Here is a 57,671-nt window from a genome sequence, read left to right as displayed (position 1 = left end):
ATAGAGGATGTTTTCGGTGAAGGCGAATCCGCCGGCGATGGTGAAGGCGAACACCACGCCGTCTACCGGTCCGTCGAATTGCCGGCGTGCCGCCAGGAGGAGGATGAGCAGGCCAAGCGACTTGGCGAATTCCTCGACGATGGGTGCCTGCACGGTGGCCATGTAGGTCTGCAGGTCGGGCTCGTCGGTGAACTGGAAGGCGATCACAAAGAACGGCTGGATGAGCAGGGTCACGGCAACCGACACCGCAGCACCCCATGTGAAGGCAAAGAACAGCAGCCGCTTAGGTTCAGGTTCCCACCTGTCGATGATGTGCACCGCGGCCAGGACCACCGACAGCGGGATCAGCGACGCCACGAAACCAATCAGGAAACCGCCGGCGCCGGTGTTGGAGAGCAGGAACGGCACCACCAGGAAAAGGCTCAAGAAAGCCAGGACGGCGCCGGCAACCGTCAACCCCACCAGCCCGCTGCGGGTCCGCGACGCCTGAAGGGCCGCGCCCTGCGCGCCCGGCGGCACCAACACCGCCATCGGTCCGCCCTGGTGTCCCGGCGCCGCGCGGTAGTGTTCGGGCTGCACATGCCCCATCCAGCTGGGGTTGGCCTGCTGCGGCAGGGGACCGGTAGCACCACGGTAGGGATCGTCGGGGAGTCCGGAGGAAGGCTGCTGCGGATACATCGGCATACCCGAAAGCCTAAGCGGGGGCCACCGCAGCACAAAGGACCCGGGCCTTCCGGCCTTTGGGGTGTGACCATCACCGCTTCCCCAAGGGCCGGCCAGGCAGGGACCGTGTGGTAATTTTGAACAGCAAACATTCCTTTTTTAATTCCGTCCTGTGAGGCGGGGAAAGGGGAGACGAGCGTTGACTTCTGTCACCAGCGCACCGGTTCCAGCCAGGGTTGTCCTCAGCCAGGCGGACATTGACCGGGCCCTCACTCGTATCGCCCACGAGATCCTCGAAGCCAACAAGGGATCCCGCGACCTTGTCCTGTTGGGAATTCCCCGCCGCGGCTACCCGCTGGCTGTCCGTTTGGCCGAAAAAATTGCCGCCGCAGACTCCACCGTTGATGCCGCTGCCATAGTGGGCCAGCTTGATGTCACCATGTTCCGCGACGACCTCTCCCACCAGGGGACACGGCCGCCGTACCCCACCAGGCTGCCCCGCACGGGCATCGACAACAAAGTGGTGGTCCTGATCGACGACGTCCTGTACTCCGGCCGCACCATCCGTGCCGCCCTGGACGCGCTGGTGGATCTTGGCCGCCCCCGCATCGTCCGGCTGGCAGTCCTGATCGACAGGGGCCACCGTGAACTTCCCATCCGTGCTGACCACGTGGGCAAGAACCTGCCCACATCCTCCGCCGAAAAGGTCCGGGTCCGGCTCGAAGAAACAGACACCTCCGATGCCGGAACCCCGGTCAACGAAGTCGTGATCGAGGGCGGCGCATGAAGCATCTCCTGTCCACCGAGGACCTCAGCCTTTCGAACGCCATCCGCATCCTGGACACCGCCGAGGAAATGTCGGCCGTGGGGGAGCGGGAAGTGAAGAAGCTTCCGGCCCTGCGCGGACGCACAGTGGTCAACCTCTTCTTCGAGGACTCCACCCGCACCCGGATCTCCTTCGAGGCCGCCGCCAAACGCTTGTCTGCGGACGTCATCAACTTCGCCGCCAAGGGCTCATCGGTATCCAAGGGCGAGTCCCTCAAGGACACCGCCCAGACCCTGTCGGCCATGGGCGCCGATGCCGTGGTCATCCGGCACTGGGCCTCCGGAGCTCCACACCGGCTGGCCGCAACCGACTGGATCGACGCCGCCGTGATCAATGCCGGCGACGGCACCCATGAACACCCCACCCAGGCCCTGCTCGACGCCTTCACCATGCGCCGGCACTGGGCCCGCCTCGCCGGCACCGGTTCCGAAGGGACAGACCTCAAGGGCATGCGGGTAGCCATCGCCGGCGACGTCCTGCACTCCCGCGTGGCGCGGTCCAACGTGTGGCTGCTCCGGACCCTGGGAGCCGAAGTCACTTTGGTGGCGCCGCCCACTCTGCTGCCGGTCGGCGTCGACAAATGGCCCTGCAGCGTCAGCTACGACCTGGACCAAACCCTGGCAAACGGCGTGGACGCCATGATGATGCTCCGCGTCCAGGGCGAACGCATGAACGCGTCGTTCTTCCCCAGCACCCGTGAGTACTCGCGCCGGTGGGGCTTCGATGACAACCGCCTCCGCGCCCTGGACGACCTGGGCATGACGGACACCATCATCATGCACCCCGGACCCATGAACAGGGGCCTGGAAATCAGCGCCGCCGCCGCGGATTCGCCCCGCTCCACCGTCCTGGCCCAGGTCCGTAACGGCGTGTCCGTGCGGATGGCCGCACTGTACCTGCTGCTCTCCGGGGATACCCGGGAACCAGCCCCCCACCGCGTCCCGGCTTATGCCGCCGCCCCGTCCACCAAGGAGAGCAACTGATGGCAGGCAACACCGGAACCTACCTGATCCAAGGCGCGGCCATCCTGGGCGGTGACCCTGCGGACCTCCTGGTCCGCGACGGCATCATCGCCGAGATCGGCACCGGCCTGAGCGCCGACGGGGCCACAGTCATCGACGCTGCCGGCCTGGTGGCCCTGCCCGGCATGGTGGACGTGCACACGCACCTCCGCGAACCGGGCCGCGAAGACGCCGAGACCGTGGAGACCGGAACGCGGGCAGCGGCCCTGGGCGGCTACACGGCCGTGCACGCCATGGCCAACAGCACCCCCGTCGCGGACACTGCGGGCGTCGTGGAGCAGGTTTACACGCTGGGCCGGGCCGCCGGCTGGGTGGACGTCCGCCCCGTCGGCGCCGTCACCGTCGGCCTGGCAGGAGAGCAGCTGGCCGAGCTGGGCGCCATGGCGGATTCCCGCGCCAGGGTGCGGATGTTCTCCGACGACGGCATCTGCGTCCACGATCCCGTGCTGATGCGCCGCGCGCTGGAATACGTCAAGGCGTTCGACGGCGTGGTGGCCCAGCACGCGCAGGAGCCGCGCCTCACCGCCGGCGCCCAGATGAACGAGGGCGACGTTTCCGCGGTCCTGGGCCTCACCGGCTGGCCCGCGGTGGCCGAAGAGAGCATCATCGCCCGCGACGTCCTGCTGGCCCAGCACGTGGGGTCCCGCCTCCACGTGTGCCATGTGTCCACCGCCGGCTCGGTGGAAATCATCCGCTGGGCCAAGGAACGCGGCATTGACGTCACGGCCGAGGTCACCCCGCACCACCTGCTGTTGACCGATGACCTGGTGCGCAGCTACGACCCCGTGTTCAAGGTCAACCCGCCGCTGCGTACCGATGCGGACGTCCAGGCATTGCGCGCCGGCCTGGCAGACGGGACGATCGACGTTGTGGGCACGGACCACGCACCGCACCCCAGCGAACACAAGGAATGCGAATGGGCGCAGGCAGCCATGGGCATGACCGGTCTTGAAACCGCCCTGTCCGTGGTCCAGCACGCCATGATCGAAACCGGCCTGATGACCTGGGCGGACTTCGCCAGGGTCACCTCCACCGCAGCCGCGAAGATCGGCCGGCTGGGCGACCAGGGCCGGCCCATCGAAGCCGGGGAACCCGCCAACATCATCCTCGTGGACCCGGCGGCACGCTGGACGGTGGACCCCTTCCAGATGGCCACGATGGGCCGCAACTCGCCGTTCAAGGGCAGGGAACTGCCTGGCAAGGTGGTGGCCACCTTCTTCAGGGGGCACCCCACCGTCCTGGACGGCGCACTCAACACGCCCCACCCGGATGCCGCCGCAACCCCAGCAGGCGCTGCCTGATGGACAAGATCCTTCCCGGACTTGCCATGCTGGCGGTGGTCGCCGTCGTGTTCGTCCTCCTCGGCGTAGGCTGGCGCAACCGCCTGAAGCGCCAGTCCGACGTCGAACAGTTGCCCCAGGTGCCCGCCGCACCCGGTGAGCCGATCGCCACCGCCGAAGGACAGTACGTCGCCACCACCACGGCCGGCGACTGGCTGGACCGGATCGCCGTGCACGGGCTGGGCATCCGCACCAACGCCACCCTCGCGGTGTACCCGCACGGCGTCCTCTACGAACGGTCGGGCGCGCCTGCCCTCTACATCCCCGCAGCCTCCCTCACGGGCGTCCGGCAGGACAGCGGCATGGCCGGGAAGTTCGTGGAAAAGGACGGCCTGCTGGTTCTCGGATGGACGCTCGGCGCGCACGGCCTGGACACCGGTTTCCGGACCCGCCGCGCCGCCGACAAAGACGTGCTTTACCAGGCCCTTCAGGATTTGATTTCGTCAGCCCCAGCGGCTGGTGCCACCAGTGGAAAGTAAGACAGTGAAAGCGAATACATTGACAGCAACCACCTCCGCTCCGGCCACACTGGTTCTCGAAGACGGGCGCATTTTCCGCGGCACCAGCTACGGCGCCACCGGTACCGCCCTGGGCGAGGCCGTCTTCGCCACCGGAATGACCGGCTACCAGGAAACCATCACCGATCCGTCCTACGCCCGCCAGCTGGTGGTCCAGACGGCCCCGCACATCGGCAACACCGGCGTGAACGATGACGACGCCGAGTCCCGGCGCATCTGGGTGGCGGGCTACATTGTCCGCGACGCAGCCCGCCGGCCCTCCAACTGGCGCTCCGAACGGTCGCTGGACGAAGAGCTCGTGGCCCAGGGCATCGTGGGCATCCAGGGCGTGGACACCCGCGCCATCACCCGGCACCTGCGCGAGCACAAGACCATGCGCGCCGGCATCTTCTCCGGCGAGGCAGCCCAGGCCACGGACAAGGAACTGGTCGACGCCGTGCTGGCCAGCGCGCCCATGGAAGGTTCGCGCCTGGCCGAGGAAGTCAGCGTGGACGAAGCCTACGTGGTGGAGCCGAAGGACCACGGCTGGGAGGGCGAACCCCGCTTCACCATCGCGGCGATCGACCTCGGCATCAAGGCCATGACCCCGGTCCGGTTCGCCGAGCGCGGTGTCCGCGTCCACGTGCTTCCCGCCACCGCCACCCTCGAGGACGTCAAAGCCGTCAACCCGGACGGCTTCTTCATGTCCAACGGCCCGGGCGACCCCGCCACGGCCGATGCCCAGGTCAAGCTGCTGCGCTCGGTCCTTGACGAGAAGCTGCCCTACTTCGGCATCTGCTTCGGCAACCAGATCCTGGGCCGCGCCCTGGGCTTTGGCACCTACAAGCTCCGCTACGGCCACCGCGGCATCAACCAGCCTGTGATGGACCGCCGCACCGGCAAAGTGGAGATCACCTCCCAGAACCACGGCTTTGCCGTGGACGCACCGCTCGACGGCGCCACGCAGGCCCCGGAGGCACGCTACGGCCGGGTGGAAGTGAGCCACATCAGCCTGAACGACGACGTCGTGGAAGGCCTGGCCTGCCTGGACATCCCGGCGTTCTCCGTGCAGTACCACCCTGAAGCCGCGGCCGGCCCGCACGACGCGGCCTACCTGTTCGACCGCTTCATCGAGCTCATGGAAGGCACGCGGGACGGCAGGAACGCCAACCTTTCAAAGGAGCCCGTGGACGCCGCCCACCCGGCAGGCGCTGAATCGGCAATGCCGAAGAATTCCGACAACAAGACTGAGGACAAGAAGTAATGCCGAAACGTACAGATCTCAAGAGCGTCCTCGTCATTGGTTCCGGCCCGATCGTCATCGGCCAGGCCGCCGAGTTCGACTACTCCGGCACCCAGGCGCTGCGCGTCCTCAAGGAGGAAGGCCTGCGCGTCATCCTCGTGAACTCCAACCCGGCCACCATCATGACCGACCCCGAGTTCGCCGACGCCACCTATGTCGAACCCATCACCCCCGAGGTGGTGGAGAAGATCATCGCCAAGGAGCGTCCCGACGCCGTCCTGCCCACCCTCGGTGGCCAGACCGCGCTGAACACCGCCATTGCCCTGGACAAGAACGGCGTGCTCGAGAAGTACAACGTGGAGCTCATTGGCGCCAACATCGCGGCCATTGAACTTGGCGAGGACCGCGAGAAGTTCAAGGGCGTGGTGGAACGCTGCGGTGCTGAGTCAGCCCGCAGCCACATCATCCACACCATGGACGAGGCCCTCACGGCGGCCACCGACCTGGGCTACCCCATGGTGGTCCGCCCGTCCTTCACCATGGGCGGCCTGGGCTCCGGCCTGGCCTACAACGAGGAAGACCTGCGCCGCATCGTCGGACAGGGCCTGCAGTACAGCCCCACCAGCGAGGTGCTGCTCGAAGAGAGCATCCTGGGCTGGAAGGAATACGAGCTCGAAATGATGCGGGACAAGAACGACAACGTGGTTGTCGTCTGCTCCATCGAGAACTTCGATCCCGTAGGCGTGCATACCGGCGACTCCATCACCGTGGCGCCGGCGCTGACCCTCACCGACCGCGAATACCAGAAGCTTCGCGACGTGGCCATCGCCGTCATCCGCGAGGTAGGCGTGGACACCGGCGGCTGCAACATCCAGTTCGCCATCGATCCCAAGACCGGCCGCGTGGTGGTCATCGAGATGAACCCGCGCGTCTCCCGCTCCTCGGCACTGGCATCAAAGGCCACCGGCTTCGCCATCGCCAAGATCGCCACCAAGCTCTCGCTCGGCTACACCCTGGACGAGATCCCCAACGACATCACCCAGAAGACCCCCGCGTCCTTCGAACCCACCCTGGACTACGTGGTGGTCAAGGTTCCGCGGTTCGCTTTCGAGAAGTTCCCGGCAGCGGACGATACCCTCACCACCACCATGAAGTCGGTGGGCGAGGCCATGGCCATGGGCCGCAACTTCACCGAGGCCCTGCAGAAGGCCCTGCGCTCCCTCGAGCAGAAGGGCTCGCAGCTGGACTTCAGCAGCGTTCCCGAATGGGAAGTTGCCGAGCTGATCGAGAAGGCAAAGCGCCCCACCACCGAGCGCCTGCACCAGGTCCAGCGCGCCCTCCTGGGCGGCGCCACCGTGGAACAACTCTTCGAGGCCACCAAGATCGACCCGTGGTTCCTGGACCAGCTCCAGCTGCTCAACGAGATCTCCCACGAAATCCGCCAGGCCGACGCCCTGACCGCTGACATGCTCAAGCGCGCCAAGCGACACGGCTTCTCCGACGAACAGATCGGCGCCCTGACGCACAACTCCGAGGCAGTGGTCCGCGGTGTCCGCCAGGCACTGGGCATCCGCCCGGTCTACAAGACCGTGGACACCTGCGCCGCCGAATTCGCCGCCTACACCCCGTACCACTATTCGGCCTACGACGAGGAGGACGAGGTTGCGCTGCACTCCAAGCCGTCCATCCTGATCCTCGGCTCCGGGCCCAACCGCATCGGCCAGGGCATCGAGTTCGACTACTCCTGCGTCCACGCCTCCATGGCGCTGCGCAAGGCCGGCTACGAGACCGTCATGGTCAACTGCAACCCGGAAACCGTCTCCACCGACTACGACGTCTCCACCCGCCTGTACTTCGAGCCGCTGACGCTCGAGGACGTGCTGGAGGTCATCGCGGCCGAGGAACGCACCGGCGGCGTCATGGGCGTCTTCGTCCAGCTCGGCGGCCAGACCCCGCTGAAGCTCGCCCAGCAGCTGGCCGACGCCGGCGTCCCGATCCTGGGCACCTCACCGGAGGCCATCGACCTCGCCGAGCACCGCGGCGCCTTCTCGCGGGTGCTGGACAAGGCCGGCCTGGTGGCGCCCAAGAACGGCACCGCCGTCTCCTTCGAGGATGCCAAGAAGATTGCGGACGAGATCGGCTACCCGGTCCTGGTCCGCCCGTCCTACGTGCTGGGCGGCCGCGGCATGGAAATCGTCTACGACGAGCCCAACCTCTCCCGCTACATCGCCAACGCCACCGAAATCACCCCGGACCACCCGGTGCTGATTGACCGCTTCCTGGAGGACGCCGTCGAAATCGACGTCGACGCCCTCTACGACGGCACCGACATGTACCTCGGCGGCATCATGGAACACATCGAGGAAGCCGGCATCCACTCCGGTGACTCCGCCTGCGTCCTGCCGCCGATCACCCTGGGGAGCAACGTCGTCGAACGCGTCCGCACCGCCACCCGCGCCATCGCTGAAGGCGTGGGCGTCCGGGGCCTGATCAACATCCAGTTCGCCCTGGCCTCGGACGTCCTGTACGTCCTGGAAGCCAATCCCCGCGCCTCCCGGACCGTGCCGTTCGTGTCCAAGGCCACCGGTGTCCAGATGGCCAAAGCCGCAGCCCTCATCGGCACCGGCGTGACCATCGGACAGCTCCGCAGCGCCTACAAGATGCTGCCGGAAACCGGTGACGGCTCCACCCTGCCGCTGGACGCGCCCGTCGCCGTCAAGGAAGCCGTGCTGCCGTTCAGCCGGTTCCGGACCCTCGAGGGCAAGGTGGTTGACTCCCTGCTCGGTCCCGAGATGCGCTCCACCGGCGAGGTCATGGGCATCGACAAGCACTTCGACACCGCCTTCGCCAAGAGCCAGGCGGGCGCCAACAACGCCCTGCCCACCGAGGGCAAGGTGTTCGTCTCCGTGGCCAACCGGGACAAGCGCTCGGTGATCATGGGCGTCAAGCGGCTCTCGGACCTCGGGTTCGAGATCGTCTCCACCGGCGGCACCGCCGACGTCCTGCGCCGCAACGGCATCCAGGCCACCCCGGTCCGCAAGGTCGCCGAGGGCAGCAGCGCCGAGGGCGAAGGCACCATCGCGGACCTCATCGTGGCCGGCGAGATCGACATGGTCTTCAACACGCCTTCGGGCGGCGAAGCCCGCAGCGACGGCTACGAACTGCGCGCCGCGGCAACGTCCATCGGCATTCCGTGCATCACCACGGTGGCCGAGTTCAACGCCGCCGTCCAGGCGATCGAAGCCATGCGCACCTACGAATGGTCCGTCACCAGCCTGCAGGAGCACGCCGCCGCACTGGCAGAGTCCCAGAAGGCGGCCCTGCAGCATGCCTGAGCAGGCCTCAGCCAACAGCCCCGCATCCGCCGCCGGCCGGGAGTCCTTCGGCTCCCGGCTCGGCGCGGCCATGGCCGCCCGTGGCCCGCTCTGTGTGGGCATCGACCCGCACCCGGCGCTGCTGAAGAGCTGGGGACTGTACGACGACGCCGCCGGGCTTCGGCGCTTTTCCCTGACGGTCCTGGAGGCGGTGGCTCCGCTCGCTGCCGCGGTAAAGCCGCAGGTGGCACTTTACGAACGCCACGGGTCAGCCGGCATGGCGGTGCTGGAGGAAATCCTGGCCACGGCCCGGGACGAGTCTGTCCTCAGCATCGCCGACGCCAAGCGCGGCGACATCGGTTCCACCATGGCCGCCTATGCCGACGCCTGGCTGCGGGACGAGTCCCCGCTGGCGGCGGACTCCGTCACGCTGAGCCCCTACCTTGGCTTCGAGTCGCTGCGCCCTGCGCTGGACCTCGCGGCCGAAACCGGGCGCGGTGTCTTCGTGCTGGCACTGACCTCCAACCCTGAAGGGGCTTCTGTCCAGCACGTTGGCGGAAGGGACTCCGTGGCGCGCAGGATCACGGCAGCGGCAGCTGCGGAAAACTCCCGGTACGGGGGCAGCCTGGGGTCCGTGGGCCTGGTGGTCGGCGCCACCGTGGGGTCGGCATTGACGGATCTGGATATGGATCTCGCTTCCGTCCGCGGCCCCATCCTGGCGCCCGGCCTGGGAGCGCAGGGGGCCACGCCGGCGGACCTTCGGGCAACGTTCGGCGACGCCTACCCGCTGGTCCTGGGAACCTCCAGCCGCGACATCCTGTCGGCAGGTCCGCAGGTCGGCGGACTGCGGGAGGCGGCCCTGCGCACGCTGGACGGGCTGCGCGGACAATAGGCTGCAATTGCCTGGATGCATTGATTCGGGCTGCACCAAAGGGTAGTTTCAGGACAGGTCCAAGGGCGGCCGCCCTTGGATGAAATCCGCCGAATCCGGGGGTGTCCGTGATGGTCCTGCGACCTCTATCCGCATCTGAACGGGCCGACGCCCTGGGCAAGGCAGCAGCGGCGAGGGCTACCCGTGCCGCAGCCAAGGAAAGCCTCCGGAACGGCGACAGGTCCGCGGCGGACATCATCAGCTCCGCCCTTGAGGACGACGCCCTGGCCCGCATGAAGGTCTCGGAACTGCTCGAGGCCCTTCCCGGCATCGGGAAGGTGCGGGCCGCGGCCATCATGCAGCAGCTGGGCATCGCGGCGTCCCGCAGGGTCCGGGGCCTGGGCATCCACCAGCGCCGGGCGCTGGTAGATTTTATAGACGAGCATTGAGGCAGGCGGCGCCTGTCTTTCCCCAACTGCGGCAAAAGGAATACGTGAGCAAGAAACCTGGACTGACAGTCCTCGCAGGTCCGACGGCTGTTGGCAAAGGCACCGTGTCCACCTACATCCGTGACAACTACCCCGAAGTCTGGCTTTCCGTTTCGGCCACCACCCGGGCGCCCCGGCCCGGCGAGGTGGACGGCGTCCACTACTTCTTCAAGACCAAGGACGAGTTCGAACAGCTCATCGCGGACGGCGAACTCCTGGAGTGGGCCGTCGTCCACGGGCAGAACACCTACGGCACCCTGAAGAGCACGGTGAACCAGGCCATCGCAGAGGGCCGCTCGGTGCTGCTGGAGATCGACCTGCAGGGTGCACGCCAGGTCAAGGAAGCCGTTCCGGACGCCCAGTTCGTCTTCCTGGCCCCGCCCACCTGGGACGAGATGGTCCGCCGGCTGGTGGGCCGCGGCACCGAAACACCCGAAGAACAGCAGCGGCGCCTGGAAACCGCTAAACTGGAACTTGCTGCTGAACCGGAGTTCGACCACACCGTCATCAACGACGACGTCCGCCGGGCAGCGGACGAGCTTGTTTCACTCATGGGGCTGACACCGCATCCACACCTGCCGGAACCGTCAGCCCGCTAGGAATTTGGAGAATTCGTGTCCACGAACCTTGAAGGCATCATCAACCCGCCGATCGACTCGCTGCTCGAAGCAGCCGACTCCAAGTACGGCCTGGTGATCTTCGGTGCCAAGCGTGCTCGTCAGATCAACGCCTACTACGCCCAGCTGCACGAGGGCCTGTTCGAATACGTCGGACCCCTGGTCGACACCAAGCTGAACGAAAAGTCGCTGTCGATCGCACTGCGCGAGATCAACGAAGGCAAGCTGGTTTCCACGCCGATCGAAGCCGCAGAGTAATCCTGCCGCTGAACTGACTTGCTGTTGACGGAGGTCACGTGCGCATAGTCCTCGGAGTCGGGGGAGGGATCGCCGCCTACAAGGTGGCATCGCTCCTCCGGCTTTTTACTGAAGCCGGCCATGACGTCACGGTGATTCCCACTGAGGCGTCCACCCGCTTCATCGGAACTGCCACCTGGGAGGCGCTGTCCGGAAACCCGGTCAGCAACAGTGTTTTCGATGACGTGCACCTGGTCAACCACGTGCGCCTCGGCCACGAGGCAGACCTGGTGGTGGTGGCACCCGCCACGGCGGACCTCCTGGCGAAGGCTGCCACCGGCCAGGCCGGGGACCTGCTCACCAACACCCTGCTGATGGCCCACGGTCCGGTGCTGTTCGCCCCCGCGATGCACACCGAAATGTGGCAGCATGCCGCAACCCGGGCCAACGTGGAAACGCTCCGCAGCCGCGGGGCCGCTGTCCTGGAGCCCGCCTCGGGCAGGCTGACAGGCGCCGACTCGGGACCCGGCAGGCTTCCGGAGCCCCAGGTGATCTTCGACGCAGCCATGGCCCTGCTGCAGGGACAGGGCGACTACCAGCTGCCCCTTGCAGGCCGCACCGTCACTATCAGCGCCGGCGGAACCCGCGAACCGCTGGACCCCGTGCGCTTCCTCGGCAACCGCTCCTCCGGCAAACAGGGGGTGGCACTTGCCGTCGCAGCACGCAACGCGGGCGCTTCTGTACGGTTGCTGGCAGCCCACATGGACGTTCCACCGCCGGCGGGCGTGGAAGTGGTGCGTGTAGAGACGGCCCTGGAACTCCGGGAAGCTGCACTGCACGCCGCTGCCGTGTCCGACGTCGTCATCATGTCCGCAGCCGTGGCCGATTTCCGTCCGGCCGAAGTCTCGGACACCAAGATCAAGAAGCGGGACGACACCGCCGATCCCGTCATCACCCTGGTCCGCAACCCCGATATTTTGCAGGAGCTCGTGGAGCAGCGCACCGCCGGTGCTGCCACAGCCGGGCAACTCATCGTGGGTTTCGCCGCCGAAACCGGGGACAGCCAGGGCGACGTCCTGGCCTACGCGGAAGCAAAACTGCAGCGGAAGGGCTGCGACCTGCTGGTGGTGAACCACGTGGGGACGGACAAGGTCTTTGGCCAGGACTCCAATTCGGTGGTCATCCTCTCGCGCTCCGGCTCCGAACCACAGGAAGCTTCAGGAACCAAGACAGAGGTTTCGGAAGCCATCATCCGCCGCATCAGCTTTGAACTGAACCGTGTTTCTTTGTGATCTGAACCAGGTTTCCTTCAGCTGAACCTGTTCCGCCCCCCCGCCTGAGGTGTTTCCGGCCACCTTTGCTTAGCACGGGGACATCTACAGACTTCTCCCTGACGGGAGTGCCGACACCAACCAGTAAGGTAGTTGAGTGACTTTACCGCTGCACCTTCCCCAGACCCATGGGGCCACGCCCTCCGCGCTCCGGCTGTTCACGTCCGAATCGGTCACTGAAGGCCATCCGGACAAGATCTGCGACCAGATCAGTGACGCCATCCTGGATGCGCTGCTGGCCGCGGACCCCGAGTCCCGCGTGGCCGTGGAGACCATGGCAACCACGGGCCTGGTGCACGTGGCAGGCGAAGTCACCACCGACGCCTACGTCGAAATCCCGCAGATCGTCCGCGAGACCATCCTGGGCATCGGGTACGACTCCTCGGCCAACGGCTTCGACGGTGCCCGCTGCGGCGTGTCAGTCTCCATCGGCCAGCAGTCCAACGACATCGCCGGCGGCGTTTTCAACTCCCTTGAGGCACGCGAAGGCCGCCAGGAGGACGACTATGACCTCCAGGGTGCCGGCGACCAGGGGCTGATGTTCGGCTATGCCAGCGACGAAACCCCCTCCTATATGCCCACGCCCATCTGGTTGGCCCACCGGCTCTCCGAACGGCTCACCGAGGTCCGCAAGACCGGCCTGCTGCCGTACCTTCGCCCCGACGGCAAGACCCAGGTGACGGTGGGCTACGACAAGGACGTGCCCGTGTCAGTGGAAACGGTGGTGATTTCCAGCCAGCACGCCGAGGGCGCGAGCCTGGAGCAGCTGCGCGCGGACCTCGCCGCCGTGGTCATTGAACCCGTCCTCGCCGGCGCCAACCTCGACATCTCCCGGGCGGCAAACATCCTCAATCCGGCCGGCGAATTCGTGATCGGCGGCCCGGTGGGCGACGCCGGCCTCACTGGCCGGAAGATCATCGTTGACACCTACGGCGGCATGGCCCGCCACGGCGGCGGTGCCTTCTCCGGCAAGGACCCCTCCAAGGTGGACCGCTCGGCCGCCTACGCCATGCGCTGGGTCGCCAAGAACGTGGTGGCGGCCGGACTTGCCAAGCGCGCCGAGATCCAGATTGCCTACGCCATCGGCCAGGCCCGCCCCGTGGGAACCTACGTTGAGACCTTCGGCACCGAAACCGTGGATCCTGCACGTATCAGCGCCGCCATCGCGGAGATCTTCGACCTGCGCCCCCGCGCCATCATCGACGCCCTGGACCTGAAGCGGCCCATTTACGCCAAGACAGCCGCGCACGGGCACTTCGGCCGGGATGAGCCCGACTTCACCTGGGAACGCCTGGACCGGGTGGACGAGCTCAAGGCATTCTTCAACGCCTAGTCCGCTCCCGCCCAGGGCGGAAGCACATCACCCAGGCCGGAAGTCCAATGTCAGTGCCCGGTGCTTGGCTGTTCCTGTCCAACCCGGTCGCTGAACGGAGGTAGCTGCCATGGCTCCTGACAGTTCCGTCCAGCCGTCCCTGCTGCAGGGTTTCCCCACACGGCAGACGCCGGGCGGCCTTGACCTGGCGCAGCACCTTCCGGTGGCGCGGGTCCTCATTGAGTCCCCGCTGCCGCATCTGGACCGCCCCTTCGACTACTCCGTCCCGGCCGCGCTTGACCAGGCAGCGCAGCCGGGAGTCCGGGTCAAGGTCAAGTTCAACGGCCAGGACCTCAGCGGATTCCTCCTTGAACGCGTGGCGCAGTCCGACGCCGGGCACACCCTGGTGCCCCTGGCAAAAGTCGTCTCCCCGGTTCCGGTCCTCACGCCCGCCGTCAGGGACCTTGCCGACGCCGTCGCTGCCCGGTATGCGGGGACGGTCAGCGATGTGCTGCGCCTGGCAGTTCCACCGCGTGTCGCCAGGCTGGAAAAGGATTACCCGGAAGTCCTGGACGCCGCGGAGGGGGAGGGCGCCCAACCCACGCCCGCCACGTCCGGCTCTTCAGCCTGGACCGCCTACCGCACCGGTGCCGCGTTCCTCCGGCATCTGGCCGCCGGGGGATCGCCGCGCGCCGCCGTCAACCCACTGCAGGGCTACGGTCCCGCCGGCTGGCCGGCCATGCTCGCCGAGGCCGCTGCTGCAGCCCACGCCTCCGGCCGGGGCGCACTGCTGGTGGTTCCCGACTACCGGGACCTCGACCGGCTGGAGCAGGCACTAAAGGACCTGGTGCCTGGGACAGCCGTGGCCAGGCTCACGGCCGACGACGGCCCCACACCCCGGTACCGGAGCTTCCTGCGCCTCCTCGCAGGAAAGGCCACCATCGCCATCGGTACGCGCTCGGCCGCCTTCGCCCCCGTGCGGCACCTGGGGCTCGTCGCGTGCTGGGACGACGGCGACGACCTCCACATCGAGCAGCGCGCACCGTACGCCCATGCCCGGGAAGTCCTGCTCCTTCGGGCCGAGCAGGAAAATACTGCCTGCCTCCTTGCAGGGCATGCACGCAGCACCGAGGTCCAGCGGTTGGTGGAAGCCGGGTGGGCCGTCCCGGTAGCAACCGAGCGCGCCACCGTCCGCAGGACTGTTCCACGTGTCCTCAGCACTGCCGACAGCTTCGAGCAGGAACGGGACCCGCTGGCAACCATCGCGCGGCTGCCGCACGCGGCATGGCAGGCCGCTAAGGAGGGTCTCGAGCGCGGCCCCGTCCTGGTCCAGGTTGCCAGGGCAGGGTACGCGCCCTCGCTGGTGTGTGAAGCATGCCGGGAACCGGCCCGCTGCGGTAACTGCCAGGGACCCCTGGCGCTGGCCGGCACGTCCGCCCTGCCGCAGTGCCGGTGGTGTTCCACCCCGGCCCCGGACTGGAAGTGCTCCCACTGCGGCGGCCGGCGGCTTCGGAAAGGGGCCACCGGAGTCCTGCGCACAGCCGAGGAGCTTGGCCGGGCGTTTCCCGGCACAACGGTCATCACCTCTTCAGGGGACCAGGTGAAAGCCGCGGTGGGCACTGGCAGGGCGCTGGTGGTGGCAACGGTGGGGGCCGAACCGGTCGCGGAGGCCGGGTATGCCGCCGCCCTGCTGCTGGACGGGGATTCCCTGTTGCGCCGGGAAACCCTCCGCGCGGGCGAAGACACCGTGCGCCGCTGGTTCAACGCCGCTGCCCTGGTGCGCTCCGCCCCGGACGGCGGGCTGGTGGTGGTCACGGCAACGGAGACCGCCGGCACCGGCGCCCTGCTGCGGTGGGACCCGGCCGGTTATGCGCAGCGGGAGCTGTCCCTGCGCGTGGAGCTGCAGCTTCCCCCGGCGGTGCGGATCGCCTCCGTCACCGGGCCGCGTGCCGCCGTCGAACACTACACCGGTGCCGTGGAAGCGGACCTTGCCCGCGCGGGCATAACTGTCCGCGCTGCGGGGCCGGCGCCGCTCCTGCTGACGGCACCGCCCTCCGGCAGGCGCTCGGCCGAGGACGTGCGGACGCTGCTCTTCTTTCCTTACGGCCAGGCCACCGCCGTCGTCCGTGTCCTGCGGGTGACCCGGGCAGCAGTGGCCGCCAAACGGGCCACGGACCCAGTGCAGCTGCGCCTGGACGGCGTTGACGTCCTCTAAGTGGAGGCGTCCTTAGCGGTGCCTTTTTGCCACCACCTCGTGCGCCGCGTCCACCAGTTGGCGTGCCGACTCATCCCAGCTGAACTCCGCTGCCCGGGCCAGGGAGCGGCGCGACATCTCCTGCCAGTGCCGCTCATCCTGCAGCTGCCGCACAGCGTCCGCGAACTGCCCGGGCGACTCCGGATCCACGTAAAGGGCGGCGTCGGATCCCACTTCGCGGAAGATCGGAATGTCGCTGGCGATCACCGGGGTCCCCACCGCCATGGCCTCCACAAGGGGAAGGCCGTATCCCTCGGCCCGGGACAGGCTCACGAGTGCCGTTGCCCGCCGCAGCAGGCCGTCATACTCCGCGTCGGTTACGCCGTTGTGGAACACCACGGAGGCGCCCGGCGGGACGACGCGTTCCAGTTCCGCCCGCCGCTGCGGCGTGATCCGGCTGAGCAGGTGCAGGGTGTAGCCGGGCAACCCGGCCATGCCCGCCACCATGGTTTCCACGTTCTTGTAGGGCATGAACGAACCCATGTAAATGATCGTTTTGCCCGCACCGTCGCCCGGGTTGCGTGGTTCCTGCGCCGGCTGGGGAGCATTCGCGATAATGCGCACGGGCCTTTTCGTCAGACGGTACTTGGCCATCAGCGCCTCGGTGGTCCGGCTGATGGTGGCCACGGTATCGGCCCGGTCGAGCAGGAGCCGCTGCGGCCAGAACGCCTTGTGGTAAAGGCGCCAGAGCACCCTGACGGGGGCCGGCAGGAACCCCGGGGGAGCGGGGTGCTCATAGTAGATGAGGTCGTGCAGGGTCAGGATCAGCCCGTACTTCCGCCCCCAGGTGCCCATGGTCTGCATGGGGCACACCACCACGTCCGCCCCGATGGCGTTGATCTTCCGGGCAACGAAGAGTTCCAGCGGTGACAGCGGGCTGCTGATGAGCGTGTACGGCACGTCCGGGAGGAGTGCGAGCTGCCGGACGTCGGAAACCAGCATGGAGACGTCAGCGATCTTCGCCGTGGCAGCGATCAGGCTGGCTCCGTAGCGGCTGATGCCGTCGTGATGGTCGGTACGGGTGAAACGTGCATCAATGACGATCTTCACGCGGGATGGTCCTTCAGGAAGCTGCGGATGTAGCGGGCGGCCGGCTCCGGCGTTTCATAGTGGATCAGGTGTCCGACGCCGGGAATCACCTTCAGCTCCCCGTCCGGAAGCCGTGACAGGAGGCTGTGCTGGGTGGGAAGGGTGGCGATCTCATCCTTTTCACCCGCGATCAGCAGTACGGGGAGGTCCAGTTTTCCGGCTACCTCTGCCACATGGTGGCTGACGGAGGCGGTGAACGACTCCAGCAGGCTGTCCCGGTCCGCGAAGGAACTGAAGTACGCGTGGTGCTGGCCGTGGATGAAGGCCCTCAGGTCCCTGTCACGGGTCTTGGCCATGGTCTCGCTCATCACCCGCACAATCAGCCGGTTGCGCAGCAGGGCCAGCCCCGGCCCTTGCGGGAGCCGTGCCGCCAGCCGGTAGTACAGCACCGCCAGCCGCGTCATAACGCCCTTTGGCCCTTCCAGCGCCGGAGCAGCGATGGGGTTGATGAGGATCAAGGGACGCACGGCCGTGGGGTTGTTGGCTACGAAATGAGCCGCCACGATGGATCCGAACGAGTGTCCCAGCAGCACGGTGTCCGGCCCCAGGCCCTGGGAAGCCATGAAGTCAGTGATGAACGCCCCGTAGCGCTCCACCGAGTGCGGCCCCCGGGCAAAGGCCCCGGACCTGCCAAAGCCGGGCAGGTCCGGCATGATGAGCCGCATCTCCGGAAGTTGGTCCGCGACGCGCAGCAGCCCATGGTGGTCGCCGCGGAACCCGTGGACCACCAGGATCGTGCGGGTCTCCGGCGTCTCCTTCAGTGGCTCGTAGGTCCAGTAAGCCACCGTGCCGCCGTCGATGGTCACGGTGGACGTGGAGGTGCGGGCGGAAAGTTCCGGGCTCAGGTAGGCAGGCGCGGGGGAAGTCCCCGGGTTAACGGTGTCCATGCGCCCGCCTAGTTGACGTTGTCCGGATGCGATCCGGTCCGCTGCCCGCGGTCCAGCGCTTTGATGGCCAACAGATCACGTTCGGAGAGCTCGAAATTGAAGACGTTGAGGTTCTCCCGGATCCTTGCTTCGGAGCTGGCCTTGGGAATGGCGATGTGTCCCAGTTGCATGTGCCAGCGAAGGATCACCTGCGCAGGCGTCCGCCCGTGCTCGGCCGCGCAGGCCTGGATGACGGGGTCGGCCAGCACCTGGCCGCGGCCAAGCGGGCTCCACGCTTCCGTGTGGATGCCCAGTTCCGCATGCTTGCCGCGCAGCTCTTCCTGCTGCAGCCACGGGTGCAGTTCAACCTGGTTGACGGCCGGGACCACTTCGGCGCTTTGGAGCAGGCGGTCAAGATGCGCCGGCTGGAAGTTGCTGACACCGATGGCACGGACCCTGCCTTCCCGGTACAGCGTTTCCAGGGCCCGGTAAGTTTCCGGGAACAGTCCCCGCCGCGGGCAGGGCCAGTGGATCAGGTACATGTCCACGTAGTCCAGGCCCAGGTTGACCATGGAATCGTCGAACGCACGCAGCGTCGCGTCGTAGCCGTGATGGTCGTTCCACACTTTGGTGGTGATGAAGATGTCCTCCCGGGTCAGGGAGGGGGACAGCTCCCCGGACCCGCCGCTCCCGGTCCCGTCGCCCAGCTGGGAACTGATGCCGCGGGCCACTCCGGTTTCGTTCCCGTACATTGCGGCGGTATCGAAATGGCGGTAACCGGCGGCGAGCGCGGTGGCCACCAGGCCTTCCGCGTCTGCTGCCGGCACCTTGTAGAGCCCAAAGCCGAGCTGGTCTATCAGCACGCCGTTGTTCAGGCTGAGCCGGGGAGAGGTTCTCATGGCAACGACTCTACCCACTTCAGCTGGTCAGTCCCTCGTAATCGACCAGGCGCCGTGCGGTGGCTTCGTCCAGGATCAGGTCGGTGGCCAGCCTGGCTGCCAGGGCTCCGCGGAGGCCGTTGATCTTGGAAACCCCCGACACCACGCAGATCCTGCGGCGCACCTGGCGGAGCTGGGCAAGCGCCGGCCCCGTGGACCTTTCGTTAAGGACGATTCCGTCAGAGGAACCGTCGGCCCGGAAAAAGACAGTGGCAACGTCGCCCACCACGTCCGACGTGGCCAGTGCGTTCAGGTCGTCCTCATCCAGGTACCCGCCCGCGTAGACGTGGCTCGGATAGTCAGCGTGGACCGAACCCACACCGAAAATGGCGATGCTCATCTTTGCCTGCAATTCCAGGACGCGCTGCACGCTGCGTTCATTCCACATGGCCGTCTTGGTGGCGGCATGGTCGAAGAAGGCCGGAACGGGGAACTGCTCCACCCGCGCCCCGTAGGCGCTGCCGAACCTGCGCATGATGTCGCTTGCGTAGGTGATGCCCGTAGTGTGCATGTTTCCGGCACCATTGAGCTGGACGATGACGCTGTCGTGCGTGATCTTCCTGGTGAGGTGCCGGCTGACGGCACTGAGCGTCGATCCCCAGGCCACGCCAATGATGGCGTTCGAGTCCACCAGCGGCCCAATGGTGCGTGCCGCCTGCATGGCGACGCGGTCCAGCGTTTCGGCTTCATTAAGCGTCCCAAGGATGGGGACCACGTGGACGTCCAGGTTGTACCGGCGCCGGATCATCCCCTCCAGCTCGGGGCCGGTGTCCAGCGGGTTGCGGATCTGGATTTGCACCAAACCGGATTCCCTTGCCGAGGACAACAGCCGGGAAACCGTGGACCGGGAGGTGTGCAGTTCACGGGCAATCGCGTCCATGGTCAGGTCCTGCAGGTAATACATTTGTGCAGCTCGGAGGGCATCTGCGTCCCGTGAAAGTGCCATCTCAGTTCCCTTCTGCACGTTCGTGCATAGTCCTTGACTCCATTTTCCATTTCTCCGAACAATAGAGCAGAACGGCGGCGCCATCCAGCGGTGACCGCATCATCACAAAGCCCCAAGGGAGTCGTTTTGGGACCCAAGGATTCAACTGTTCAACCCTCTGCGTCAGCGCCCCGGCCCGGGGCGGAACGCCCGTCGGTCCACAGCCTGCGGCGGCGGCCGCACGCGAAAGTACTGGTGGTGGGCGGTGGCATCAACGGCGTGGGGACGTTCCGTGACCTGGCACTGCAGGGCGTGGACGTGGCACTGGTAGAGCGCGGTGACTACTGCCAGGGAGCAAGCGGCGCGTCCTCGCACATGATCCACGGCGGCATCCGCTACCTGGAAAACGGCGAGTTCCGCCTGGTCCGCGAGTCCGTGGTGGAACGCAACCGCCTCCTGCGGATTGCCCCGCACTACGTCAAGCCGCTGCAGACAACCATCCCGATCTTCAGCACGTTCTCCGGTGTTCTGTCGGCGCCACTGCGTTTCCTGACCCATAAGCAGCAGGGCAAGCCGAAGGAGCGCGGCGCGTTCCTCATCAAGGTGGGCCTCAGCCTCTACGATTCGTTCTCCAGGGACGGCGGGACGGTTCCGCGGCACCAGTTCCGTACCCACAAGGCGGCCCTCCAGGAACTGCCCGCCCTGCGGCCGGACGTCAAGTACACCGCCACCTACTTCGATGCTTCGGTCCACAATCCCGAGCGTCTGACCCTGGACGTCCTGCAGGATGGCGAAAAGGCCGGCCGGCCGGGGACCCCGGAGAGCACCAGCGCCCAGGGCGATACGGCCCGGGCCAGCAACTACCTCTCGCTGCAGTCCATGTCGCCGGTTCCCAACCCGGGGACCGGGCGGGGAAGTACCGTCCGCCTTCGCGACGAACTCACCGGCGAGGAATTCGACTTCACCGCGGACGTCATCATCAACACCACCGGCGCCTGGGTGGACCTCACCAACGGTGCAATGGGCGCGGCATCATCCTTCATGGGAGGCACCAAGGGATCCCACATCGTACTGGACCACCCCGGCCTCCTCGCCGCCTGCCGCGGCCGGGAAATCTTCTTCGAGCACACCGACGGCCGAATCGTCCTGATCTACCCGATGGGGGACCGTGTCCTGGTAGGCACCACGGACGTTGACGCGGACATGTCGGAGGACGCTGTCTGCACCGATGAGGAAATCCAGTACTTCTTCGACCTGATCGGCCACGTCTTCCCCTCCATCGACGTCACCCCTGACGACATCGTCTACACGTTCTCGGGCGTCCGCCCCCTGCCCAGCCATGACGCAACCCAGCCCGGCTTCGTCTCCCGTGACTACCGCATCGAACGCCGCACCTCCGGACCCGACGGAAGCGGCGCCGTCGTGCTGAGCCTGGTGGGCGGCAAGTGGACCACCTTCCGCGCCCTCGCAGAGCACCTCACCAACGATGTCCTCAGCGAACTGGGCATGCAGCGCAAGGTCTCGACAGCGCAGCTGCCCATCGGCGGCGGCGCCGGTTTCCCTGCCGACGAAGCCGGCGTGCAGAAGTGGATCAAGGCGCACATGGCTCCCGGGCGCGATGCAGACCGCACGGCCGGGCTGCTGACCCGCTACGGGACAAGGGCAGAAGAGGTCATCGCCTACCTCGATGCCGAGCCTGACCACGCGCTGCGGTCCACCCGCGAACTGAGCGTCCGCGAACTGGAATTCATGGCGGCCAATGAGCAGGTGGGGCACCTTGTGGACGTCCTCATCCGGCGTACCTCCCTGGCCTTCCGCGGGCTGGTTACCGGAGAACTCCTCAATGAAGTGGCGGAAGTTCTGTCCGTCCCGCTCAAGTGGGATGCGACAGCGCGCGCCGCTGAGATCAAGCACGCACAGGACGTGCTGCAGCGTTTCCACCGTGTGGAAACGCACAGCCTGGTCGCCTAAGGCCAGGTTTCCGGCCGGGGCGTTACGGCGTCCCGGCCACACGGTCCTTCACCCGCGGAGGACCGACAACTAAACAAAGAAATGGAGTCAAAGATGTCTCTAGGAATAGTCTTCCTCTCCGAAGTCTTTGGCACGGGCATGCTGACCCTGTTGGGTTGCGGCGTCGTTGCCAACGTGGCTTTGCGGGGGACAAAAGGCAACAGTGGCGGCTTCCTGATGGTCACCTGGGGATGGGGCATTGCCGTCTTCTGTGGTGTCTTCGTCGCCGCCAAGTCGGGCGCACACCTGAACCCTGCCGTCACGCTCGGCCTGCTGCTCAATGGCAAGGCTGAGTATGCGCCGGGAGTCACCGTAGACTTCGCTTCCACCCTCACCTACTTCGGGGGCGAGATGGTGGGTGCATTCCTCGGCGCCGTGGTCTGCTGGCTGGCCTACAAGCAGCACTTCGACGACGAGCCGGAGCCCGCAGGCAAGCTCGGTACCTTTTCCACCGGCCCTGCCATCCGGTCCACCCCATGGAACCTGATCACCGAAATCATCGGTACTTTTGTGCTGGTCTTCGTCATCCTCACCCTGGGCGGTACCCCCTCGGGGCTCGGCCCGCTGGCAGTGGCGCTGCTCGTCGTCGGCATCGGTGTTTCCCTCGGCGGCCCCACCGGCTACGCCATCAACCCTGCCCGTGACCTGGGACCCCGCATCGCCCACGCAGTGCTTCCCATCAGGGGCAAGGGCTCCAGCGACTGGAGTTATGCCTGGATCCCGGTGGTTGGCCCGCTTGTAGGCGGCGCCCTGGGCGGACTCGTCGCCCGGATTGTCCCGATCATCATCACGGCCGCTTCCTGACCCGTACTCACCACAGCCATTAACAAGACAAGGACGTCATCATGAACCAGTACGTAATCGCCATCGACCAGGGCACCACCAGCACCCGCGCCATCATCTTCGACCACAGCGGCGCCATTGTCTCCTCCGGCCAGATGGAACACGAGCAGATCTTCCCGCAGGCAGGGTGGGTGGAGCACGACGCCACGGAGATCTGGAACAACACCCGTGAGGTCATCGGCTCAGCCCTCTCCAAGGCGAACCTGACGCGGCACGATATTGCCGCCGTCGGAATCACCAACCAGCGTGAAACCGCGGTGGTGTGGGACAAGACCACCGGCAAGCCGGTGTACAACGCCATCGTGTGGCAGGACACCCGAACCCAGGACATCGTGGACGAACTGGGCAGGGACGGCGGCGCGGACCGCTTCAAACAGAAAGTGGGCCTGCCGCTGGCCACCTACTTCTCCGGCACCAAGATCAAATGGATCCTGGACAACGTTGACGGCGCGCGGGAAAAGGCGGAGGCCGGGGACCTGGTCTTTGGCAACACCGACGCCTGGGTCCTGTGGAACCTGACCGGCGGCGTGGACGGCGGCGTCCACGTCACCGACGTCACCAACGCCTCCCGGACCCTGTTCATGGACCTCGAAACGCTGCAGTGGGACGACGAAATCCTGCGCATCTTCGGCGTGCCCCGCAGCATGATGCCGGAGATCAAGTCCTCCTCCGAGGTGTACGGCACCGTCCACAGCTCCCAGCTGCTCCGCGAGACGCCGGTGGCGGGCATCCTTGGCGACCAGCAGGCGGCCACCTTCGGGCAGGCTGCCTTCGATGCCGGCGAAGCGAAGAACACTTACGGCACGGGCTGCTTCCTGATCTTCAACACGGGCGAGGAAATCGTCCATTCGAAGAACGGGCTCCTCACCACGGTGGGCTACAAGCTGGGCGATGCCAAGCCGCACTACGCCCTCGAAGGTTCAATTGCCGTCACTGGCTCCCTCATCCAGTGGCTCCGCGACAACCTTGGCATGATCAGCAGCGCCCCTGAGGTGGAAACCCTGGCCGCGTCCGTCAAGGACAACGGTGGCGTGTACATCGTTCCGGCGTTCTCCGGCCTGTTCGCCCCGTACTGGCGTTCCGACGCCCGCGGTGCGATTGTTGGCCTCACCCGGTTCGTCAACAAGAACCACATTGCCCGGGCGGCGCTGGAGGCCACCGCGTTCCAGACCCGCGAGGTGCTGGACGCGGTCAACGCCGACTCCGGCGTGCCGCTGAGTGAGTTGAAGGTCGACGGCGGCATGGTGGCCAATGACGCGCTCATGCAGTTCCAGGCCGACATCCTGGGCGTCCCGGTCATCCGCCCCAAAGTCATTGAAACCACGGCACTGGGAGCTGCCTACGCGGCAGGACTGGCCGTCGGTTTCTGGAAGGACCTCGGGGAATGCTCCGCCAACTGGTCCGAGGACAAGCGTTGGGAACCGCAGATGGACAAGGCTGAACAGGACCGCCAAATGCGGCTTTGGAAGAAGGCCGTCACCAAGTCCATGGAATGGGTCGACGAGGACGTGCGCTAGGCTCCACCCTTCCCGGGGCCGCCCTGCCGATTCGGCAGGGCGGCCCCGTTCGTCTTCCACCACACCCGCCCAGGTGCCCGGTGTCACATGCAGGGTGTCCCAAGGCGTCGGAGGTGCAGGGCGTTAGGGGGCAGGCTGCTGCGGCAGGTCCTCGGTGGCCGGTCCCTGGATGACCTTGCCGTCCACGTCGAACCTGGAACCGTGGCAGGGGCAATCCCAGGTGCGTTCTCCCCGGTTGAAGCCCACCGTGCAGCCCAGATGGGTGCAGATGGCCGATACGGCGTGGATGCCTCCGGCTTCGTCCCGGAAACAGGCGGTGCTTGCCCCGGAAATTTCAACCACCGTGCCGTCATTGGGAGCCAGGTCCGCTATCTGCCGTGCGGCGTCGTCCGTGCGGGTCCCGTCACTGTTCCCGGTGCCGGCCGGCGTTGGTGCCGTGGACGCTTCCGGCCTTGTCCCGGTCAGTCGTGTCCCGGTCGGTGATGGTGTGCGGTTGCTGTCAAACAGGGGCGCCCAGCCGTTGGGTGTGCCATTGAGCAGGTCTGCCAGCATCAGGGCGGCGGCGGTGCCGTTCGTCAGTCCCCATTTGCGCAGGCCTGTGATGACGAAGGCATGGCGGCTCTCTGGATTCAGCGGACCGACATACGGCAGTCCGTCAAGGGGCACCGCGTCCTGGGTGGACCAGCGGTAGGCAACGGGTCCGGCGCCGAACTGGCTGCGCGCGAAGGCTGCCAGGCTGGCAAGGCGCGAGGCCGGATGGACGCGTTCGCCGGCAGGGTGGCCCTCGCCGCCGGTCAGCAGATAGGTCATCCCGTTCAGCTTGACGGTCAGCAACGACCGCATGGGCTCATCGGCACTGATAAAGGTGGCATCCACGGCAGGCGCGTCCAGTGGCGCGGCAACGATATAGGAGCGGTGCGGCGGGCACAGTGCTTCGAACCGGCCATGGTCTCCGAAGGGAACATTCGTGGCAACGATTGCATCAGCCGCCAGCACGGTGCCGCCGCCGGAAGCAACCTTCACCCGGGTTCCCTCCTGAAGGTCGTTCGCGCGGGTCCCTTCAAAGACGAAGCTGCCCTCCCCGTCCACCCTGGCGGCCAGTCCTTGGAGGTACTGAACGGAGTGAATCTGGGCCTGCTGGTCAAACCGGACGGCGCCCGTCACAGGGAACGGCAGGGGTACCTCGGCTGTGAATGCAGACGGAAGGCCGAGCCTGGCGGCGAGTTCGGCTTCCGCGCGCACCTCCGGCAGGGCGTCCCCACTGGCGGCGAAGGTGTAGTTGGCAACCCGGCGGAAACCGCAGGAGATGCCTTCCGCCGCAACCACCTCGGCGATGTGCTCCACGGCAGCCTGGTTGGCGCGCCCGTAGATTCCGGCGGCGCTCCTTCCGTGGGTTTGGTCAAGTTCCGTGTACGCCAGACGGTGCAGGGACGTCACCTTGCCGGTGGTGTGGCCTGTGACGCCGGTGCCGATCCGGCCCGCCTCGAGGACGGCCACCGAGCGCCCCGAGCGCTTCAGGGCCAGTGCTGCCGTCAGGCCGGCGATGCCGCCCCCGATGACTGCCACGTCCACTTCGACCGTGCCGCGCAGCCTGGGAAAGTCGGTGCCGCCGGCGGTTGCCAGCCATAAGGAGAGGGGTACCCCTTCCGCGAAGCCGGCGGCGGTTGCCTCTGACATCGTGTGCCGCCTCCCTGCGTTGTGGGACGATCATGCGCGCTTCCCCCGGGTAATGCAACGGGGGGCCGCCCGTGGCTGCGGCGTGCGGCGTGCCGGTGCGCTAAAGTAGATCCATGCGTGCGATCCTTCTGCTTAGTTAGCCGCCGGCTCCGAATATCGGACAGCTGAGCGGCAGCCCCTCCCTTGGCGAGGGGCTTTTGTGTGTCCGGGGCATGTGCGCCGGACCGGCAGCAGGAGGATCAGGCCGTTATGGCAGCACAGATGCCGTAACAGAACAGAAGAGGGCAGCAGTGGGCGTTCAGCCGGAGACAGAGACCGGAACAGCAACAACAGTATCGGCGGAGCCTGAAGAGGGCACCTACAGTTTCACCGCCATGGAGGCCAAATGGCCCCAGGTGTGGGAAGACCTCAAGGTCTTCACCCCGGTGGACGACGGGTCCCGGGAACGCCGCTACGTGCTTGACATGTTCCCGTACCCGTCCGGCGACCTGCACATGGGGCACGCCGAAGCGTTCGCCATGGGTGACGTGGTGGCCCGCTACCTGCGCCAGAAGGGGTACGACGTCCTGCACCCCATCGGCTGGGACTCCTTTGGCCTGCCTGCGGAGAACGCCGCGATCAAGCGCAACGCCCACCCCAGCGAGTGGACCTACGCCAACATCGACACCCAGGCGGCGTCCTTCAAGCGGTATGCCATTTCCGCCGACTGGTCGCGCCGCCTGCACACCTCGGATCCCGAGTACTACCGCTGGACCCAGTGGCTGTTCAAACGCTTCTACGAGCGCGGCCTGGCCTACCGGAAGAACTCCCCGGTCAACTGGTGCCCCAAGGACCAGACCGTCCTGGCCAACGAGCAGGTGGTTAATGGCGCCTGCGAGCGCTGCGGCACCACCGTGACCAAGAAATCGCTCAACCAGTGGTACTTCAAGATCACGGACTACGCCGACCGACTGCTGGACGATATGGATGAACTGCGCGGCCACTGGCCCGAGCGCGTCCTGGCCATGCAGAAGAACTGGATCGGCCGTTCCGAAGGTGCGCACGTCAACTTCGTGATCGAGGCCGACGGCGGCAAGCCCGCCAAGGAGGTTACGGTCTTCACCACCCGCCCGGACACCCTTTACGGGGCAACCTTCTTCGTGGTGGCTGCCGACGCGCCGATCGCCGTCGACCTTGTTACGGACGAGCACGCGGCCGCCCTGGACGAATACCGCGAACAGGTCAAGGCGCTCTCGGAGATCGAACGCCAGTCCACCGAGCGCGAAAAGACCGGCGTCTTCACCGGCCGGTACGCCATCAACCCGCTCAACGGGGAGAAGCTGCCGGTGTGGGCAGCGGACTACGTGCTGGCCGACTACGGCACGGGCGCCATCATGGCCGTGCCCGCCCATGACCAGCGTGACCTGGACTTCGCCCGCGCCTTCGGCCTGCCGGTCCGCGCCGTCCTGGACACCGGCGAGGAGGATCCCGCCGTCACCGGCACGGCCACCGCGGGGGAGGGAACCCTAATCAACTCCGGTGAGCTCGACGGCCTCCCCAAGGCCGAGGCCATCCCGGCCGCCATCGCCATGCTGGAGCGGCAGGGCACCGGCGAGAAGTTCGTAAACTTCCGGCTCCGCGACTGGCTGCTGAGCCGGCAGCGGTTCTGGGGCACTCCCATCCCCATCATCCACTGCCCGTCCTGCGGGGAAGTCCCGGTACCGGACCACCAGCTGCCGGTCACGCTGCCTTCAAACCTCCGTGGCGAGGACCTGGCCCCCAAGGGCACCTCGCCCCTGGCGGCTGCCGAAGAATGGGTCAACGTGGAATGCCCGTCCTGCCACGGCCCCGCAAAACGGGACACGGACACCATGGACACCTTCGTCGACTCCTCCTGGTACTTCCTGCGCTTCGTCTCCCCGCACTACACCGAGGGACCCTTCGATCCGGCGAAGATCAACGACTGGATGCCGGTGGGCCAGTACGTCGGCGGTGTGGAGCACGCCATCCTGCACCTGCTGTACGCCCGCTTCTTCACCAAGGTCATCCACGACCTCGGCATGATCGACGCCGACGAACCCTTCAGCGCCCTGCTCAACCAGGGCCAGGTGCTCAACGGCGGCAAGGCCATGAGCAAGTCCCTGGGCAACGGTGTCGACCTCGGCGAGCAGCTGGACAAGTTCGGCGTGGACGCGGTCCGGCTCACCATGGTCTTCGCCTCCCCTCCGGAGGACGACGTCGACTGGGCCGACGTCTCGCCGTCGGGCTCTGCCAAGTTCCTGGCCCGCGCCTGGCGCCTGGCCCAGGACGTCACCAGTGGGCCCGGTGTGGACGCCACCACCGGCGACCGTGCCCTGCGTTCGGTAACGCACCGTACCATCGCCGACGCCGCTGAGCTGCTGGACGCCAACAAGTTCAACGTCGTGGTGGCCAAGCTGATGGAACTGGTCAACGCCACCCGCAAGGCGATCGACTCCGGCGCGGGCGCAGCGGACCCGGCGGTCCGCGAAGCTGCCGAGGCTGTTGCCGTGATCCTCAGCCTCTTCGCGCCCTACACCGCCGAGGATATGTGGAACCTGCTGGGGCATCCGGCGTCGGTAGCCAATGCAGGCTGGCCCGCGCACGACCCCGCACTCCTGGTCCAGGACACGGTCACCGCCGTTGTCCAGGTACAGGGCAAGGTCCGCGACCGGCTGGAGGTGTCTCCGGACGTCTCCGAGGATGAGCTCCGCGAGCTGGCCCTCGCCTCGGAAAACGTCCAGCGTGCCCTGGACGGCCGGGGCATCAGGACAGTCATTGTCCGTGCCCCTAAGCTGGTCAACATCGTTCCGGCATAGCTGCTGCACCCGCAGCACACACCGGCCGTCGGAGAATTTCCGGCGGCCGGTGCCAACTGAGCCGGACACTGTCTCCAGGAGGCCCCTTGCCTGACAGTAATGCCGCCTCGTGGCCATGGGTCCGTTCACGGCTGTCCGGCCTCCGTCCCGGCGCCAGGCCGGGGACCAGACATGCCGGCGCCCGCGCCGAGGTGCGCACCGCCGTGGTTACCGACTCCGCAGCTGCCCTGCCTGCGGACTATGCCGGCAGCCTTCCGCAGGACGGCATCCTTACCGTGACACCCATGCCCGTCATGGTGGGCCCGGAAATCTATGGCGAGGGCGAAGACGACATCCTGGAGACCATCGCCGTGGCGCTGGCCGCCGGAACCCAGGTTAAGACATCCAGGCCATCACCAGGGCAATTTGAACAGGCGTACCGCGCTGCCGAACGCCGGGGATTCGAGGCTGTGGTTTCGGTCCATATCTCGGGGGAACTTTCCGGCACCGCGGACGCTGCCCGGCTGGCTGCGTCCAGGGTGGGGATCCCGGTGGAAGTGGTGGACACCCGAACCGTCGGAATGGCGCAGGGGATGGCAGTGCAGGCCGCAGTGGAGGCAGCCGCCGCCGGTTCCGACTGTGCCGGGGTGGCCGCTGCGGCAGTGGCGCAGGCAGCCCGGACCAAGGTTTTCTTCTACGTCCCCAGCCTGGAACAGCTGCGCCGCGGCGGGCGCATCGGGGCGGCGGCCTCGCTGCTGGGCACCATGCTCGCCATCAAACCCATCCTGGCGGTCGACGGCGGCAGGATCGTCCCGTTGGAGAAGGTGCGCTCAGGTGCCAGGGCAGTGGCGCGCCTGGAGGAAATCGTGGTGGCCCAAGCGGCAGCGCGTCCGGCTGGGTCCGTGCGCCTGGCCGTCCATCACTTTGGTAACCCGGAAGAGGCGGAGAGCCTGGCTGCCAGATTGGAAGCGGCGCTTCCCGACTGCCCCCCGGCCCAGATCAGCTCCCTTCCGGCGGTCCTGGCTGCCCATGCGGGGCTGGGTGTGCTTGCGGTCATCGTGGGCAGGACCGCCGACGGGCCGGGGACCGGAGCGGCTCTTTCCACATAGCGCCTTTGGCTGCTGCCGGGTAACCGCCCGTGTTCCTAGGGTGGAGCTATGTCACGCCGGGATGCTGGAGGAGCAGGTCCGCAGGCGCGCCATGTGAGGGCCAGGCTCCGGGCAACCCTGGGGGAGGGAGCTTCCGGGCTCCTGGCGGACGGACCGGGCCTTGACGGTTTTGTGTACCGGGGTTCCGATGACCCGGGCGGAACAGGGGAACCAGGCGACCCGGGCGGAACTGAACCCGGCAGTGGCTCCGGGAACGGTTCCAGTGGGCCGCCTTCGCTTCGGTGGCGTGTGGGGCTCCGTGTCGCCGTGCTGCTTGCTGCCCTGGCCGTTGCCGCGGCGTCCTGGTTTTGGTGGCAGGCCGGGGCGGCGGCTCCCGAGGTACTTCCCTTGAACGCTGCCAGTTCCGGCGGGCCTCCCCATGAAAGCTTGGCTGATGGGGACAGTGGGGCCGCCCAGGCCGGGACGGCAACGTCACCCGACGCCGGCAGCGGGCAGGGCGGCGCTGCGCCGGCCGGGGCAGTAGTGGTCCATGTTGCCGGCGCCGTGGCCAAACCCGGTGTCATCCGGCTCCAACAGGGCAGCCGCGTTGACGACGCCATCGCCGCCGCGGGCGGTGCGGCACAGGACGCAGACGTGAACAGGCTTAACCTTGCACTCGTCGTGGAGGACGGGCAGAAGATCTACGTTCCGCAACACGGGGAGCCCCTGTCCGCCGCACCGGACGCCGCAGGGCCGGACGGCACGGACGGAGCCGGCACGGGGGCCTCCGGCACTGGATCTGTTAGTGGAAAGGTCAACCTCAACACAGCGGACGCCGCCACGCTGGACACCCTGCCAAAGGTAGGGCCGGTGCTGGCCCAGCGGATCGTCGACTGGCGGAAGGAACATGGCTCCTTCAAGAGCGTCGAAGAGCTGGATGCGGTGGATGGAGTCGGGCCCAAAATGCTTGAAGCCCTGCTGCCACTGGTGACGGTCTAAGGCGCCATGGGAGCGGAACCGGGCGGGCGCCGCAGGGGCGCAGGGCAGGGAAGGGGTGGCCCCGCCACCAGCGGCGGAGGTGCACGCCCCAGTCCCTGGAACCGGTTCATTGAGTCCGCCGTGCACGGTGCAGGGGTGGATCCGCAGGCCCTGCCGCCGCCGGGGGCAACGGAGCGTTCGGAAACACCTTCCCCGTGGTCCCTGCCGGGAGTCCCATTGACACCACGGGTGCCGGCAAAACAGCGCAGGTCACTACAAGAGCAACCCCCGCTCCGGGCGCACCGGGCGCGTGCTGTGGGCTACGTCCGCAAGCGGCTGGCCAATAACGGCAAAGCCCGGGAAGAGGATGATTCCAGCCGCGGGGGACCACGCCGCCGCACAGACCTCCGCCTCGCCCTTCCGGCGGTGTCGGCCTGGGGCGCATCAGTGGCCGGGCTCTGGCTGCCGCCTGTGGGGCTGGCCGTCCTGTGCTCCGCACTGGCGGTAGTGGGCGGCTTACTCCTTGTCCATGCAGCCAAAGGCGGACGGGCTCACAAGCCGTGCCCCGCCGTCGGCCGCGACGAACGGACCCGGCGCCGCAAAGCCAGGGGACGGAGCTTCCCCGCCACGCTGGGCGTCGCCCTGATGCTGGCAGCTGCCGCCGCAGCCCACTCTGCTACCTCCTCCAGCCAGCGGTTTGATGGGCCGCTGGCCGGGGCGGTCAACGCCGGCAAGTCAGCGGTCGTCGTCGTGGAGGTGGCGGGAAATCCGCGGGCCATGGCAGGCCCGGGCGGGTCCTCGGGACGGTGGTCCGTGCCGGTGTGGACGCAGGAACTGACCACCGGCGGCATGCTGGTGCGCACACGGGCCTGCCTCACCGTCATGGGTGGGCAAGGATGGGGCACGGTGGTGCCGGGGCAAACACTGCGTGCATCGGGCAAGCTGCGTCCTGCTGAGCCAGGGGAGCAGGAGGCAGGAACGCTGGCCGCTTCAACGGCTCCCCTCAAGGCCACGGGCGGCTCGGCATTGGAGGGATCAGCCCGGGAACTTCGGGGACGCTTTGTTTCCGCCTCCGCTTTCCTGGACCCTGATGCGCGAGGCCTCCTGCCGGGCATGGTCACCGGTGATACCAGCGCGCTGGACGAGGGACTGGACAACGCAATGAAGGCGGTGGGAATGACCCACCTGACAGCGGTCAGCGGGGCAAACTGCAGCCTCGTATTGGGGTCTTTGCTGTTGTTGGGCCGGCGGTTCCGGCTGCCCCGTGCTCCTGCCGCGGCCGCTGCCCTCTCCGGCCTGGGCCTCTTCGTGGTCCTGGTGGGACCCGACGCCAGCGTCCTGCGCGCAGCGCTCATGGGTGCCATTGGCGTGGCGTCCCTGGCCGGCGGACGGTCAGGGCGCGGACTGAGCTTCCTTTGCCTGGCTGTCATCGGGCTCCTGCTGGCCGACCCTGCACTGGGAACCAGCTTCGGCTTCCTGTTATCGGTCCTCGCCACGCTGGGTATCATTCTGCTGGGCGGGCCGATCATCGGTTGGATCCCCCTGGCCGTGCCCCGATGGGCCGCCGCCGCGGTGGCGGTTCCGCTGTCCGCACAGCTGTTATGCGGACCCGTCATCGTCCTCCTGCAGCCCCAATTTGCAACCTACTCTCTGGTGGCGAACGTCCTCGCCTCACCCCTGGTCACTCCGGTGACCCTGCTGGGAACGGCCGCGGTGCCCCTGGTGGTCCTGTTGCCGTGGGCTGGAACGGTCCTGATAGCCATGGCTGGAATGTTCTGTGCCGGCGTCTCCGCCATTGCCAGGTTCGCGGCACAGCTGCCCGGCTCCGCCCTTCCCTGGCCGGAGGGCCTGCCCGGGCTGCTGTCCATGGTGCTGTTATCAGCCCTGACCCTTTCCGCCGTATGGGCAGCTGCCCGGCCCCTGAGGCTTCTCCGGAAGGTCCGGGAAGCACACGCCGTCACGGTGGCCTTGCTCGGGCTGATGGAGCCGCGGCCGCAGCACTTCCCCCGCCGCCGCAGCTTGGACACCGGGCGCAGACGTGGCAGGCTGGGATACTGCAATATCACCTCCGGAAGGGACCTTCGATGGCCGTTGCGCAAAAGCGGGCAAGCCGCTCCCCGGCGTCGAACACAGCCTCCTGGCGGGACGTAGCCCCGGCAGCGATCGTGCTGGTGAGCGGGCCGGAAGAGTACCTTGGAATCAGGGCCATGGACAGGATCCGGTCCCAGGTCAGGGCGGCTGCGCCGGACGTCGAACTGAGCCGCATCAACGCCGCAGGGTATGAGGCCGGCGCCCTGACCATGCAGGTGAGCCCTTCCCTGTTCGGTGAAAGCAAGCTGATTGAAGTGGAAGCCGTGGAAGGGATGAACGACGCCTTCCTTGCCGACGCCCTCGCGTACCTGCAGCACCCGGAACAGGACGCCGTCGTGGTGCTTCGGCACGCCGGCGGGGTGCGCGGCAAGAAGCTCCTCGATGCCGTCAGGAAAGGCGGCTGGCCGGTTGTTGACTGCCAGCCGTTGAAGAAGGACGCCGACAAGGTGGCATTCGTCATGGCGGAGTTCAAGGCGGCCGGACGCCGCATCAACCAGGACGCCGTCCAGGCCCTGGTGAATGCCGTGGGCGCGGACCTCTCAGAACTCGCCGCCGCCTGCTCGCAACTGATCGCCGACGCCGGGAGCACTGTCACCACCGACACCGTGGACAAGTACTACGGCGGACGGATCGAGGCCACCGCATTCAAGGTTGCCGACGCCGCAATGGCAGGGAACGCCCCCGTGGCCCTGTCCACCCTGCGCCATGCCCTTGCCACCGGTGCCGACCCTGTGCCCCTGGTGGCAGCCCTCGCGTCGAAGCTGAGGACTGTTGCGCGGGTGGCCGGCGCCTCGGGATCCTCCGCCCAGATCGCGGCCGAACTGGGCATGCAGCCCTGGCTGGTGGAGCAGGCACAGCGCGACGTCCGCCGCTGGACCCCCGAAGGCCTGGTGCGCTCCATCCAGGCCACGGCGGAGGCCGACGCGCAGGTCAAGGGCCTGTCCCGGGACCCGGTCTACGCCGTCGAGCATGCCGTGACCGTGATCGCCATGTCAGTACAGGGCAGATAGCACACGCGCAGGCAGGTCCAAGATTAAAAGCGTGTGGCCGGTACCTTCCGGTACCGGCCACACCATCAGTTCGTGGGAACTGGAAACCTTAGAGTGCGTTGACCTTCTTGGAGATCGCCGACTTGCGGTTCGCTGCGTTGTTCTTGTGCAGAACACCCTTGCTGACAGCCTTGTCCAGCTTACGGCTGGCAGTAACGAGCGCAGTAGTAGCAGCTTCCTTGTCAGCGGACTCAACGGCGGTGTTGACGGCGCGGATGGCCGTCTTCAGCTCAGACTTGACTGCGTTGTTGCGCAGGCGTGCCTTCTCGTTGGTCAGGATGCGCTTCTTCTGGGACTTGATATTCGCCACGTGTGAACTCTCTTTGTAATGCGGAAATGGTCTAGAGGGCTTTCAGGCTGGCCTTGACTGAGCGGCGTGGGGATACCTATGGCGGCCAGCCATCAGTGACCGTCGACCTGCACGGACACACAGCAATAAAGAATAGCAGGTCAGCGGTGGCACTGGCCATTTGCGGCGCTCAGGTCCAGCCGTGTCGCCGGCGCAGCCCCGACGCCACTTTCTCAAACCGCGCCCTGTCCAGCACTGCGCCCTCCCGCCGGATGCTGTCCGGGCGGATCTGCAGGATGCGGTCCAGCCGTACTTCACTGGCCCTGCCCTGGCTGTCCCAGTCCCCGGCGCCAAGGTCAATGTACTCGGTGGACGCCGAGTCGGCGGGAACCCTGTCCCGGCTGGTCAGCATCAGCCCCAGGAGGAACGGCCCGTTATGCCCCACCAGCAGCACGGGCCGGTCCTTCCCCTTGCCATGGTCCTCTTCGAAGGGGACCCAGGCCCACACCACTTCGCCCGGATCCGGGTCGCCATCCGGCTGGGGGGCGTAGTGAACGGAGGCGCGTCCGTGGTAATCACCGGGATAGCTGGCCGACCTGTCGGGAACTCCGCCGCCGGATGCGGGGCGCCTGTTGCCCAGACTTTGGTCCCGCGCGGATGCGGACGTGTGCCGTTTCTGCAGTATGCGCAGGCCGCGGCGGACGGCGTTTCCTAGGGAGCGGAGATCGATGGCCATCGCGTAAGCCTAGCGGCGGTGGCTCCGCCGACATAGGTATACGGCCCGGTCAGGATGCGGTGCGTGCGTCCGGGACGTGGGACACTGGATGTTCAAGATGTGCGGCTGGACCGCTGGCGCCTTTTCGCGTGCCTGCCGGTGGCTGCAGAAATGCCAACAGTAAGGACCCTGCGTGTCTCCCATGGCCCGCACCGCACCGGTGCCCGCCGCGACAGATCCGGCCATTATTCGGAACTTTTGCATCATCGCGCATATTGACCACGGCAAGTCCACCCTGGCTGACCGGATGCTGCAGTCCACCGGGGTGGTTCAGGCCCGTGACATGAAGGCCCAGTACCTGGACCGGATGGACATTGAGCGCGAACGCGGCATCACCATCAAGTCCCAGGCGGTCCGCATGCCGTGGGAGGTTGATGGGGTCAGTTATGCGCTGAACATGATCGACACCCCCGGCCACGTGGACTTCACCTACGAGGTGTCCAGGTCGCTGGCGGCCTGCGAGGGCGCAATCCTGCTGGTGGATGCGGCGCAGGGCATTGAGGCCCAGACGCTGGCGAACCTGTACCTGGCCATGGAAAACAACCTCACCATCATCCCGGTGCTGAACAAGATCGACCTGCCTGCGGCGCAGCCCGAAAAGTACGCGGCCGAACTGGCCAGCCTGATCGGCGGGGATCCGGAGGACGTCCTGCGCGTCTCCGGTAAGACCGGCGTCGGAGTGGAAGCCCTCCTGGACAAGATCGTCCGCGACCTGCCTGCGCCGAAGGGCGACCCCGATGCGCCCGCCCGCGCCATGATCTTCGACTCGGTGTACGACACCTACCGCGGCGTGGTGACCTATGTCCGCGTAATGGACGGCATGCTCCACCCCCGTGAGCGCATCCAGATGATGTCCACCAGGGCCTCCCACGAGCTGCTGGAAATCGGCGTCAGCTCCCCGGAACCCACACCGTCCAAGGGCCTTGGCGTCGGTGAAGTAGGCTACCTCATCACCGGCGTGAAGGACGTCCGGCAGTCCAAGGTGGGCGATACCGTCACCAACCTGGCCAAGCCGGCAGCCCAGTCGCTCCCCGGCTACGCCGATGCCAAGCCGATGGTGTTCTCCGGCCTGTACCCGCTGGACGGGGCCGATTACCCCGTGCTCCGTGACGCCCTCGAAAAGCTCATGCTCAACGACGCCGCGCTGGTGTACGAACCGGAGACCTCCGCTGCGCTCGGCTTCGGCTTCCGCGTGGGCTTCCTGGGTCTCCTGCACCTTGAGATCACCCGCGAACGCCTGGAACGCGAATACAACCTTGACCTCATCTCCACCGCACCGAACGTGGAGTACGAGGTAACCCTTGAGGACAAGAAGGTTGTCCGGGTGACCAACCCCAGCGAATACCCCTCCGGCAGGATTGCCGAGGTCCGCGAACCCATGGTGTCCGCCACCATCCTGGCCCCCAGCGAATTCGTCGGCGCCATCATGGAACTTTGCCAGGCCCGCCGTGGCGTCCTGGGCGGCATGGACTACCTCTCGGAGGACCGGGTGGAAATCCGTTACCGCCTGCCGCTGGCTGAGATCGTGTTCGACTTCTTCGACATCCTGAAGTCGAAGACCCGCGGCTACGGCTCCCTCGACTGGAAAGCCGACGGTGAGCAGGTTGCCGACCTGGTGAAGGTGGACATCATGCTCCAGGGCGAACAGGTGGATGCCTTCAGCGCCATCACGCACCGGGACAAGGCGTATGCCTACGGCGTGATGATGACCGGCAAGCTCCGCGAACTCATCCCGCGGCAGCAGTTCGAGGTACCCATCCAGGCAGCCATCGGCTCCAGGATCATCGCCCGCGAAAGCATCCGTGCCATCCGCAAGGATGTGTTGGCGAAATGCTACGGCGGTGACATCTCGCGTAAGCGCAAGCTGCTGGAGAAGCAAAAAGAAGGCAAGAAGCGCATGAAGATGGTGGGTACCGTGGAGGTGCCGCAGGAAGCGTTCATCGCCGCCCTGACCACCGACGAATCAAAGGACAAGGCCAAGAAGAAGTGACCACCGCGCAGCGGGGGACCCGCTGATGCCCAGCGTTCTTCCCCTCGGTGACCCGGCGCCGTCGGACGGTCTGCTGCCTCCCCAGGCAGCGGTCGGTGCGGCGGACCGGGCCTTCGGCTTGTACGTCCACATCCCGTTTTGCGCCGTGCGCTGCGGCTACTGCGACTTCAACACGTACACCGCCACGGAACTTGGCGGCGGAGCCTCCCAGGATGCCTATGCCGGCACGGCCGCCGCAGAGGTGGCGATGGCAGCGAAGGTCCTCTCGGCGTCGGGCGTTCCTGCCCGCAAATTGGGCACCGTCTTTTTTGGCGGCGGCACACCCACGCTGCTGCCCGCGGATGACCTGGCCATGATCCTTCGGGCCGCCATCGACCAGTGGGGCATTGAGGACGGCGCCGAGGTCACCACGGAGGCGAACCCGGATTCGGTCACACCCGAATCCCTTGCCGTCCTGAAGGAGGCCGGTTTCACCAGGGTCTCCTTCGGCATGCAGTCCGCCGTTCCGCACGTCCTCAAGGTCCTGGACCGCACCCACACGCCGAGCCGCGTGCCGCAGGTGGTGCAGTGGGCGCGCGAGGCCGGACTGGCTGTGAGCCTGGACCTGATCTACGGGACGCCGGGGGAGTCGCTGGCCGACTGGCGCCACTCCCTGGAGACCGCGCTCTCCTACGGCCCCGACCACATCAGCGCGTACGCGCTGATCGTCGAGGAGGGCACCAAGCTGGCTGCGCAAATGCGCCGCGGCGAGGTTCCGGGAATCGACGACGACGACCACGCCGACAAGTACGAGCTCGCCGACCAGCTGATCACCGGGGCCGGGCTTGGCTGGTACGAGGTCAGCAACTGGGCCAGGACTCCGGAACAGGCCTGCCGCCACAACCTCGCCTACTGGCGGGGCGACGACTGGTGGGGAATCGGCCCCGGCGCGCACTCCCATGTGGGCGGGGTCCGCTGGTGGAACGTCAAGCACCCATCGGCCTATGCGAACAGGCTGTCACAGGGGCTTTCACCGGCCGCCGGCCGCGAAACCCTGGACGCGGAAACCAGGAACATGGAGCGGGTCATGCTGGAAGCGCGCCTGCAGTCCGGCCTGGACGTCTCGACGCTTAGTGCCGGGGGACGGCATGAGGTGGCCGGGCTTATCGCCGACGGCCTGGTGGATCCTGCCGCTGCCTTCCGCGGGCGGCTGGTCCTGACCTTGAAGGGCAGGCTCCTGGCAGACGCAGTGGTACGCCGGGTCCTGCCGGACTGACTACTTGATCCAGCGCAGGTTGTACTGGTAGCGGTGCGGCTGGCCCCGGTTGACGTGGATCCCGGCGGCGACGGAGAAGCAAGTGAGCGCCACCCAGATCAGCGTGGCAATAACCGCGAAGATGTTCCCGACATAGGGAATGAACACCAGGATGTTGGCCAGCACGGCGGCAATGGTGGGCGGCAGGCTGAAGTTCAGCGCTTCCTTGGACTCCTGGGCGGTGAACGGCCCGCGGTCACGGAAGATCAAATAGATCAGCAGTGACGGGATGCAGCCCAGGATCCCGCCGAAGTGCGCGAGCGTTGCCCACTGGCGGTCTTCGCTGGCCGTCAGCGGCAGGGCATTGGCGGGGACGCCATGGTACTCGGAACGGCCCTGGCCGTCCCTGTGATCACGTGCGTTTTCTGCCACAGTCTGTTCCTTCGAAGGTGCAAGTGGTGCTGGGTACGGATCCCGGCGCGTGCAGTGCGTGAAAACGCGTGCAGGGCCGGAAAAATGCTGCAGTGCCTCACATAAGGAACCGCACTACCAAGAATACTGGGTCCCGGCCGGCCTTCCGCCCTTCAGGGCACGGTCAGGAAATCGATCACTTCTTCAACCCTGCCCAGCAGGGATGCTTCGAGGTCGGCATACGTGCGTACGGCGCCCAGCAGTTTCTGCCACCCAAGGCCGATGTCTTCCTTGGTCGCGTGGGGCCAGCCGAAGGCTTTCAGGATCCCGGTCTTCCAGTCCTGCCGGTGGGGTACGGCAGGCCATTTGTCGATCCCAAGGACAGCGGGACGGATCGCCTGCCATACGTCCACGTACGGGTGTCCGACGATCAGGACGTTCCCGGCGGCACCCGGGGAGGCCATGACGGCTTCCGCGATGCGGGACTCCTTGGAATCGGGTACCAGATGGTCCACCAGGACGCCGAGCCGCCGGCCGGGGCCGGGCCTGAAGTCCGCCACGGCTGCGGCGAGGTCGTCAATACCGTGCAGGGGCTCGACGACGATGCCTTCCACCCGGAGGTCATCTCCCCAGACTTTTTCCACCAGTTCGGCGTCGTGCTTGCCTTCCACCCAGATCCGGCTGGCCTTGGCTACCTGGGCGCGCTGCCCGGCCACCCGTACCGATCCCGAGGCCGTCCGTCCCGCTGCCGGACCGGCGGCGGCAGGCCGTGGCGCCGGCGGCATCAACCGGATGGGCTGGCCCTCAAGCAGGAAACCGAAGCCAAGACGGAAGGAACGGGACTTACCCCGCCTGTCCTCCAGCGCCACCACATGCATTCCACCGGATTTCTCCACCCGCGTCACGGCACCCACCCAGCCGGACTGCACTTCCTCGAGCACCATGCCGCGCTCCACGGGAACCTCAGGCAGTTCCGTCCGTGCGGGAGCCGATATGCCCCGTGGGCCCCAGTTCTGGTAATCCATGGATTCGATCCGCCTAGCGCTAGGTCCTCAGCACCGGAATTTCGCCCGGAGCGGTACCAATGCTAACAACGGGCCGAGGCATAATAGACTGTTAGCACTTGGGCATGTCGAGTGCTAACAGTGGGTTGCATCGGGAGGGGCATGCGCCCCGAACCATGGAGGAGGTGGAGAGTGAGCGAGCCACGCAAGCTGGAAGTACTGCGGGCCATCGTGGAGGACTACGTCCACTCCCGCGAACCGGTTGGGTCAAAAGCCCTGGTGGAGCGGCATCATCTTGGTGTTTCCAGCGCCACCATCCGCAACGACATGGCCGCCCTGGAGGATGAGGGGCTGATCACCGCCCCGCATACCAGCGCCGGCCGGATTCCCACCGACAAGGGCTACCGGCTCTTCGTCGACCAGATCTCGGCTGTCAAGCCGCTGTCGGCAGCCGAGCGCCGCGCCATCCAGTCCCTGCTCGAAGGCGCGGACGACCTCGACGACGTGCTGGAACGTACGGTCCGGCTGCTGTCCCAGCTGACCAACCAGGTGGCCGTGGTGCAGTATCCGCACCTGAGCAGGGCACTTGTCCGCCATATCGAATTCGTCCTGCTCGCCCCCCGCAAGGTCCTTGTAGTCCTGATCGCCAACAGCGGCAAGGTGGAGCAGCGGGTGATCGACGTCGGGCAGGATCTTGGCGACGACGCTCTGGCTGAACTGCGCACCCGGTTCCTTGGCGCGCTGGGCGGAACACCGCTGAGTCAACTGGCCCAGGCTCTGCCCGCCGTCGTGGCCGCAACCCCGCACCAGCAGCGGCAGGCGGCACACGCACTGGCGATCGGGCTGGAGGGCCTGGCGCAAAACAGCCGGGAAGAGCGGATGGTCATGGCAGGCACAGCCAACCTTGCCAGGTCGAACGTGGACTTCCCCCTCAGCATCGGCCCGGTGCTCGAGGCGCTTGAGGAGCAGGTGGTGATGCTGCGGTTGTTGAGCGAAATGGCCCAGGACCACCGGGGTGTCGCTGTCAGCATCGGAAGGGAGAACCCGTACGACGGCCTTGCCGAGGCCTCCGTCGTGGCCACCGGTTACGGTCCGGACAGCGCCGCGAAAGTAGGGATCCTCGGGCCCACCCGGATGGACTATCCCACCACCATGGCCGCCGTCCGGGCAGTGGCGCGCTACCTTTCCAGGATTTTGGGGCCCTGACTCTCAACCGCCGGAGCCTGCTCCGGCCGGGAAGCAAGAGCCGGGCCGCCCAACTGAACGAAGTACAACAAGGAAGAGATACGAACTTTGAGCAGCCACTATGACGTCCTTGGAGTCTCACCCGAAGCTACGGGCGAAGAAATCAAAAAGGCCTACCGCAAGCTGGCCCGCACCCTCCACCCTGACGTAAACCCCGGAGCGGACGCGTCAGAACGGTTCAAGGCAGTAACCCACGCCTACGAGGTGCTTTCCGATCCCCAGAAGCGCCGGATCTATGACACCACCGGCAACGAGAACGGCACCGACAACGGCTTCGGCGGCGCAGGCTACGCGGGCCAGGGGTTCGCGTTCCAGGACATCTTCGACACGTTCTTCGGCGCCGGCGGAACCTCCGGTCCGGCCTCGCGTGTCCGGCGCGGCCAGGACGCCCTCATCAGCGTTCGGATCGATCTCCGTGACGCCGTGTTCGGCGTCAACAAGAAACTCGAAGTGGACACCGCCGTGGTCTGCCCCACCTGCGACGGATCCTGCTGCCGCCCCGGCACCCATCCCGAACGCTGCGACATCTGCGGCGGCAGCGGCCAGGTCCAGCGGGCCGTCCGCTCCATCCTCGGCCAGGTCATGACGGCCGCCCCCTGCGGCACCTGCGAAGGTTTCGGCACGGTCATCAAGGACCCCTGCAACGAGTGCAGCGGCCAGGGCCGTATCCGCAGCCGCCGGTCCCTGACCATCAAGGTTCCCGCCGGCGTGGCCACCGGAACCCGGATCCAGCTCTCCGGACAGGGCGAGGCCGGCCCCGCGGGCGGTCCGGCCGGTGACCTGTACGTGGAGATCCGCGTCAACAACGATGCCACCTACGTGCGGGAAGGCGACGACCTGCACGCCACCCTGCATATCCCCATGACGGCGGCTGCCCTGGGCACGGACGTCAGCCTGGAAACCTTTGACGGCACCCAGGAGATCGACGTCAAGCCCGGCACCCAGTCGGGGGAGATCATCACCCTGCGCGGCCTCGGTGTCACGCACCTCAGGGGATACGGCCGCGGCGACCTGAAGGTGCACCTCCAGGTGGACACTCCGGCGAGGCTCGACCCCGCCCAGGAGGACCTGCTGCGCCAGCTTGCCAAGCTCCGTGGCGAACAGATCACCGAGGGCAAGCTCGCTGCCAGCGGCGGCATGTTCGCCAAGCTCCGGGACCGGCTCGGTAACCTGTAGCGGTGAGCAATCCCGTCTTCTTCACGGCCGCCGGTGCGTTGAACGGCATGGCTGCCGGCCAACTTTTCGTCCTCGAGGGGGCGGAGGCGCGCCACGCCGTCACCGTCAAGCGTTTGTCCCCGGGCGAAGCGGTGGACATTGTCGACGGCGCCGGCACCCGGATGACCGGCAAAGTCGTCTCTGCTGCCCCCTCCGGCCTCGAGGTGGAGTGCGCGACCCTCACCGTTGAAGACAGGCCGGACGTCCGGCTGGTGCTGGTGCAGGCGCTGGCCAAGGGCGACCGTGACGAACTGGCCATCGAGACCGCCACCGAACTGGGCATCGACGCCGTCATCCCCTGGCAGTCCGAACGGTCCATCGTCCGCTGGAAGGGCGACCGGGCAGCCCGGGCGCATGCCAAATGGGAGTCCACCGTCGCCGCAGCCGCCAAACAAGCCAGGCGCGCCTGGATTCCCGAGGTGCGCCCCGCCGTCGACACCGCCGGGCTTTCGGCTGCCGTGGAGGCCGCCGACCTGGCTGTCATCCTGCACGAAGACGCCGTACGCCCGCTGCGCACGGTCCTGGAGGCGTGGCGGTCGAATGATGAAAGCGCCGCGCCCCGGGAAATCCTGCTGATCGTCGGTCCGGAGGGCGGCATCAGTCCGCGCGAAGTAACCAAACTCTGCGATAAAGGCGCCGTGACCGCCCTCTTGGGGCACCACGTCCTGCGGTCCTCCACTGCCGGGCCGGCCGCCGTCGTGCTTGCCAGCGACGTCCTTGGCCGCTGAACGGCTACCGGACCCTAAAGGACCTGGTGTCCTCGTTCCGGTCCGGCTCCCCTCCGGAACCGGCCTGGGCCATCCGTAGCACGTAATCGCCAGGCGGAAGGCTGAGGGCCAGCGTGAAGACACCGGCCTGCCCCTGTTCGGCCCCCGCCGTGGTTTCACCGGTGAGGAAGGGCGCCTTGCTGCCGCCGTCCGGTGACTGCAGGATCTGCCAGCGGAGCTTCGCCCCCGGGGACGTGCTGCGGCCAGTAATCTTGACGCTGCCCCCCGGGACCTCGGCGCCCTCCTGGGGGTCAATGATCCAGACCGGGGCCACCAGGCCGGCGGCACGGGTCATCAGCGCGCCCAGCTGGACGCTGCCGAACGCCACATAGTCGGTGTGGCCATCCACCAGGATGCGGACCCGGATCTGCTGGCCGGTGTCGATCAGGCCGGAACTGGCGGCAGCAGCGGTTGCCGTGTAGATCAGTTGCTGGATGGCGCGGGCAGCCATGTCGGCGTCGAGATTGCTGTTGAAGGCGTCGGCGGAGACATCCACGGTGATGACGTCCTTGCCCGAAATCGAGGTGGCCAGTTTGTCAGGGTTCTGCCACGGCGTGAAGAAGTCGGGGTCCAGCGGTTTCTCCGACATCATGGCCCGAAGGGCGCGGGTGACAGGGTTCTCCTGCTCCGGGACATCACGGAATTCCCGGTAAAGGAAGATGTTCCCGCCGCTGCGGCCGATCCAGTAGACCGGGGCTTTGTTGGAGGACTGCGTGGTTTCCAGCGGGGCGCTGGTGGAAAGCGTGTCCGGCATGGTGCCGCCCGTGGCCGGGACCGACGCGGCGGTACCGGTGGGGGCGGGACCGCCCTCGGCCGTGCAGCCCGCCAGGACCGGAACCAGGACCAGGATTCCTGCCAGGACGGCGGGGCGCAGACGGCCCATGGGTCGTCCAGCCCTTTCGGGCGCAGAGGTTTCCGGCACTGTCCTGCCCTTGTCCTTTCCTGGCGTGGCGGGCCGATCCCCCTGGCGGCCTGGTGTTCCAGCTGATGCTGGATTTCCAGCATTACACAGTGGCCAAGCCGCTCCGGCGCTCTTTGCCTCCTCGACGGCAACTGCAACGGGAACGATATGAGGCCGATATGAAGTTGATACCTAAGCCCGCGTCAGCGCCCTCCTTGTTGCTGTTCCGTGGCGGCCCGGTATCCGGCCAGGCCCCGTGCTGGCGTAAGATGGAGGGATCGCTGGGGCAAGGAGCACCGGGCAACGGGCGCCGGCATCAGCCACAGCAAACAAGTGATGTCGATCTTCGAGGGGACCACAGGCCTGCGGGCCAGCACCATGACTGAATCAGCGAATGGTAAGCGCCGGCTCAACACAGGCGACGGCAGTCCGGGGGAATTCCCGCACTCCCTGCCCGGCACCCGGACGGAAGTAGTCCTCTTTGAGAACACCGACCAGATGGTTCAGTCGCTCGGCAGCCATGATGAGGCGCTGCGGTTCATCGAAGAACAGTTCCCGGCCGTCAACTTCCATGCCCGCGGCAACGAACTGTCCATCAGCGGGCCCTCGGGTGACGTGCCCCGGATCATGCGGCTCCTCCAGGAGGTCCGCGGCCTGGTGGCCCGCGGCACAGTCATCACGCCTGCGGTGCTGCAGCAGCTGGTGTCCCTCCTGCGGACCCAGTCGCTGCAGAATCCCGTGGATGTGCTCACCCACGACATCCTCTCCAGCCGCGGCAGGACCATCCGGCCCAAGACGCTGAACCAGAAGAACTACGTTGACGCCATTGACGCCAACACGGTGATCTTCGGCATCGGCCCCGCCGGCACCGGCAAGACCTACCTTGCCATGGCCAAAGCGGTCCAGGCGCTGCAGCAAAAAGAGGTCAGCCGGATCATCCTGACCCGCCCGGCCGTCGAGGCGGGGGAGCGGCTTGGGTTCCTCCCCGGCACGCTGAGCGACAAGATCGATCCCTACCTCCGGCCGCTGTACGACGCCCTGCACGACATGATGGACCCCGAATCCATCCCGCGCCTCATGGCAGCCGGCACCATCGAAGTGGCGCCCCTGGCCTACATGCGCGGCCGGACCCTCAACGACGCCTTCATCATCCTCGACGAGGCGCAGAACACCACGCCGGAACAAATGAAGATGTTCCTCACCCGCCTCGGGTTCGGATCCAAGATGGTGGTCACCGGGGACGTCACCCAGGTGGACCTGCCGTTTGGCACGCGTTCCGGACTCCGGATCGTCGAGGAAATCCTGCAGGGCATCGAGGGCGTGAGCTTCTCTGTGCTGGATGCCGCCGACGTGGTTCGGCACCGTCTCGTCGGGGACATTGTCAACGCATACAGCATCTGGGATGAAACCCAGCGGAACCGGGTCAAGCATTCAGCAGGCCGGGAAAAACGGGGGGAACACGCGTGAGTATCGAGGTGAACAACGAGTCCGGCGTCCAGGTGGAAGAGTCCGAGCTCGTTGCCCTGTCGCGGTACATTTTTGAGCAGCTGTACATCCATCCGCAGGCCGAACTGTCCATCCTCCTGGTGGACGAGCCAGCCATGGAGAAGCTGCACATCGAACTGATGGATGAACCGGGCGCCACGGACGTGCTCTCGGTGCCCATGGACGAACTGACACCTGGGACTCCCGACCGGCCAACACCCCAGGGCATGCTCGGCGATATCGCCATCTGCCCGCAGGTGGCGAAGGTCCAGGCCCGGAACGCCGGCCACTCCCTGCAGGACGAGATGCTGCTGCTGACCACGCACGGCATCCTGCACCTGCTGGGCTACGACCATGCCGAACCGGAGGAAAAGGCCGAGATGTTCGGGCTCCAGCGGGAACTCCTGTCCGGCTTCACCGGCAAAGAAGCACCTGCCGAGACCACCCAGTGACGCAACTGCTCCTGGTCGCGGTGGCATTGGTCTTCCTTGCCGTCGCGGCCCTGCTGACGGCGGCTGAAGCCGCATTCAGTTTCCTTCCCCGGCACGACGCCGAAGAAGCGCTGCACAAGAGCCGCGGAACCGCCATGCGGCGCATCCTTGCCGAGCCCGTCGCCCACACCAGGGCGCTGCGGTTCTGGCGCGTCTGGTTCGAGATGGCTTCCGCGGTTGCCGTCGCCGTCCTGATCGCCAGCCTGCTCGACAACGTCTGGCTGGCCGGCCTGGTGGCCACCGGCATCATGGCCCTCCTGGGATTCGTGATCGTCGGTGTTTCACCCCGCCAGCTCGGCAGGCTGCACTCCACTGCCGTGGTCCGCTTCACCGCCCCGTTGGTCCGGTTCCTCACCAGCGTGCTGGGACCGGTTCCGGGCTGGCTTGTGGCCTTGGGAAGTTCGGCGGCCCCTGGTGCCCCCGGCGGTGACGACGCGTTCTTCAGCGAGCAGGAGTTCCGTGAACTCGTGGACCGGGCCAGCGAATCCGACATGATCGAGGACGCTGAAGCGGAGATGATCCAGTCCGTCTTCGACTTCGGCGACACCCTGGTACGGGCCGTGATGGTTCCCAGGACAGACATCGTCAGCATCGACGCCGGCTCCAGCCTGCACCAGGCCATGTCCCTGTTCCTGCGGTCGGGGTACTCCCGGATCCCGGTCATCAATGAAAACACGGACCATATCCTTGGGATCATCTACCTCAAGGATGTTGCCGCGGTAATCCACCAGCTGGGCACGGACCAGGAGCCGCCGCTGGTGGAGTCGCTGGCCCGTGAGGTGCGCTACGTACCGGAGTCCAAGCCCGTCAGCGACCTCCTGCGGGAACTGCAGAAGGAGTCCACCCACGTAGCCATCGTCATCGACGAGTACGGCGGCACCGCCGGACTGGTAACCCTCGAAGACCTGATCGAGGAAATTGTCGGCGAGATCGTGGACGAGTATGACACCGAGAGCGCGGAAGCCGTCGCGTTGGGGGACGGGTCCTACCGTGTGAGCGCCCGTATGGGCATCGATGATCTCGGTGAGCTCTTCGACCTGGAAATCGACGACGACGAAGTGGACACCGTAGGCGGCCTCCTCGCCAAGGCCCTTGGCCGCGTTCCCATTGTTGGCAGCAGCGTGGAAGTGCAGGGCGTATCGCTGCGCGCGGACCGGCTTGAAGGCCGGCGGAACCGGGTCAGCCATATCATTGCGGCGCCGGTACCAAGAGTAGAGACTGACCTTGAAGGCCTCCTGGAAGAGGCCGAAGCAACCCAGCAGGGAGTTCCACGTGAGCAAGAAAAGTAAGGCTGCGGCCACGGACGACTTCGGCGGATTCCGCGCCGGGTTCTCGGTCCTCGTCGGCAGGCCCAACGCGGGCAAGTCCACCCTGACCAACGCGCTGGTGGGCAGGAAGGTGGCCATCACCTCTGCCAAACCGCAGACCACGCGGCACACCATCCGCGGCATCGTGCACCGCGAGGACGCCCAGCTGATCCTGGTGGACACCCCGGGCCTGCACCGTCCCCGCACCCTGCTCGGCAAGCGCCTGAACGACCTCGTCGCGGATACCCTGGCGGAAGTGGATGCCATCGGCTTTTGCCTGCCGGCCAACGAGAAGATCGGCCCGGGCGACAAGTTCATCGCTGCGCAGCTTGCCGCCGTCGGCCGCAAACCGGTGATCGCCATCGTCACCAAGGCCGACCTCGTGGACAAGCAGGCGCTTACGGAACAGCTCCTCGCCGTGGCGGCACTGGGCCGTGAAGTGCTGGGGGAGGACGGCTGGAAGGACATTGTTCCGGTGTCCGCCACTGACGGTTTCCAGGTGGAAACAGTTGCTGACGTGCTGATCAGCCATATGCCGCCGTCGCCTCCGCTGTACCCGGACGGCGAACTGACGGATGAGCCCGAGGCAGTCATGGTGGCGGAACTGATCCGCGAGGCAGCCCTTGAGGGTGTCCGGGACGAGCTTCCGCACTCCTTGGCCGTGGTGGTGGAGGAAATCGTGCCCCGGGAGGACCGGCCGGACGACAACCCCCTGCTGGATGTGCGCGTCAACCTCTATGTCGAGCGGCCGTCCCAGAAGGCCATCATCATCGGCAAGGGCGGCAGCCGGCTGCGTGAAGTCGGGACCAACGCCCGCAAAGGCATCGAAGCACTCCTGGGCACGCGCATCTACCTGGACCTCCATGTCAAGGTGGCCAAGGACTGGCAGCGCGACCCGAAACAGCTGGTCAAACTGGGCTTCTGATCCACTAGAAGAACGTTCACAGGAGCGCTGCAGGCAGGATTTCCAGACTGGACCACTAAAATGGACCGGATTTCGTATTTAGAGGAAGGTTCACCACGTGGGTCGAGGCCGCGACAGACGCGACAACGAGGCTGATTTGTCAGCCGAACCGGGACCGGTATCCCGCCACGCGGACAGCCATGATGTGGGTGCCGCGCGGCACCTGGGCCCGCTGCGTGGGATGCCGCTGTGGCTCAAAGCCCTCACAGGTGTGGTGGCGTTGGTCCTGGTGGCCGGGATCGTCTTTGCGGGATTCTGGTTCTTCCGGCTCCAGGGCAACATCTCCAAGGCGCCGCTGAATGCGGGCGGCGAAAGCACCGAGTCCCCCGGAAATGATGCCAAGGGCCGGCTGCAGATCCTGATTCTGGGCTCGGACACACGGGATGGAAAAAACTCGGAATACGGCGGCGCCGACGATTCCACCGGCTATGGCAAGTCGGATGTGATGATGCTGATGGATATTTCTGAGGACAACAAGCGCGTCAACGTCATCAGCTTTCCGCGCGACCTCCTGGTTGACATTCCCGATTGCAAGGACAGGAAGACCGGCAAGGACTACCCCGCCCGCACCGGCGTGATGATCAATGAAGCCATGAGCGAGGCCGGGATCGGCTGCGCCGTGGACACCGTCAACAAGCTCACCGGCATGCAGGTGGACCACTTCATGATGGCCGACTTCAACGCTGTGAAGGAACTTTCCAACGCGGTGGGTGGAGTGGAAGTCTGCATCAGCGACGCCGTTTACGATCCTGATTCCCGGCTGCGGCTGCCCGCCGGAACATCATCCGTTCAGGGCGAGATGGCGCTTGCCTTCCTCCGCGCCCGCCATGCCTTTGCCGACGGCGGCGACCTGGGCCGCATCAAGGCGCAGCAGGGTTTCCTCTCGTCGCTGACCCGCAAGATCAAGTACGATGGAACGCTGTCCGACCCCGCCAAGATGCTGAAGATCGCGGATGTCGTCACCCAGAACCTGACAGTGGATGACGGATTGGCCTCGGTCCCCACGCTGCTGACGATCGGCAACCGGCTCAAGGACATTGATATCGGCAAGGTCGCGTTTGTGGCCGTACCCACCGCGCCGGCGCCCATCGATCCCAACCGGCTGGTCATCGCCGAGCCTGCGGGCGCACAGTTGTTTTCGGCAATGCGGAAGAACGTGGACCTGACGGACCCCACAGCCCCTGCCACGCCGTCACCCACTGAGACGGCAACGCCCTCTCCTGCCCCCACCGAAACTGCCCCGCCGGTGCCGCCCTACAACAAGGCCATCCAGCCCGTAGCCGTTGCCAACGGAAGCGGCGTGAACGGCCGTGCCCAGGAACTTGTGCAGGCGTTGGTGGCGGGCGGCTTCACCCAGACAGGCCAGTTCCTTGCCCAGCCTGTGGCCAAGACAGCGGTGTATTACGGCAACGGCTTCGAGGACGTGGCAGCCGATGTCGCCACGTTGCTGGGCATTCCTGCCACCCTCATGATTCCGGCTCCCGCTGTCTCGGGCGTGCAGGTATATGTGGGCAGCGATTTCCCTTCCGGCACCGCCTATGAAGCAGGGGGCAGTCCTGCGGCCGCCTTGCCCCAGGACATCGTCAACCAGACCGCCGGGGACAAGGTCTGCCAGCAGGCCAACCCCGAACTGATCGTTCGGCAGTAGCGGCGTTCAGGACGGCTGCAGCCGCAACCGCAGGCAACAAAAATGGGGCCCCGCCGGCAATGGCGGGGCCCCATCCCGGTTGTGGAACTACCAGATACTGACCCGCTCGGCCGGCGGCATCCACATGCCGTCCTCTGCCGTAACCTCGAACGCTTCGTGGAACGGATCCAGGTTCCTGGCGATGGCATTGGTGCGGAACTCGTTGGGGGAGTGGGGATCGGTGGCAAGGCGCCGGATGGCCTCTTCCTGCCGGATGACCTGCCGCCAGCCTGCCGCCCAGGATGCAAAGAAGCGCTGCTCACCGGTCAGCCCGTCCAGGACCTCCGGTTCCTTGCCGTCCAGGCTGATCTGGTAGGCCTTGTAGGCGATGGTCAGGCCTGCCAGGTCTCCGATGTTTTCGCCGAGCGTCAGGCGGCCATTAACGTGGTGTCCGGGCGCGGCGGTGGGGGAGAGCGCGTCGAACTGGGCCACGAGCCGCGCCGTCAACGCCTCAAAGGCCTGGCGGTCCTGGTCCGTCCACCAATTGCGGAGGGCTCCGCCGCCGTCGAACTGTGAGCCCTGGTCATCGAAGCCATGGCCAATCTCGTGGCCAATGACCGCACCGATGCCGCCGTAGTTGACGGCGTCGTCGGCGTCGGCGGTAAAGAACGGCGGCTGCAAAATGGCCGCAGGGAACACAATTTCGTTCATCATCGGGTGGTAGTACGCGTTCACCGTCTGCGGCGTCATCAGCCACTTGTTCCGGTCCACCGGTTTGCCCACCTCGTCCAGGTGCCTGTCGACGTCGGCATTGTGGGCGCGTTCCACGTTCCCCAGGAGATCCTGCGGATCGATCTCCACGGCTGAATAATCGATCCACTCGTCCGGGTAGCCGATCTTGGCCCGGAAAGCCTCCAGCTTGCGGAGGGCCTCGGCCTTGGTGTCCCCGCCCATCCAGCCCACGTCGTTGATGCTGCGGCGGTAGGCCTCAATAAGGTTGTCCACCAGGGTCTGCATCCGTGCCTTGTGGGATTCGGGGAAATGGCGTGCCACGTAGATCTGGCCAACGGCTTCACCCAGTGCGGCTTCGACGACGGCAACACCGCGCTTCCACCGGTCCTTGTTGCGGGGCGTGCCGCTGATCGTGGTGCCGTAGAAGGCGAAATTGGCGTCCACGAACGCTGATGACAGGTAGGGCGCCGCTGCACTGATAACGCGCATAGCGAGCCACTCCTGCCAGGTTGCCACCGGAACTTCGTCCAGGAGCCGGGCTGCACCCGTGAAGAAGTCGGGGGTGCTCACCACGATTTCCGTACGCTTGTCCTCGTCGATTCCCGCAGCTTCGAACCACGTGGCCAGGAGGGGGAACAGCGCGCCGGCTTCATCCGCCGTCTTCAGGTTGTAGGTCTTCTGTGGATCCCGGAGGGTGACGTTGTCCCAGTGATGGGACGCGAGCTTGGTCTCCAGTCCGATAACCCGCGCCGCCGCACCACGGGGATCGGCTACCCCCGCCAATTCGAACATCTTCTCCACGTGCGCCGTGTAGGCCGAAACAATGGGGGCAAACTTGTCTTCCCGGTAGTAGGACTCATCGGGAAGGCCCAGGCCGCCTTGCCCGGTGTACAGCAGGACCCGGTCGGGGTTTCCCGCATCGGGGGCGGGGTAGATGTAGAAGAGACCGCCTACATCCGCCCGGAACAACCGGCCGGCCAATGCGATGAGTTCCGATACCGAGCCGGTGCCGAACACGTCGCCGAGCCGCGCGCGGATTGGCTCCATGCCCTTGCCTTCGACCGTGTCTTCGTCCATGAAGCTGTTGTAGAGGCCGCCGATCTTCCGTTCGATCCCGCTGGCGTCAGCCTTTTTGGCTGCAGCTTCCTCGATGATGTCCCGGACAGCGATCTCGGATCCGTCGCGGAGAGCTGTAAAGGTTCCCTCCAGGGGCCGATCGTCGGGAATCTCCGTGGCTTTCAGCCAGGCGCCGTTGACATGCTGGTAGAGGTCATCCTGCGGCCGGACTGTGTGATCAATGGTGGACAGATCGATCCCCGAAATGGGCACTGCAACTCCTTTTGCTGGGACGCCTGCGTCCGGCTAAACACCGGAGACGTCTGCATGCTGGACTTTACGGACGGTAGTGCCCTTTCATCTTACGCACCCGTGTTACCCTCAAAGAGTGCGTGCAGAGCTCCTTCTCCTTAGCTGCCGCGGCGAGGCCACAGACGCTATCTAGCGCACGGCCCACCCTCGCTGCGGAGTTTGTGTTGCCCGGCCACCCTTTCACTGAAGATCGATAGAAAAGGCCACGAACATCATGCGAAACGCACAAAAGCCCTCAGGAATGCCTGCCCACCGGTACACGCCGTTCCAGGACCAGATCAAGGTCGAGCTGCCGGACCGCACCTGGCCTGACAAGGTCATCACCAAGGCCCCGCGCTGGTGCGCGGTTGACCTGCGGGACGGCAACCAGGCCCTGATCGACCCCATGAGCCCGGCCCGCAAAATGAAGATGTTCGACCTGCTGGTCCGTATGGGCTACAAGGAGATCGAGGTCGGTTTCCCGTCGGCTTCCCAGACGGACTTCGACTTCGTCCGCCAGCTCATCGAGGGCAACCACATCCCGGACGACGTCACCATCCAGGTCCTGACGCAGGCACGGGAACACCTGATCGAACGGACCTACGAGTCCCTGGTGGGTGCCAAGCAGGCCATCGTCCACCTCTACAACTCCACGTCCGTGCTGCAGCGGCGCGTGGTCTTCAACCAGGATGAGGACGGAATCCTGGACATCGCGCTCCAGGGTGCCCGGCTGTGCAGGAAGTACGAGGAAACGCTCGCCGATACGCACGTGACGTACGAGTACTCCCCGGAGTCCTTCACCGGTACCGAGCTCGAGTACGCCGTCCGGGTCTGCAATGCGGTGGCCGATGTATTCGAGGCTTCCGCCGACCGCCAGGTCATCATCAACCTGCCCGCCACGGTGGAAATGGCCACCCCCAACGTCTATGCCGATTCCATCGAGTGGATGAGCCGGCACCTGCACCCGCGCGAGGGCATCATCCTGTCCCTGCACCCCCACAACGACCGGGGAACGGGCGTCGCCGCCGCCGAGCTGGGCTACATGGCCGGCGCCGACCGCATCGAGGGCTGCCTCTTCGGCAACGGCGAACGCACCGGCAACGTGGACCTCGTGACCCTGGGCCTGAACCTGTTCGTCCAGGGCATCGACCCCATGATCGACTTCTCCAACATCGACGACGTCCGCCGCACCGTTGAATACTGCAACCAGCTGCCGGTCCCGGAACGTTCGCCGTATGGCGGCGACCTGGTGTTCACCGCCTTCTCGGGCTCCCACCAGGACGCCATCAAGAAGGGCTTCGAGGCGCTGGAGCGCGACGCTGCCGCAGCCGGCAAGCCCGTCGACGATTTCACCTGGCAGGTGCCGTACCTCCCCGTCGACCCCAAGGACCTGGGCCGCAGCTACGAGGCCGTGATCCGGGTCAACTCGCAGTCCGGCAAGGGCGGCGTGGCCTACCTGCTGAAGAACGAGCACAGCCTGGACCTGCCGCGCCGCGCCCAGATCGAATTCTCCGGCGTCATCCAGCGCCGCACCGACACCGTGGGCGGCGAAGTCAGCGGCGCGCAGCTCTGGCAGATCTTCCAGGACGAATACCTGCCCTCGGGCAAGGCTGACGGGCAGTGGGGACGCTACTCCCTGGGCGGGGTCAAGACTGAAACGGATGACGACGGCGGCATGACGCTCCACGCGTCGCTCACCATCGACGGCGCCCAGGTCAGCCGTACAGGCACCGGCAATGGTCCCATCGCGGCCCTGCTGAATATCCTGCACGAGGATGGCGTGGACGTCCGCGTCCTGGACTACAGCGAGCATGCACTGTCCGAAGGCGGCAATGCCATGGCTGCGGCGTACGTTGAATGCGCAGTGGGGGAGCGCGTGCTGTGGGGCGTGGGCATCGACGCCAACACCAGCATGTCGTCCCTCAAGGCCGTGATCTCAGCCGTCAACCGCGCCATCCGGGACGCCCAGGCCTGATACCTGCCGGTGGTGCCGCCGGTTCCAACCGGCGGCACCACCGCCGCCTGGCAGCGCACTGCCGGGCAGGATGGGAAGATAGAGCGTGGTCCAACAGTCTTTTGCTTCCCGGGCGTACCGGGACGACGCCGTGGTGCTGCGTACCCACAAGCTGGGCGAGGCGGACCGCATCATCACCCTGCTGACAAAGCATCATGGGCAGGTCCGCGCCGTCGCCAAGGGGGTGCGCCGCACCAGCAGCCGTTTCGGTGCCCGGCTCGAACCCTTCATGGTGGCCGACCTCCAGTTGGTATCCGGCCGGACGCTGGACATCGTCACCCAGGCCGTCGCAAAGGGTGCCTACGGCGGCAGCATCGCCGCGGACTACGGCAGGTACACGGTGGCCGCCGCCATGACCGAGACGGCGGAGAAACTCACGGACGTCGACGGCGAGGCCGGCACTGCACAGTACAACCTGCTGGTGGGGGCCCTCGCCGCACTGAGCCGTGACGAACATGCCGCCGGCCTCATCCTCGATTCCTATCTTCTGCGTGCCCTTGCCACGGGCGGGTGGGCGCCCAGTTTCACTGACTGCTCCCGCTGCGGCACGCCGGGTCCGCACAGTGCGTTCTCCGCGCCCCTGGGCGGCATGGTCTGTGCGCAGTGCCGCCCGCCCGGGTCGCCCGCCCCCGCCCCGGAGACCGTTACGCTGCTGGCAGCGCTGCTGACCGGGGACTGGCCGACGGCGGACGCTTCCTTGCCCCAGCAACGCAAGGAGGCAGCGGGCCTGGTGGCCGCGTACCTGCAGTGGCATTTGGAACGAGTACTGAAATCCCTCAAACATGTGGAGCGTAGCTGACAGTGGCCTTGGGAAAAAAGAACAACGCACGGCGACAACGCACACATCCCGTGACTGCGCCGTACCCGCACCCGTCCGGTGCGGTGGCGCCCTCAATTCCCGCTGAATTCATTCCGCGACACGTGGCCATCGTCATGGACGGTAACGGCCGGTGGGCCAACCAGCGTGGCCTGCCGAGGATCGAGGGGCACAAGGCGGGGGAGCCGGCCCTGCTCGACGTCATGGCCGGCGCCATTGAACTGGGTATCGAGTACGTCAGCGTATACGCGTTCTCCACCGAGAATTGGCGCAGGTCGCCTGAGGAAGTCCGCTTCCTGATGGGATTTAACAAGGATGTGCTGCGAAGGCAACGGAACCAGCTGGACGACTGGGGAGTGCGGGTGCGCTGGGCCGGGCGCCGGCCACGGTTGTGGGGTTCGGTCATTCGGGAACTGGAGGAGGCCGAAGAGTTCACGGCGGCCAACACCACCTGTAATTTGACCATGTGTGTTAATTACGGCGGCCGGGCCGAGATCACGGACGCGGTGTCCGCGATTGCGGCCGACGTGGCCGCCGGCAGGTTGAAGCCCGGCGCCATTACCGAACGGACAATACAGAAGTATCTTGACGAGCCCGACCTGCCTGATGTGGACCTTTTCCTCCGCAGCTCAGGGGAGCAGCGGCTGTCCAACTTCCTGCTCTGGCAGTCGGCCTATGCGGAGTTCGTTTTCATGGACACGCTCTGGCCGGATGTGGACCGGCGGACCCTCTGGGCTGCCGTCGAGGAATATGCCAGGCGGGACCGCCGGTACGGTGGCGCCGTGGATGCCGCTGCTGCTCCGGCCCCTGCGACAAACGACCAGGCGGGTCAGCCTCATCCATAGGCCCGCAACCAGCGGCCCAGCCGCCGGTAGGCATCGGCCCGGATGGGTTGGGGCGAGAGGAAGACGTCGTGCAGGGCCCCGTCGATCCGTTCCACGGTCACGGTGCGGCCCAGGGTGAGTGCCCGGGCACTGATGGTATTGACGTCGAGCACCGCGTCGGTGCGCCGCATTTCCTCTGACCAGAGGAGCCCGTTGGCACTGCCCTTGGAGAGCAGGACCAGAACCGGCGCCTCAATCTCCAGGCCGCGCGCCACCTTCGCCTGCCCGGCGAGGACCGCCCGCAGCCATCCGGCGCGCACCGGAAAGGCCATGCGGGGGCGGTAGCGCTCATCAAGCGGCCACTCGCCGTCGGCCGCACTGCTGATGGTCCGCCAATAGTGGCCGCGTTCCGGCAGCCGGAGGACCGCCTGGGGGCGGAAACGGGCCACTGGGCGCACCATGCTGGACGCGGCCCGCCGCACCAGTGAACTGCCGTGCATTTCCAGCCACGGACTGTTGAGGACCAGCAGCGAAACCGCCTCCGGATGGCGGGTGGTCCACAGCGCCGCCACCAGCCCGCCTGTGGAATGGCCCATCAGGACCAGTGGCCCGCGCGCGCCGGCCTCCCGGATAATGCGGAATGCTTCTTCGATTTCACCATCGTAGGCGGCCAGGTCGGCCACATATCCGCCGGGAGACTCCGGCCGGAGGCTTCGTCCATGGTTGTGCATGTCCAGCGCATAGAAGTCGTAGCCTGCCGAAGCCCAGAACAGCGCCAGGTCAACGTTGAAGAAGTAATCGCTCCAACCGTGCAGGAAGAGAACGGCCCGCCGGCCGCCACCGGAAGCGTCCCTGCCCGCGGATGGCCGGAGCCGTACCAGGGTAGCCGTCCGTTCAACCCCGTCAGGTCCCGCCGCCGCGAAGGAGTGCGATTCGAAGTCGCCGCCCAGGATGTCCTGCTGCCACTGCATGCCCTCATGCTAAACCGGCACGGGGGCCCGCGCCGGTCCGGTGCGGGGCTTCTTCGTTTTGGTATGGCGCGCCATGAGACGGGAAACTGGAGGCATGCGCGTTTATCCCACTTTCTTCAGGCTGGCCTTTTCATGGATGGACGCCGAGCGCGCCCACAAGATCGGATTCAGGGGGATCAGGCTCGCGCATGCTTCCGGAGCGGGGAGGGTCCTGCGGAAAATGACGTCGCCTGCGCCGTCGCTCCAGACCACCGCCTTCGGCGTCACTTTTCCCTCACCGTTCGGGCTTGCTGCCGGATTCGACAAGGAAGGGCACGGCATCGAGGCCCTCACCGAGCTTGGGTTCGGGCACATTGAAGTGGGCACCATCACCGGCCAGGCCCAGCCCGGAAACGAGAAGCCGCGGTTGTTCCGACTGGTCCAGGACCGCGCCGTCATCAACCGGATGGGATTCAACAACGACGGCGCCTCCGCCGTTGCGCCGCGGCTGAAGGCAGCGCGCGCCGCGCTACAGCGCCGGTACCCTGCAGTCCGGCCCGTCATCGGAGTCAATATCGGCAAAACCAAGGTGGTGGAGCTGGCCGATGCCGTGGACGACTACCTGGTGAGCGCCCGCAGCCTGGCACCTGCAGCCGATTACTTGGTGGTCAACGTCAGCTCACCCAATACGCCGGGCCTCCGGCTGCTCCAGGACGTTGAGACGCTCCGGCCGCTGCTGACCGCCGTTGGACAGGAAGCCAACCGGGCCGCGGGCCGGCACGTGCCTCTGCTGGTCAAGATCGCCCCGGACCTCAGCGATGAGGATATCGACGACGTCGCGCGCCTTGCCCTGGACCTGAAACTGGACGGCATCATCGCCACCAACACCACCATTGCCCGTTCGGGGCTGTCCTCGACGGCCGAAGAGGTGGCGAAATGCGGGGCCGGCGGCCTCTCCGGCGCTCCGCTGAAGGAGCGTTCCCTTGAGGTGCTGAAGAGGCTCAGGAGCGCCACCGGCGGCGGCCTGACCCTGGTCTCGGTTGGCGGCGTGGAGTCGGCCCGGGACGTGCAGGCAAGGCTCGACGCCGGTGCCACCCTGGTGCAGGGGTATACCGCGTTCCTCTATGAAGGACCGTTCTGGGCCGCGCGGATCAACAAGCAGTTGGCAAAGAACCGTCGCCCCTGAAAACGGCTGTTAAGCAGGCAAGCCCCGGCGGTATACCGCCGGGGCTTGCCTGCTTAAAGTCGGTGCCGGGTTCAGGCAGGGTACTGTCCGCGCTGGACCTGGGGCTTGGGCAGCCGCAGTTTCCGGAACTGCAGGGAGCGCATGGAGCCGTACCAGACCGTGCCCCGCTCCACCTCGCCGAACTTCTCCGCCAGACGCTTGCGGAGCTTGCGGGA

General features: G+C 66.5%; 49 protein-coding genes (2 of these 49 only partly in view). 35 read left to right on the top strand and 14 right to left on the bottom strand.

Features of this window, described 5'->3' with window-relative positions; translation table 11 throughout:
• Positions 1-684 carry the 5' portion of a PrsW family intramembrane metalloprotease gene (locus ACR65K_RS05730; RefSeq protein WP_440151698.1) on the bottom strand. The gene continues 594 nt to the left of window position 1, outside the view, so only the first 684 of its 1,278 coding nucleotides appear in the window; its start codon is at positions 682-684; its stop codon lies off the left edge, out of view.
• A gap of 178 nt (positions 685-862) precedes the next feature.
• Here ACR65K_RS05730 and pyrR point away from each other — a divergent pair, with 178 nt between their 5' ends.
• The 13 genes from pyrR to ACR65K_RS05665 all read left to right on the top strand — a co-directional run bounded on the left by pyrR (position 863) and on the right by ACR65K_RS05665 (position 15,976).
• Complete coding sequence (gene pyrR / locus ACR65K_RS05725) at positions 863-1,450, top strand: bifunctional pyr operon transcriptional regulator/uracil phosphoribosyltransferase PyrR (RefSeq protein WP_056336647.1); 588 nt, start codon at positions 863-865, stop codon at positions 1,448-1,450.
• Positions 1,447-2,472 carry an aspartate carbamoyltransferase catalytic subunit gene (locus ACR65K_RS05720; protein WP_056336651.1) on the top strand — a complete coding sequence of 342 codons (1,026 nt, stop codon included), beginning with the start codon at positions 1,447-1,449 and terminating at the stop codon, positions 2,470-2,472. Before pyrR ends, ACR65K_RS05720 begins: the two co-directional genes overlap by 4 nt.
• Positions 2,472-3,812, top strand: coding sequence for a dihydroorotase (locus ACR65K_RS05715; RefSeq protein WP_440151696.1), 1,341 nt, complete (start codon positions 2,472-2,474; stop codon positions 3,810-3,812). The genes ACR65K_RS05720 and ACR65K_RS05715 overlap by 1 nt, the downstream gene beginning before the upstream one ends.
• Entirely contained in the window at positions 3,812-4,330 is a 519-nt protein-coding gene (locus ACR65K_RS05710; RefSeq protein WP_440151694.1) for a PH-like domain-containing protein, read from the top strand. The genes ACR65K_RS05715 and ACR65K_RS05710 overlap by 1 nt, the downstream gene beginning before the upstream one ends.
• Positions 4,311-5,612 carry a glutamine-hydrolyzing carbamoyl-phosphate synthase small subunit gene (carA, locus tag ACR65K_RS05705; protein ID WP_440151692.1) on the top strand — a complete coding sequence of 434 codons (1,302 nt, stop codon included), beginning with the start codon at positions 4,311-4,313 and terminating at the stop codon, positions 5,610-5,612. Before ACR65K_RS05710 ends, carA begins: the two co-directional genes overlap by 20 nt.
• On the top strand, positions 5,612-8,926 hold the full coding sequence (carB, locus tag ACR65K_RS05700) for a carbamoyl-phosphate synthase large subunit (protein WP_440151690.1): 3,315 nt from the start codon (positions 5,612-5,614) through the stop codon (positions 8,924-8,926). Before carA ends, carB begins: the two co-directional genes overlap by 1 nt.
• Positions 8,919-9,797, top strand: a complete 879-nt coding sequence (gene pyrF / locus ACR65K_RS05695; protein WP_440151689.1) for an orotidine-5'-phosphate decarboxylase — start codon at positions 8,919-8,921, stop codon at positions 9,795-9,797. Before carB ends, pyrF begins: the two co-directional genes overlap by 8 nt.
• Positions 9,798-9,907: 110 nt before the next feature.
• Positions 9,908-10,225: an integration host factor, actinobacterial type gene (gene mihF / locus ACR65K_RS05690; protein WP_200831400.1), complete on the top strand. Its 318-nt coding sequence runs from the start codon at positions 9,908-9,910 to the stop codon at positions 10,223-10,225.
• Between the two features lie 44 nt (positions 10,226-10,269).
• Positions 10,270-10,863 carry a guanylate kinase gene (gmk, locus tag ACR65K_RS05685; protein ID WP_307090011.1) on the top strand — a complete coding sequence of 198 codons (594 nt, stop codon included), beginning with the start codon at positions 10,270-10,272 and terminating at the stop codon, positions 10,861-10,863.
• 15 nt (positions 10,864-10,878) lie between these two features.
• Positions 10,879-11,139, top strand: a complete 261-nt coding sequence (gene rpoZ, locus ACR65K_RS05680; RefSeq protein WP_003800778.1) for a DNA-directed RNA polymerase subunit omega — start codon at positions 10,879-10,881, stop codon at positions 11,137-11,139.
• A 38-nt stretch (positions 11,140-11,177) separates the two neighbouring features.
• Entirely contained in the window at positions 11,178-12,410 is a 1,233-nt protein-coding gene (coaBC, locus tag ACR65K_RS05675) for a bifunctional phosphopantothenoylcysteine decarboxylase/phosphopantothenate--cysteine ligase CoaBC (RefSeq protein ID WP_440151687.1), read from the top strand.
• Between the two features lie 136 nt (positions 12,411-12,546).
• Positions 12,547-13,782, top strand: a complete 1,236-nt coding sequence (metK, locus tag ACR65K_RS05670) for a methionine adenosyltransferase (protein ID WP_056336680.1) — start codon at positions 12,547-12,549, stop codon at positions 13,780-13,782.
• Between the two features lie 109 nt (positions 13,783-13,891).
• Entirely contained in the window at positions 13,892-15,976 is a 2,085-nt protein-coding gene (locus tag ACR65K_RS05665; protein ID WP_440151685.1) for a primosomal protein N', read from the top strand.
• Positions 15,977-15,988: 12 nt separating this feature from the next.
• On the opposite strand, the gene ACR65K_RS05660 is transcribed toward ACR65K_RS05665, so the two are convergent.
• Genes ACR65K_RS05660 through ACR65K_RS05645 form a run of 4 tightly spaced genes read right to left on the bottom strand, consistent with a single transcriptional unit; the run spans position 15,989 to position 19,854 of the window.
• Positions 15,989-17,065: a glycosyltransferase family 4 protein gene (locus ACR65K_RS05660; RefSeq protein WP_440151684.1), complete on the bottom strand. Its 1,077-nt coding sequence runs from the start codon at positions 17,063-17,065 to the stop codon at positions 15,989-15,991.
• Complete coding sequence (locus tag ACR65K_RS05655; protein ID WP_440151683.1) at positions 17,062-17,991, bottom strand: alpha/beta fold hydrolase; 930 nt, start codon at positions 17,989-17,991, stop codon at positions 17,062-17,064. The genes ACR65K_RS05660 and ACR65K_RS05655 overlap by 4 nt, the downstream gene beginning before the upstream one ends.
• Positions 17,992-17,999: 8 nt before the next feature.
• Positions 18,000-18,869 (bottom strand): aldo/keto reductase, encoded by an 870-nt coding sequence (locus ACR65K_RS05650; protein WP_440151682.1) that lies wholly within the window; start codon positions 18,867-18,869, stop codon positions 18,000-18,002.
• A gap of 19 nt (positions 18,870-18,888) precedes the next feature.
• The gene (locus ACR65K_RS05645; protein WP_056336912.1) at positions 18,889-19,854 is read right to left on the bottom strand and encodes a sugar-binding transcriptional regulator; all 966 of its coding nucleotides are present in this window, start codon (positions 19,852-19,854) and stop codon (positions 18,889-18,891) included.
• Between the two features lie 126 nt (positions 19,855-19,980).
• Here ACR65K_RS05645 and ACR65K_RS05640 point away from each other — a divergent pair, with 126 nt between their 5' ends.
• The 3 genes from ACR65K_RS05640 to glpK all read left to right on the top strand — a co-directional run bounded on the left by ACR65K_RS05640 (position 19,981) and on the right by glpK (position 24,203).
• Positions 19,981-21,804 (top strand): glycerol-3-phosphate dehydrogenase/oxidase, encoded by a 1,824-nt coding sequence (locus tag ACR65K_RS05640; protein ID WP_440151681.1) that lies wholly within the window; start codon positions 19,981-19,983, stop codon positions 21,802-21,804.
• Between the two features lie 93 nt (positions 21,805-21,897).
• A complete protein-coding gene (locus tag ACR65K_RS05635) occupies positions 21,898-22,647 on the top strand; it encodes an MIP/aquaporin family protein (RefSeq protein ID WP_440151679.1) in 750 nt (249 codons plus the stop codon).
• A 41-nt stretch (positions 22,648-22,688) separates the two neighbouring features.
• Positions 22,689-24,203: a glycerol kinase GlpK gene (gene glpK, locus ACR65K_RS05630; RefSeq protein ID WP_142031323.1), complete on the top strand. Its 1,515-nt coding sequence runs from the start codon at positions 22,689-22,691 to the stop codon at positions 24,201-24,203.
• Between the two features lie 123 nt (positions 24,204-24,326).
• Here the strand turns inward: glpK and ACR65K_RS05625 are convergent, their stop codons facing one another.
• Positions 24,327-25,880 carry an FAD-dependent oxidoreductase gene (locus ACR65K_RS05625; RefSeq protein WP_440151678.1) on the bottom strand — a complete coding sequence of 518 codons (1,554 nt, stop codon included), beginning with the start codon at positions 25,878-25,880 and terminating at the stop codon, positions 24,327-24,329.
• Between the two features lie 290 nt (positions 25,881-26,170).
• Here ACR65K_RS05625 and leuS point away from each other — a divergent pair, with 290 nt between their 5' ends.
• The 5 genes from leuS to holA all read left to right on the top strand — a co-directional run bounded on the left by leuS (position 26,171) and on the right by holA (position 33,842).
• Positions 26,171-28,696, top strand: a complete 2,526-nt coding sequence (gene leuS / locus ACR65K_RS05620) for a leucine--tRNA ligase (protein WP_440151677.1) — start codon at positions 26,171-26,173, stop codon at positions 28,694-28,696.
• Positions 28,697-28,782: 86 nt separating this feature from the next.
• Complete coding sequence (locus ACR65K_RS05615) at positions 28,783-29,784, top strand: DegV family protein (RefSeq protein WP_440151675.1); 1,002 nt, start codon at positions 28,783-28,785, stop codon at positions 29,782-29,784.
• Positions 29,785-29,832: 48 nt separating this feature from the next.
• On the top strand, positions 29,833-30,762 hold the full coding sequence (locus ACR65K_RS05610) for a ComEA family DNA-binding protein (protein ID WP_440151673.1): 930 nt from the start codon (positions 29,833-29,835) through the stop codon (positions 30,760-30,762).
• A 294-nt stretch (positions 30,763-31,056) separates the two neighbouring features.
• Positions 31,057-32,892 (top strand): ComEC/Rec2 family competence protein, encoded by a 1,836-nt coding sequence (locus tag ACR65K_RS05605; RefSeq protein WP_440151672.1) that lies wholly within the window; start codon positions 31,057-31,059, stop codon positions 32,890-32,892.
• Positions 32,826-33,842 (top strand): DNA polymerase III subunit delta, encoded by a 1,017-nt coding sequence (holA, locus tag ACR65K_RS05600; RefSeq protein WP_056336716.1) that lies wholly within the window; start codon positions 32,826-32,828, stop codon positions 33,840-33,842. Before ACR65K_RS05605 ends, holA begins: the two co-directional genes overlap by 67 nt.
• Before the next feature lie 88 nt (positions 33,843-33,930).
• Here holA and rpsT read toward each other — a convergent pair whose 3' ends face one another.
• Together rpsT and ACR65K_RS05590 are read right to left on the bottom strand one after the other, a co-directional pair.
• Positions 33,931-34,191 (bottom strand): 30S ribosomal protein S20, encoded by a 261-nt coding sequence (gene rpsT / locus ACR65K_RS05595; protein ID WP_043454339.1) that lies wholly within the window; start codon positions 34,189-34,191, stop codon positions 33,931-33,933.
• Positions 34,192-34,360: 169 nt separating this feature from the next.
• Positions 34,361-34,906 carry a type II toxin-antitoxin system PemK/MazF family toxin gene (locus tag ACR65K_RS05590; RefSeq protein WP_440151670.1) on the bottom strand — a complete coding sequence of 182 codons (546 nt, stop codon included), beginning with the start codon at positions 34,904-34,906 and terminating at the stop codon, positions 34,361-34,363.
• Between the two features lie 172 nt (positions 34,907-35,078).
• Between ACR65K_RS05590 and lepA the strand changes: the two genes are divergently transcribed.
• Both lepA and hemW read left to right on the top strand, forming a co-directional pair.
• Positions 35,079-36,935, top strand: a complete 1,857-nt coding sequence (gene lepA / locus ACR65K_RS05585; protein ID WP_440151668.1) for a translation elongation factor 4 — start codon at positions 35,079-35,081, stop codon at positions 36,933-36,935.
• 25 nt (positions 36,936-36,960) lie between these two features.
• Complete coding sequence (gene hemW / locus ACR65K_RS05580; protein WP_440151666.1) at positions 36,961-38,190, top strand: radical SAM family heme chaperone HemW; 1,230 nt, start codon at positions 36,961-36,963, stop codon at positions 38,188-38,190.
• Here hemW and ACR65K_RS05575 read toward each other — a convergent pair whose 3' ends face one another.
• A complete protein-coding gene (locus ACR65K_RS05575; protein WP_056336732.1) occupies positions 38,191-38,601 on the bottom strand; it encodes a DUF4870 domain-containing protein in 411 nt (136 codons plus the stop codon).
• Positions 38,602-38,753: 152 nt separating this feature from the next.
• Positions 38,754-39,605 carry a DUF3097 family protein gene (locus ACR65K_RS05570; protein ID WP_440151664.1) on the bottom strand — a complete coding sequence of 284 codons (852 nt, stop codon included), beginning with the start codon at positions 39,603-39,605 and terminating at the stop codon, positions 38,754-38,756.
• Positions 39,606-39,776: 171 nt separating this feature from the next.
• On the opposite strand from ACR65K_RS05570, the gene hrcA reads away from it, so the two are divergent.
• The 3 genes from hrcA to ACR65K_RS05555 all read left to right on the top strand — a co-directional run bounded on the left by hrcA (position 39,777) and on the right by ACR65K_RS05555 (position 42,772).
• Positions 39,777-40,790: a heat-inducible transcriptional repressor HrcA gene (hrcA, locus tag ACR65K_RS05565; RefSeq protein ID WP_056336737.1), complete on the top strand. Its 1,014-nt coding sequence runs from the start codon at positions 39,777-39,779 to the stop codon at positions 40,788-40,790.
• A gap of 87 nt (positions 40,791-40,877) precedes the next feature.
• The gene (gene dnaJ / locus ACR65K_RS05560; RefSeq protein WP_056336740.1) at positions 40,878-42,005 is read left to right on the top strand and encodes a molecular chaperone DnaJ; all 1,128 of its coding nucleotides are present in this window, start codon (positions 40,878-40,880) and stop codon (positions 42,003-42,005) included.
• A gap of 2 nt (positions 42,006-42,007) precedes the next feature.
• A complete protein-coding gene (locus ACR65K_RS05555) occupies positions 42,008-42,772 on the top strand; it encodes a 16S rRNA (uracil(1498)-N(3))-methyltransferase (RefSeq protein ID WP_440151662.1) in 765 nt (254 codons plus the stop codon).
• Positions 42,773-42,776: 4 nt separating this feature from the next.
• Here ACR65K_RS05555 and ACR65K_RS05550 read toward each other — a convergent pair whose 3' ends face one another.
• Positions 42,777-43,694, bottom strand: a complete 918-nt coding sequence (locus ACR65K_RS05550; RefSeq protein WP_056336745.1) for a GerMN domain-containing protein — start codon at positions 43,692-43,694, stop codon at positions 42,777-42,779.
• Between the two features lie 396 nt (positions 43,695-44,090).
• Here ACR65K_RS05550 and ACR65K_RS05545 point away from each other — a divergent pair, with 396 nt between their 5' ends.
• The 5 genes from ACR65K_RS05545 (at position 44,091) to ACR65K_RS05525 (ending at position 49,607) form a co-directional block, all read left to right on the top strand.
• Positions 44,091-45,179, top strand: coding sequence for a PhoH family protein (locus tag ACR65K_RS05545; RefSeq protein ID WP_440151922.1), 1,089 nt, complete (start codon positions 44,091-44,093; stop codon positions 45,177-45,179).
• Entirely contained in the window at positions 45,176-45,649 is a 474-nt protein-coding gene (gene ybeY, locus ACR65K_RS05540) for an rRNA maturation RNase YbeY (RefSeq protein ID WP_056336747.1), read from the top strand. The genes ACR65K_RS05545 and ybeY overlap by 4 nt, the downstream gene beginning before the upstream one ends.
• Positions 45,646-46,977: a hemolysin family protein gene (locus ACR65K_RS05535; protein ID WP_056336751.1), complete on the top strand. Its 1,332-nt coding sequence runs from the start codon at positions 45,646-45,648 to the stop codon at positions 46,975-46,977. Before ybeY ends, ACR65K_RS05535 begins: the two co-directional genes overlap by 4 nt.
• Positions 46,961-47,920, top strand: coding sequence for a GTPase Era (gene era, locus ACR65K_RS05530; protein WP_056336755.1), 960 nt, complete (start codon positions 46,961-46,963; stop codon positions 47,918-47,920). Before ACR65K_RS05535 ends, era begins: the two co-directional genes overlap by 17 nt.
• A gap of 220 nt (positions 47,921-48,140) precedes the next feature.
• A complete protein-coding gene (locus tag ACR65K_RS05525) occupies positions 48,141-49,607 on the top strand; it encodes an LCP family protein (RefSeq protein ID WP_440151921.1) in 1,467 nt (488 codons plus the stop codon).
• Positions 49,608-49,694: 87 nt separating this feature from the next.
• Here the strand turns inward: ACR65K_RS05525 and ACR65K_RS05520 are convergent, their stop codons facing one another.
• Positions 49,695-51,647, bottom strand: coding sequence for a M13 family metallopeptidase (locus ACR65K_RS05520; RefSeq protein WP_440151660.1), 1,953 nt, complete (start codon positions 51,645-51,647; stop codon positions 49,695-49,697).
• A 253-nt stretch (positions 51,648-51,900) separates the two neighbouring features.
• Between ACR65K_RS05520 and leuA the strand changes: the two genes are divergently transcribed.
• The 3 genes from leuA (at position 51,901) to ACR65K_RS05505 (ending at position 55,341) form a co-directional block, all read left to right on the top strand.
• On the top strand, positions 51,901-53,640 hold the full coding sequence (gene leuA / locus ACR65K_RS05515) for a 2-isopropylmalate synthase (protein WP_056336766.1): 1,740 nt from the start codon (positions 51,901-51,903) through the stop codon (positions 53,638-53,640).
• An 85-nt stretch (positions 53,641-53,725) separates the two neighbouring features.
• On the top strand, positions 53,726-54,478 hold the full coding sequence (recO, locus tag ACR65K_RS05510; protein ID WP_440151659.1) for a DNA repair protein RecO: 753 nt from the start codon (positions 53,726-53,728) through the stop codon (positions 54,476-54,478).
• Positions 54,479-54,480: 2 nt separating this feature from the next.
• Positions 54,481-55,341: an isoprenyl transferase gene (locus ACR65K_RS05505; protein WP_440151657.1), complete on the top strand. Its 861-nt coding sequence runs from the start codon at positions 54,481-54,483 to the stop codon at positions 55,339-55,341.
• Here the strand turns inward: ACR65K_RS05505 and ACR65K_RS05500 are convergent.
• Positions 55,332-56,291, bottom strand: coding sequence for an alpha/beta hydrolase (locus ACR65K_RS05500; protein ID WP_056336774.1), 960 nt, complete (start codon positions 56,289-56,291; stop codon positions 55,332-55,334). The genes ACR65K_RS05505 and ACR65K_RS05500 overlap by 10 nt on opposite strands.
• 94 nt (positions 56,292-56,385) lie before the next feature.
• On the opposite strand from ACR65K_RS05500, the gene ACR65K_RS05495 reads away from it, so the two are divergent.
• A complete protein-coding gene (locus tag ACR65K_RS05495; RefSeq protein WP_056336777.1) occupies positions 56,386-57,456 on the top strand; it encodes a quinone-dependent dihydroorotate dehydrogenase in 1,071 nt (356 codons plus the stop codon).
• Positions 57,457-57,527: 71 nt separating this feature from the next.
• Here the strand turns inward: ACR65K_RS05495 and ACR65K_RS05490 are convergent, their stop codons facing one another.
• A protein-coding gene (locus tag ACR65K_RS05490; RefSeq protein ID WP_056336780.1) for a DUF3043 domain-containing protein crosses the window boundary here: on the bottom strand, positions 57,528-57,671 show its end. Its footprint extends 459 nt past the window's final position; only the last 144 of its 603 coding nucleotides appear in the window; the start codon falls outside the window, past its right edge; its stop codon occupies positions 57,528-57,530.

Source organism: Arthrobacter sp. SAFR-179 (assembly GCF_059414945.1).
Note: the sequence above shows the minus strand (reverse complement) of the source record. Positions and strands in the feature narration are given on the sequence as shown.

Excerpts from the sequence above, each read along its gene's own strand:
- mihF (WP_200831400.1), top strand. The coding sequence starts at position 9,908 with ATGGTCCTGCGACCTCTATCCGCATCTGAACGGGCCGACGCCCTGGGC.
- holA (WP_056336716.1), top strand. The coding sequence starts at position 32,826 with ATGGCCGTTGCGCAAAAGCGGGCAAGCCGCTCCCCGGCGTCGAACACA.
- leuA (WP_056336766.1), top strand. The coding sequence starts at position 51,901 with ATGCGAAACGCACAAAAGCCCTCAGGAATGCCTGCCCACCGGTACACG.
- ACR65K_RS05715 (WP_440151696.1), top strand. The coding sequence starts at position 2,472 with ATGGCAGGCAACACCGGAACCTACCTGATCCAAGGCGCGGCCATCCTG.
- ACR65K_RS05665 (WP_440151685.1), top strand. The coding sequence starts at position 13,892 with ATGGCTCCTGACAGTTCCGTCCAGCCGTCCCTGCTGCAGGGTTTCCCC.
- ACR65K_RS05495 (WP_056336777.1), top strand. The coding sequence starts at position 56,386 with ATGCGCGTTTATCCCACTTTCTTCAGGCTGGCCTTTTCATGGATGGAC.
- ACR65K_RS05550 (WP_056336745.1), bottom strand. The coding sequence starts at position 43,694 with ATGGGCCGTCTGCGCCCCGCCGTCCTGGCAGGAATCCTGGTCCTGGTT.
- pyrF (WP_440151689.1), top strand. The coding sequence starts at position 8,919 with ATGCCTGAGCAGGCCTCAGCCAACAGCCCCGCATCCGCCGCCGGCCGG.
- ACR65K_RS05570 (WP_440151664.1), bottom strand. The coding sequence starts at position 39,605 with ATGGATTACCAGAACTGGGGCCCACGGGGCATATCGGCTCCCGCACGG.
- ACR65K_RS05545 (WP_440151922.1), top strand. The coding sequence starts at position 44,091 with ATGACTGAATCAGCGAATGGTAAGCGCCGGCTCAACACAGGCGACGGC.
- ACR65K_RS05610 (WP_440151673.1), top strand. The coding sequence starts at position 29,833 with ATGTCACGCCGGGATGCTGGAGGAGCAGGTCCGCAGGCGCGCCATGTG.
- ACR65K_RS05635 (WP_440151679.1), top strand. The coding sequence starts at position 21,898 with ATGTCTCTAGGAATAGTCTTCCTCTCCGAAGTCTTTGGCACGGGCATG.
- ACR65K_RS05525 (WP_440151921.1), top strand. The coding sequence starts at position 48,141 with ATGCCGCTGTGGCTCAAAGCCCTCACAGGTGTGGTGGCGTTGGTCCTG.
- ACR65K_RS05720 (WP_056336651.1), top strand. The coding sequence starts at position 1,447 with ATGAAGCATCTCCTGTCCACCGAGGACCTCAGCCTTTCGAACGCCATC.
- ACR65K_RS05500 (WP_056336774.1), bottom strand. The coding sequence starts at position 56,291 with ATGCAGTGGCAGCAGGACATCCTGGGCGGCGACTTCGAATCGCACTCC.
- ACR65K_RS05655 (WP_440151683.1), bottom strand. The coding sequence starts at position 17,991 with ATGGACACCGTTAACCCGGGGACTTCCCCCGCGCCTGCCTACCTGAGC.
- ACR65K_RS05645 (WP_056336912.1), bottom strand. The coding sequence starts at position 19,854 with ATGGCACTTTCACGGGACGCAGATGCCCTCCGAGCTGCACAAATGTAT.
- ACR65K_RS05710 (WP_440151694.1), top strand. The coding sequence starts at position 3,812 with ATGGACAAGATCCTTCCCGGACTTGCCATGCTGGCGGTGGTCGCCGTC.
- carB (WP_440151690.1), top strand. The coding sequence starts at position 5,612 with ATGCCGAAACGTACAGATCTCAAGAGCGTCCTCGTCATTGGTTCCGGC.
- ACR65K_RS05625 (WP_440151678.1), bottom strand. The coding sequence starts at position 25,880 with ATGTCAGAGGCAACCGCCGCCGGCTTCGCGGAAGGGGTACCCCTCTCC.
- hemW (WP_440151666.1), top strand. The coding sequence starts at position 36,961 with ATGCCCAGCGTTCTTCCCCTCGGTGACCCGGCGCCGTCGGACGGTCTG.
- ACR65K_RS05650 (WP_440151682.1), bottom strand. The coding sequence starts at position 18,869 with ATGAGAACCTCTCCCCGGCTCAGCCTGAACAACGGCGTGCTGATAGAC.
- ACR65K_RS05590 (WP_440151670.1), bottom strand. The coding sequence starts at position 34,906 with ATGGCCATCGATCTCCGCTCCCTAGGAAACGCCGTCCGCCGCGGCCTG.
- glpK (WP_142031323.1), top strand. The coding sequence starts at position 22,689 with ATGAACCAGTACGTAATCGCCATCGACCAGGGCACCACCAGCACCCGC.